This is a genomic window from Rhizobium sp. CC1099 (assembly GCF_029714385.1).
Lineage (GTDB): Bacteria > Pseudomonadota > Alphaproteobacteria > Rhizobiales > Rhizobiaceae > Rhizobium.
In genome coordinates, this window is the sequence record NZ_CP121641.1 from 2,996,025 (window position 1) to 3,045,000 (window position 48,976).

Genomic DNA, 48,976 nt, shown 5'->3' on the forward strand with positions numbered 1-48,976 from the left:
TGGCTGGTATCGCCGCGCCTATTTTGACGATGGCACGCCGCTCGGGTCGTCCCTGAACGACGAATGCCAGATCGACGCCATCCCGCAGGCCTGGGCTGTCATTTCGGGCAAAGCCGATGCTGGACGAGCTTCAAAAGCGATGCGTGAGGTCTACGACCGGCTGGTACGCCAGGAGGACGGGCTGATCAAACTCTTCGACCCGCCTTTTGACGAAGGCTTGCTGCAGCCGGGCTACATCAAGGGCTATGTCCCCGGCATCCGTGAAAATGGCGGCCAATACACGCATGCGGCAACCTGGGTTGTCTGGGCGACGGCTTTGCAGGGCGACGGCGATCTCGCCTTAAAGCTTTGGAACCTGATCAATCCGATTTGTCATAGCGCGACGAGAGGTCAAGTCGAACGCTACAAAGTGGAACCATATGCGGTCAGCGCCGATATCTATGGCGCGCCCCCACACACCGGGCGCGGTGGATGGACCTGGTACACCGGATCGGCCAGTTGGTTCTACCGCGTCGCGCTCGAGGCGATCCTCGGCTTTCGCCAGCAAGGGCCGTCTCTGCGGTTCGAGCCGTGCGTTCCGGCGGGCTGGCCGGCCTATGAAATCGCATACCAATATGGATCAGCGACCTACCGCATCCAATTCGACAACACGAAGGGCATCGGCCGAGGCGTGCACTCCGTCACGCTGGACGGTGAACCAGTCGCGAACGAAACCGTTCCGCTTGTGGAAGACGGACGTACGCATGACGTCCACATTATAGTTGGTTAGCGGCCATGCCCGTAACGCTCTCGACGGACGCTGATCTCGACCGCATCCCAACGGACCAGGACCTCGCTCGGCTGCAATTTACGACACTGTTGTACTATCTCCAATGCACGAACCCGGATAACGGCCTGGTGCGCGACAAAACCGAACCGAATGCCCCGGCAAGCATCGCGGCAATTGGCATGGCCCTGGCGACAATCCCCGTTGTTGTCGAGCGCGGGGTAATCATCCGCGAATTCGCTGCAAAGATCACCCGCAAGCGAATGCGGTTTTTGATGGAATGCCCGCAGGGGCCAGAGCCCGATGCATCCGGGTACATGGGCTTTTTTTATCATTTTCTGGACATCGAAACGGGCCGCCGGGCCTGGCAATGCGAATTGTCCACCATCGATTCGGCTTTCCTGTTCGCCGGAGCCCTGACCGCAGCGACCTATTTTGATGGCGATACGGCCGATGAGGCAGAAATCCGCCAGCTTGCGACGGCGCTTTACGAGCGAGCCGACTGGATGTGGGCTTGCGATGGCGGCCCCACTTTGACACATGGCTGGCACCCGGAAAGCGGGTTTATTCCCTATCGTTGGCGCGGTTACGATGAGGGTCTGCTGCTGTATATTCTCGGGTTGGGATCGCCAACCCATCCACTGCCTCCGGAGAGTTACGCCGCCTACACCGCGAGCTATGAATGGAGAAACATCTATGGTCGCGAATTGCTTTATTCGGGGCCGCTTTTTACCCACCAGTTGTCGCACATGTGGGTAGACTTTCGAGGCATTCGTGACGAGTTCATGCGCCAGCACCACAGCGACTACTTTGAAAACAGCCGGCAGGCATCATTCGTGCAGCAGGAATATGCAATTCGCAACCCAATGCGGTTTGCGGGTTACGGGGAATATTGTTGGGGGTTTACCGCCTGCGACGGACCAGGTTGGGGTAAGCGGGCGATCAATGGCGTCGACCGGGAGTTCTTCGACTACATCGCCCGTGGCGCGCCCTTCGGACCTGACGATGGCACCGTCGCGCCATGGGTCGTTGTCGCCTCGCTGCCGTTCGCGCCAGAGATCGTCGTGCCGACAGTCCTCAACTTTGCGCGAATGAAGCTCGGCATGACGCGCCTTTACGGTTTCAAACCGTCGTTCAACCAGACCTATGCCGTGGAAAACAGTCCGACCGGATGGTGGGTGAGTCCCTATCACTTTGGCATTGACCAAGGCCCGGTGGTGCTGATGATCGAAAACTACCGAACTGGTTTGCTCTGGAACATCATGCGTCGATGCAAGCCTCTGGTGATCGGATTGCGACATGCAGGATTTTCAGGGGGGTGGCTTTAGGTTGGATGCCGCTTGGCTTCTATCGTCTTACGCCCGCAGATGCCGACTCCCGCCTTTTTTGTCAATTGGTATCTTCCGGGATGCGAAGGAGGGGTGGGTACTTCAACTTGGCGGGATGGGTGCCGGCGGCTGCTTTGTTCGCCGCATGCTCAGACGACAATATGATAGCTGCCGTCCACATAGAGCACCTGCCCGGTGAACAGGCACGCCGTCGTGGGCGACGAAAAAAGGGGGTGGCAACGCTTCCGTGCCGTCATCAATGACGCAGCTTCTTGGGCCGAAAGGGTTGATCGTGTGCTCACATTGGGTTGCTTCTCCTGTGAGACAGGGGTTTCAGGATGCCATTATGAGTGCAAGCGTGTGGCGGGCGATCATCAGTTCCTCATCCGTCGGCAGGACGTAGAGCGCGACGCGGCTCGCAGGAGTGGAAATGAGCACCGCGCCCGCCTCGTTGGCCGCGGGATCGAGTTCGGCTCCCAGCCAGGCAAGCCGTTCGGCGATGCGGGCGCGGATTGGCGGCGAATTCTCCCCGACGCCCGCCGTAAAGACGAAAGCGTCGAGACCTCCAAGCGCGGCGGCAAGCGTGCCGGCGCTGAGCGCACAGCGATGGACGAAGTGATCGATCGCGAATGCCGCACGTGGGTCATCGCTGACAAGAAGATCGCGCATGTCGCCGGAAATGCCTGACAGTCCCTTCAGACCGGACGCCCTGTAGAGAAGGTCCGTAACCTCTCCCGTAGTCATGCCTCTGTGGTCGAGCAGATACAGCACGACGCCGGGATCCATCTGGCCCGGCCGGGTGCTCATCGGCAAGCCATCGAGTGCCGTGAATCCCATCGTTGTTTCGAGGCTGCGTCCGGCCTTCAGCGCGCACATAGACGCGCCGCTGCCTAGATGGGCAACGATGATGCGTCCACCGGCGATACCGGGCGCGACTTCGGCCAACTGCTCGGCAATGTATTCGTAGGACAGGCCATGAAAGCCGTATCGACGCACTCCATGCTCGTAGTAGTGCCAGGGCAAGGCGTAGCAATCCGTATGTGGGGCGTGGCCGCGATGGAAAGCGGTGTCGAAACAGGCGACCTGCGGCACATCCGGATTGATTTCCATCGCCAGGCGGATCGGCGCGAGGTTGTTCGGCTGGTGCAGCGGAGCAAGCTCCTGGAAAGTCGCAAGCTTGTCGAGCGTGTCGCGGTCAATGAGGATCGGTTTCGCATAGTCAGGGCCGCCATGGACGACGCGATGACCAGTAGCGCGGAGCGTGAAACCCTTAAGGGTCAGCAACCACGCACGGGTTTCAGCAATTGCCGCCGGCAGGTGGTCGACTACCTCTGGCGCATATCGGCGATCAACCAGGACCGTTCCGTCGGCGGCGCTCGCCGCTAGACGAGGCCGTACTCCGATGCCATCGATCTGACCGCGAATGCAGCGTTTAGGGCCAGTGTCGGCGATCTCGAAGATCTGGAATTTCAGGCTTGACGAGCCGGCGTTGACGACAAGGATCGCGTCCATGGTTCAGGCCGCCACTTGTGTCGCACGCGGCCGGGCGGCGGCGTAGAGCGTAGCGACCGCGCACGAAGCCAGACGGCTGCGCACCGAGTCGGCACGCGAGGTCAGCACGATGGGCACACGCGCGCCAAGCACGATTCCCGCGGCATCCGCATGGGCGAGGAATGTCAAGTTCTTGGCCAGCATGTTCCCCGCCTCAAGGTCGGGCACGACGAGGATCTGTGCCCGGCCAGCGACGGGCGACGTGAGCCCTTTGATGCGAGCGGCCTCCGGGCTGATCGCATTGTCGAATGCGAGCGGGCCATCGAGCACGCCGCCGGTGATCTGGCCGCGTTCAGCCATCTTGCATAGCGCTGCGGCTTCGATGGTCGACGGTATTTTTGTCGTCACGGTCTCGACGGCGGAAAGGATCGCCACACGAGGCAGACCGAGCCCGACCGTCGTCCAGAGGTCGATTGCGTTTTGCACGATGTCACGTTTGACATCAAGGTCGGGAGAGATGTTGATCGCCGCGTCGGTGATGAAGAGCGTGTCGGCGTGGCCAGGCACATCCATCACGAAGACATGGCTGACGCGGCGTTCTGTGCGCAGGCCGGTGGCGGAGGCCGTAACATCGCGCATCAGTTCGTCCGTATGCAGGCTGCCCTTCATGAGGAGCTCGCCCTTTCCCTCTCGTAGCAGGACGACAGCCTTCGCCGCAGCGGCGTGGCTATGTGGAACGTCGACGATTTCGTAGTCTTTCAGATCAAGCCCGTTCTCCGCGGCCACCGCCTGAATTTTTGCGGCGGGGCCCACCAGGACAGGTACGATCAGTCTGTTCTCGGCGGCTTCAAGCGCGCCCCGCAAGGACGTCTCGTCGCAGGGATGCGCCACGATCGTGACGGCAGGCGCAACCTCCCGCGCAGCGGAAATCAGCCCGTCGTACTTTGACTGCTCAGGTTTGGACGTGGAAAGGTCGATCACTGGGGAGCTCCCTCTGCTTCGATCTTCGATCTGATCAACACCTCGAACCACTCCCACCCGATCCATTTGCACGGCTATTCCTTCAGGGCGCTGGATGTCGAGCGCCTGAACCTGCCGCAGCACCATCCAGATAAGGCGCCGACAATCCGGGCGACTGGATGCTCTATTGCCACCTCCTCAAGCCTCAGGAGGCATGATAGGCTATGTGAGGGCCGCCTTAGGGAAGCCTGCCGGTACTCTCAGCGGGACAAGCGCATCCGGCCGTCGCTACCGCGCGGAAGCGAGCGATGCACGCTTGCCTTGATGCGCTACTGCAGGGTCCCGTCGCCGCCCCGATCGGCGGCCTTGAAGTCCGTCATCACCCTGTTCAGGAACTCGTTCCGGCTGGCCTTGCCGTCGCCGTTAGCGTCGATGGCACCGAATTGCTGGACAGTCAGAACTCGGGAAACTTCGTCGGAATTCAGGCTTCCATCCCTGTTCTTGTCCATGCTCGCGAAGGCCTGCGTCATGAAGGCCTGATATTCGGATCGCTCGACCGCTCCGTTCTTGTCGCGGTCGAGGCGATCCATTTGGCCTTGGTTCATGGCCGTCGGTTGATTCTGCGCGACAGCCGCCATGGTGGTGAAAAAGACGAATCCTGTCAGTAGCGCTACTCTTTTCATCATCCCGGCCTTTCGCGTCATTAACAGGTCAAGGCACTGCCGCCCGCAGCGCCCAGCGTGGCGCCGCCGCCAACAGCCCAAAGTTGCCCGGTCCCCGAGCCAATGGTCGCGCCGACTAGACCGCCGACGACCGCGCCGCCGACCGTACCGGCGATGCAGCCGAACTCGCTACTACGTCCTCCTTGCGACGTCGCAGCAGATTGGCAGCCAGACAAGGCAAGGCAGCCTATAAGAGTAAGACTTATCGTGGACTTGGTCATTTTTTCCTCCAAGCATTTCCGTTCACGTTTAAGACAGACGGCGGAGGCGCCAATGAGTGGCGTCGGACGAAGATAAGCTTCTGAGTACGTCCCTCAACGTGAGAGATTCTTCTGCTGATCAGAAGGAACTCACAGATAAACATGCAGCGCGCGCGCTGAAGCTTCAACGTTGCTGGCGAATACTACCACTGCACATGGACGAAAACAACACTCGGGCACCTGTCTCGACCGCTTGATGTCTTGCCGAAGCGAGATCAGATCCCTGGATTCAGAGCTCCAAGAGGACATAGATGGGGTGATTGTGGTCCCGCTCCTGCCTTGTTTAAAGCGATCGTTGGTCCTTACGCTCGCGAAGCGCTTCCTGACGGCCCTCGATCGCCACCGACAGCCTGATCTGGTTGCGATATCGGAAGCAGTATTTGCCTGAGCGGTTGCAGGATAATGAGATCCCTCGTTGAGTTAACAGGGCTTTCGAAATTGCAAATGGCACAGGAGGCCCGAAACCATAGTGGCTTAGCACAATTTGGCAGGAATTATTTCCGCGTTGCGGCCGCTCATTTTTGGCCGCATGACCAGATTGGGTGGTTTCTGGCTTTTGAAGTAGGCGCACCTTCCGTCAGCCACGTCGCTTTTTTTGCGAACTCTCAAGCCTTGCAGCCGGTGTTCCCGCTCTACGCCGCCCCGGGACTTGCGTCGTTTCTGGTGTATCGGCGCGTGCCAAGGCCGACATCAAGACATCCCCCGCTCAGCCGCTTCACAAGTCGAGGACGCTCGTCCTGACGCTCGCCGCCCTCTTCAGCATCGACGCCTTTGCCGGCGGTCTGATCGTGCAGTCGCTTCTGGCCCTATGGCTCTATCATCGCTTCGGGTCATCTTGACCTGCCACTGAAGTTTCATCCAGCGGCGATTAGAGCCCCGGCGGTTTTGAATACGCCAAGTGGCGCGGTGGTAGCAACCGGCGGAAACGCGAAGCTTTCATCTTGCGCAGCGTTGGAGCCGGTTGCGGCGATGGTCCCGGCATAGCTTGCCGGGGTCTGGTATCCGAGCGATGAATGGGGCCGGAAATGGTTATAATCTTCGGCCCATTCGGCGATGGCGCTGCGAGCATGGTCGAGGCCGAAGAACAGGCTCTCGTTGAGCAGCTCGTCGCGCATCCGGCCGTTGAAGCTCTCGACATATCCGTTCTGCATCGGTTTACCCGGCGCGATGTAGTGCCACTCCACCTTGTGATCCTTCGACCAGGCAAGGATGGCATTCGAGGTGAGTTTGGTGCCGTTGTCGGAGACAATCATGTCAGGCTTGCCACGCCGCTCGATCAGCGTTGTCAGTTCGCGGGCAACACGACGGCCGGAGATCGAGGTGTCCGGGATCGCTGCCAGGCATTCGCGCGTCACGTCATCGACGACATTGAGAACGCGAAAGCGTCTGCCGCAGGCAAACTGGTCATGCACGAAGTCCAGTGACCAGCGGGCATTGGCCCTCGCTTCGACCAGGATCGGTGCACGCGTGCCGACAGCACGGCGTCTGGCTTTCCGCTTGCGAACGGATAGCCCTTCCTCGCGATACAGCCGATAGATGCGGTTGACCCCGGACGGCTCTCCGTCCCGCCGAAGCAGGATGAACAACCGTCTATAACCGAAGCGTCGCCGCTCATTGGCCAACTCGCGTAGCTTTGCTCGCAATTCGATCTCCGGCGGTCGGCAGGACCGATAGCGGATCGTCTTGCGGTCGGCGGAGATGATCTGGCAGGCCCGCCGTTCCGAAAGACCCATGACGGCCTTCAGATGCGTGACGGCTTCACGCTTGGCGGCGGGCCCTACCATTTTTTTGATAGAAGCTCGCGGAGTGCGGCTGCATCCAGCATCTGCTCCGCCAGCAGCTTCTTCAGCCTGCCGTTCTCGTCCTCAAGCGCCTTCAGCCGCTTCGCCTCGGAGACCTCCATGCCGCCGTATTTGGCTTTCCAGTTATAAAACGTCGCTTCTGAAATTCCGTGCTTCCGGCAAAGGTCGGCCGCCTTCGCGCCAGCTTCCTGCTCCTTCAGCACAGCAATAATCTGCTCTTCCGTAAATCTCTGCTTCTTCATTCGTCCGTCCTTTAATAGGCCGGAACTCTAATCCATTCTGGAGGAAATTACCCGTGGCAGGTCAATCTCTTGCGGCGACAGGAGCGATCTTCTTCTGATGTTGGACAAGCTGGATTGCCGGTGCTCCATTGTGGTAACCTTGCGATCGACATCAGATTTTAGACGGGCTCAATTCCGCAAGGCAACACCATTGCGTTGCGCATCGCGAACGACGTTTTCCGAGAAGCCTTGTTGAAAAGCTTCCTCGACGAATTCGCGCACCAAGAGACTCGCAGCTGGGTAGGAACAACTGACAGCGATTGCTTGTCTGATAACGAGGAACGGTTCCGCTAAGACACGGAAGCCCTTACGCGCGCTCGCAAAGCGCTCAAGCGCTTGCCGTACACCCGCCGCGGCGTGATGTTTACCTGCGACAAGCATTTCAAGGGCTTCCCCCGGCGTAGACGAATGAACGATTTTGGCATGCGCTAGACGCCGGGACAAATAGAGGTCATAGGCAGCGTTTCGGGTGACGCAAATTTCCACGCCCTCCGCGTCGACGTCTTGAAACGTGCGATACGGTGTTGCCTCTCGAACCACAAGCGTACCCTCGATCAGCGCATAGGCAGGCGAAAACAGCAGCCTGTCTTCGCGCGCCGGGTCGGCGGCCAGGAAGGCGATGTCCCACTCGTTCTGATCGACCCGGTCCAGGATACTGGCTGCCGAAGGGTAGGCGACGAATTCGACGCGACAGCCAAGGCGCTCTGCAAACTCTCTAGCGAGTTGTGGGCTGACACCTTCAAAGGCTCCTGTCTTCGGATCGAGCCGCACCAAAGCGATATTGGCGAGGTTAACCGCCGCCCGCAGATAGCCTTTCGGGATCAGTGCGCTGAGCGAAGCTACGATATCGTCGGTCATGTCTCGATCTCCTGCCGGACAGCGCAATCTTGCGGTCACTGTTGCCTGAATTTCGCTGCCAGCGCCTCGGTTCCGCGTGCGAGAAGGCCAGCGTCAACACCGACCGCGGTAAAAGTGGTACCAAGTTCGATGCAGCGGGCAGCAAAGGCTGTGTCCGGCGTCAGGATGCCTGCGGGTTTACCGAGAGCCGCAAGGCGGCGGATCGCATCCTCGACGGCAGCCACGACCTCAGGATGGCCGGGCTCCCCCGGATATCCAAGGCTGGCGGCAAGATCCGCCGGGCCGATGAAGACACCATCGACACCATCTACCTGTGCAATGGCCTCTAACGCCTCCACTGCCGCACGGGTTTCCAACTGCACCAGCAGGCACAGCTCCTCCTCTGCCCGCTTAGCGTAGCCGGTGACACGCCCAAAGCGCGTCGCCCGCGTCAGCCCCGACACACCGCGGATACCGGCAGGTGGGTAGCGCATGGCGGAAGCCGCAGCTTCGGCTTCTTCCCGGTTCTGCACATAGGGAATGAGCAGTGTCTGCGCACCGATGTCGAGATAGCGCTTGATCAGCACCGCATCGTTGCTGGCAGGGCGCACGATGGGCGAGACGTCGTAGGCCGCAACTGCCTGCAACTGCGGCAAGACCGTCAGGACGTCGCCCGGCGAGTGCTCGGTGTCGAACAGCAGCCAGTCGAACCCGGAGGGCGCGACGATTTCGGCGGCATAGCTGCCCGGGAGGCTGCACCAGAGACCGATTTGCTGCCTTTTCTCGGCCAGTGCACGCTTGAAGCGGTTTTTCGGAAGATTCATGACACCACCTATAAGAACGATACGCCGAGCGCGCCGATCGGACCGTAATCCGCCTGGATGACATCGCCGGCGGCGATATCGACGGGCCGCGTAAACGAGCCCGCAAGCACGATCTGCCCCTTTTCCAGCTTGCCCCCGACCGCATGGAGCTTATTGACAAGCCAGGCGACACCCGCTGCGGGATGCCCCATGACGGCGGCCGAAACACCCGATTCCTCGATGATCCCGTTCTTGGAAAGCGTTGCCCCGATCCACCGGATGTCGATGTCCATCGGACGGATGACGCGACCTCCGACGACGATGGCGCCGAAGGCTGCGTTATCCGCGATGGTATCAGTGATCGCGCGCGGAACCTCGGTTCTGTAGTCGATGATTTCGAGCGCCGGCACAATGAATTCGGTGGCGCGCATAACGTCGTAGATTCGGGTGCTCGGGCCCTCGAGATTCTCCCCCATGATGAAGGCAAGTTCCACTTCGAGGCGCGGCTTGATGAAGAGGTCGGCCCTGATCTGGGCGCCGTCATTGAAAAGAGCATCATCAAGGATGCGCCCGTAATCCGGCTCGGTCATCTTCGATGCCATCTGCATGGCCCGTGATGTCAGGCCGATCTTGTGGCCCGCGACGCGCGCACCTTTGCCAATCCTGCCTTCCGCCCACAGGTCCTGGATGCGATAGGCATCCTCAATCTCGATGTGCGGATAGGTCTTGCTGAGCTGCGGGATCGGCATGCCGCTTTCCTCGGCGCCCAGCAATGCCTGTGCCGCGCTGCGGCGTTCTTCATCCGTCAACATGGATGTGGGTCTCCTGTTTGATTATTTGATTGGCGCGCGCGGCAGAACCGCGTCGCCCGGCTCCATGACGTATGTGTATTCCAGGGAAAACCACGGAACGTTCACGTTCGGATCGTCCGAATGCGGTTCGTCATGCTGCACGAAATCGCCCGTGAGTGCCGACGTCACCCCGAATTGCACGTCCGTATCGATATGCGGATCGCTCGGGTCGAAAACCTGCGAGATGAGGGTCTTGTAGCCCTCCTTGAAGATAAGTGCGTGCAGATGCGCCGGGCGATAAGGGTGACGTCCTTGCGTCTTCAAAAGCCGACCGACGACACCGTCCACCGGGATCGGATATCCGATCATCTTCACCGTGCTGAACCAGAAGCGGCCCTCCGCATCCGTCGTGAATTTACCTCGCAGATTCATTTCGGCCTGATCGGGATCCTGGTTCTCGTAGAGGCCGACGGGCGAGGCATGCCAGACGTCCACGTCGGCGCCGGCGATCGGACGTCCGTGTCTGTCAACAACCCAGCCCCGCACAAACAGCGGAGACCCGGGCGTATCCGAACGGATAATCGTGCCGCCGTTGTCGACCCGCGGTGAGTTGAGGCGCCAGAAGGGACCAAGCAGCGACTGGGACGTTTCCGTCTGTCCCCGATCGCCGTTGTTGAGCAGGCAGACCAGCGTCGAAACGCCCAGCGAGCCCGAGATCAGGACGAACTCGTTATGGCTGTCCGTTTGCAATTGGCCGATTTCGTTGAGGACCGCCGTGGCATCGCGAAACTCCGGCTCCGTCAAGCGGACTTCACGAACAAAGGCGTGCAGATGCTTCACCAGCGCCGTCAGGATCTCGCGAAGCCGGTGATCCGAGGTCTGCTCCATAGCCTTCAGAACAGCCGCCGTCACATCCTCTTGGGTCCGTATCACCATCTCACACCTCCCTGTGGGCGTGCCTGTTTTGATAAATCATCGATTATTTGTCAAGCCGCCATTGCTTATGGCGGGAGATTCTCCTTAAATTCTCTTTATAGAACCACGATTGCTGTCAGTATATAATTGATTTTATTATATAAAATTCACTTCTGGCAATTCTAATGGAGCTCAACTCCACATTTCACCAAAACTGTTTGACAAAAATAATCGTTTATTATACGGATCGTCGATAAATGAAATCCGCCACCAGAAAACGTGGCGGGAACCATCTGGGGAGGATGTCAATTGCGATCAGGGCCTGGGAGCCTCATTTTGGAAAGTGGCGCGGAGGCGGCAACGCCATCCTTTCCCGATGACGGCAAGAACACGATCGCCAGTCAGCTTGTTTCACGTCTGCGCGAAGCGATCATTTCCGGCCAGCTCGAGGCGGGCAGCAAGATCAATCTCGATCGCGCAAAACAAAGCTTTAACGTCAGTCTCAGTCCTTTGCGGGAGGCGTTGGCGCGTTTGATTTCGGACGGGTTGGTCGAGTTCGAAGACAATCGCGGCTACCGCGTGTCGCCCGTTTCACTTTCGAACCTCGAAGAGATCACCAGTTTGCGTGAGGAATTCGAAACCTACGCGCTGCGGGAATCCATGCGCGTCGGCGATGTCGATTGGGAAGGCAATGTCATGCGTGCGCTGCACCGCCTGAACCGCACGGAACGGGATGCAGCAAAACCCGAAACGCTTGAGCAGTGGGAAGCCGTCCACCGGGAGTTTCATCTCACCCTGATTTCGGGCTGCCGTAAACCGCTGCTTCTCAGCTTCTGCAAGACCATGCTGAACTTGAACGACCGCTACCGGCGCACCTTTCTTACCCGCACGTCCGGCGACCGCAATGTCAGCGTTGAACATAGTGAAATCGCGCAAGGGACCGTGGCGCGGGATATGGACTATGCCTGCGACCGGCTGCGCGAGCACATCCATCGTACCGGCACAAATCTGCGACGGCATCTCGCTGAAAAGGGAATTGCCTGAATGGAGACCCGGGAGGAAACCATACCACCCAACGCTTCGGCATCGCCGCTGGGGGTCGCGCATTTTTCAGCGATTGATGTCGCGCCGGCGAAGTTCGTGTCGCTTGCCGCGGCCACCGGTTTTTCATCGGTTGGCCTGCGCCTTCATCCGGCTTTTCCCGGCGCTCCCTATTATGAGTTGCCGGTGGGAAGCGACGCAGCTCGCGACGTAAAAGCCCGCCTCAATGGCGAAGGTATTTCGCTCTATGACATCGAATTCGTTGTCATCGGGCCGCACTTCGATCCCATTGACCTGGTGTCAATGCTTGAAGCCGCCAGCGCGCTCGGTGCGCGACGTCTCAGCGTTTGCGGCGACGACCCGGATCGGGGGCGCCTGATTGCCAATTTTGCAGCGCTTTGCGACCTCGCGGCCACCTTCGGCATGGGCGTCGACCTGGAGAACATGGGCTGGCGCACCGTCGCCAGCTTTCATGACAGCCTGTCGATCGTGCAGGGATCGAGCCGGGACAATGCCGGCGCGCTGGTCGATGCGCTGCACTTCTTCCGCAATGGCGGCCAAGCCAAGGATGTCTTAGCTGCCCCTCAAGGCATGGTCAGGAGCATTCAGCTCTGCGATGCGCGGGGACCTGCGCCGATAACGGCGGATCAAAAGGTCAGCGAGGCCAGAACGGGACGTTTTGCGCCGGGGCTGGGTGAGCTTCCCGTTGCGAGCCTGATGAGGGTGTTGCCCGCAGGCGCCGCCGTCTCGGTAGAGGTGCCTATCCATTCCAGCCAGGCGCCGGAGGAGCATTTGCGTCACCTGCATGATGCCGCCCGTGCGTTGGCCGGCTAAGCACGAGCAACAGCGCAACAGCTAAATACGACACGGAGACAGGCTGAGGAGCCTGTCGGCGGAGAGAGATATTGTCATGAACTACGTGCTGGATTTCAGCGTTGTCTTCGAAAAGATGCCCGACCTGCTGATGGCGGCTCTGGCGACGATCGGTCTTGCCTTGGCCGGCATGTCGCTGGCGCTGGTGATCGGCGTGATCGGCGTCGCGGCCCGGTCATCGAAAATCCGTCCCTTGCGAGCGGCGGTCATCGCCTTCGTTGAAGTGGTCCGCAATACCCCTTTCCTGGTGCAAATCTTCTTCATTTTCTTCGCCCTGCCTATGATGGGTGTTCGCCTCAATCCCACTGTCACGGCGATCATCGCGCTCGCCATCAATGGCGGCGCCTATGCCATCGAAATCATTCGTGGCGGTGTCGACAGCATCCACAAAGGTCAGGTTGAAGCCGGGCTCGCACTCGGCCTGCACAAGGCGCAGGTGTTTCGCCTGATCGTTCTGAAACCGGCGCTCAGGGCAATTTACCCCTCGCTGACCAGCCAGTTCATCATGCTGACGCTGACGACATCGGTATGCACGTCTATCGCGGCTTACGAGCTGACCTCCGTCGCGCAGATCATCGAGTCCGACACGTTCCGCAGCTTCGAGGTCTATTTCACGATTACGCTGATGTACCTCGTCATCTCCTGGATGATGATGGGGCTGTTTGCGCTGATCTCGCGGCATTTCTTCAGCTATCCGGTGCGGTGAGGAGCAGGACAATGGGTGTTATCGGCCAAAACGAAATGCTATTCCTGCTGCAGGGCCTGAAGTGGACATTGCTTCTATCTGCGATCGGCTTCATCGGCGGCGGGGTTTTCGGACTCGTCATCGCGCTTGCCCGCACATCTGAACTCTCAGCCCTCCGCAAGACGGCGGCGGGCTATATCTCAGTCTTCCAGGGTACACCGCTGCTGATGCAGCTCTTCGTCGTCTACTACGGGATCGCGCTTCTCGGCGTCAGCGTCGAGGCCTGGGTGGCTGTCGCGATCGCCTTCACGCTGCATGCCAGCGCATTCCTGGGCGAGGTCTGGCGTGGTGGTATCCAGGCAATCCCGAAGGGCCAGACCGAGGCCGCCAATGCGCTGGGGCTTCACTATGTGTCGCGGATGAAGGACGTGGTCCTTCCGCAGGCGTTCAAAGTCTCGTTGCCGGCAACCATCGGTTTTCTCGTTCAGCTCATCAAGGGCACGTCGCTTGCCGCCATCGTCGGCTTCATCGAGCTCGCCCGCGCCGGACAGATCGTCTCGAACCAAACGTACCGGCCGTTGCTTATCTTCGGCATCGTCGGCGCGATCTACTTCATCATTTGCTGGCCTTTGTCTCTTTATGGGGCCCGGCTCGAAAATCGGATGGCAAAGGCCGTCCGGTAAGTTGGCAATCCAACGAACGCATAAGCTCTATCAACCAAGGAGGAGAAGGTAATGATCAGCAGCTTTAAGACCGGTCTGAAGCGCCGTGGAATTCTGTTCGCAGTAGCAGCTCTGATGATGGCCCCGTGGCTATCGCCGATGTCTGCCCAAGCCGCGACGGTGGAGGAGGTCAAAGCCAAGGGCAAGATCATCGTCGGCATTCAGGGCGACAACGCGCCCTGGGGCTTTGTCAATTCGAGCGGCGTTCAGGACGGTTTCGATGCCGACATCGCCAAGCTCTTCGCCAAGGAACTGGGCGTGGAGGTCGAATTTGCACCGCTCGCGGTCGCCAACCGCATTCCGGCGCTTGTCACCGGCAAGGTCGATATCCTGTTTGCCACCATGGCAATGACGGAGGAACGGGCCAAGTCGATCCAGTACAGCAAGCCATATGCTGGCAACACGATTTCGCTTTACGGACCGAAGGACAAGAAGATGGCCGAGATCGCGGATCTGGCAGGCGTCGAAATCGGCGTCCCACGCTCAAGCTCTCAGGATAAGGCGGTGACCGACGCGGTCGGCTCCAACGCAACGGTCCGCCGCTTCGACGACGATGCGGCCACCATCCAGGCGCTGCTTTCCGGCCAGGTGCAGGCGGTCGGCGGCAACCAGTTCTACCTCGACCGTCTGGAAGCAGCCAGTGCCGGCACATATGAACGCAAGATCGATTTCCTCACGACATTCAATGGCGTCGGAACACGACTTGGCGAGAAGGACTGGAATGAAACCGTCAACGCCTTCCTCGACAAGATCCTGTCGAACGGCGAGCACGCCAAGGTCTATGCGAAGTGGATGAAGGTGGAGGTTCCGAAGTTCCCCGAATCCATTCCGAACATCCCCTTCACCATCAACTGATACACGTTCTACGCAGGAGATCGCCGTGCCGCACGCCGCTGACACGCAAAGCCCGCTTCTTTCCATGGAAGCCGTGGATAAATGGTACGGCGCATTCCATGCGTTGAAGAACATCAACCTTACGGTTCGCAAAGGCGAGAAAATCGTCCTTTGCGGACCGTCAGGATCAGGTAAATCCACGCTGATCCGTTGCATCAATGCGCTCGAGAAAATCGAGAAAGGCACGATCATGGTCGAAGGGACAAAGTTGGATGACAGCGGCAAGTCGATCGATGCCGTCCGGCGCGAAGTCGGCATGGTGTTCCAAAGTTTCAACCTGTTTCCGCACATGACAATCCTGGAAAACTGCACGCTTGCGCCGATGCGCGTACGCGGCACCAGCAAGGCGGATGCCGAGAAAGTCGCCCGCAAATATCTCGAACGCGTCCGCATTCTCGACCAGGCTGAGAAGTTCCCCGCCCAGCTTTCGGGCGGGCAGCAGCAGCGCGTAGCCATTGCGCGTGCGCTCTGCATGGAACCAAAAGCCATGCTGTTCGATGAGCCGACCAGTGCACTCGACCCTGAGATGGTCAAGGAAGTCCTCGACACGATGATTGGTCTGGCCAGAGACGGCATGACGATGATTTGCGTCACCCACGAAATGGGCTTTGCCCGGCAGGTTGCCGACCGCGTGATCTTCATGGCCTCGGGCGAGATCGTCGAAGAAGCGCCGCCGGAAACCTTCTTTCGCAATCCGTCGCATCCGCGCACCCAAGCCTTCCTCGGCGAAATCCTGGCCCATCATTAAGGCGATCCCCACATGACTGTTTCAAACGAAACGATGAAGCGCGCTGTGTTGGTGGGACTGATCGGCGCGGATATCCAGATGTCGAAATCCCCTGCCCTGCACGAGCGCGAAGGTCTGCTTCAGGGGCTCGACTATCGCTATGAACTCCTCGACCTTGCGGAGCGCGGCCTTCCGGCCACCGCCCTGCCTGACCTTCTGGCGGAAGAGGAGGCACGCGGCTTTGCCGGCAGCAACATCACCCACCCCTGCAAGCAGACGGTGATTCCGCATCTGACGGATCTGTCCGAGGACGCCCGCATGCTGGGCGCCGTCAACACGGTCGTGTTCAAGGATGGAAGACGGACCGGTCACAACACGGACTGGTACGGCTTTTATGAAAACTTTCGGCGCGGCCTTCCTGGCATCCCGCGGCATCGGGCTGTCCTTCTGGGCGCCGGCGGCGCGGGCGTCGCGGTCGCACACGCCGCGATGAAACTCGGCATCGAGCATCTGGCGATTTTCGATCAGGATATTGCACGGTCCACAAAGCTGGCCGAGGAATTGAACACGCGGTTTTCCACCGAGCGGGCCGTCGCTATCGCCAATGTCGAGGAAGCGATGAGGACTGCCGATGGCCTCATCCACGCCACGCCAACTGGAATGAAGAACCATCCCGGGCTGCCGATCGAGGAAAGTTGGCTGGAGCCCCATCATTGGGTCGCCGACATCGTCTACATGCCGCTGGTGACCGAGCTTCTGGCGCTTGCCACCCGTCTCGGCTGCCGCACCTTGCCGGGTGGAGGGATGACGGTGTTTCAAGCGGCTGCGGCGTTCAAGCTCTTCAGCGGTATCGAACCGGACGCCGAACGCATGAGCAGCCATTTCACCGAACTGTGCAAAGCCTCCTGATCCAGGCTGGCGAAGGAGAAACAGGATGCCGCACATCGTGATCGAATACAGCGAGGGAGCCGGAAGCCGCATCGACATGCCGGCGCTGGTGAAGGCCGTTCATCGCAGCGTGCGTGACAGTGGCGCGGTCAAGCCGAATGCCGTTCGCACCTTTGCGCGCGAGGCCACGCATTCGCTGGTCGCCGACGAGCATCCCGCCAACCAGTTCGTGCAGATCATCCTACGCATCGCGCCCGGACGCTCGGCGGCCGAAAAGCGAGCGATATTGCAGACGGTCTATGACGCAGCCGAAGGCGTCGCACGTCTGGCACTCGACGAGGGCCGCTGCGGCCTGCGAGCTGATCTCATCCAGTCGGATCCTGATTTTGCGATCCACGAAACCACACTGCCGTGACCATTCCGGCAATTCGAAAGGAAGACAAATGAGCTTGATCTATGTTCTCAACGGTCCGAATCTCAATCTTCTCGGCAAGCGCCAGCCGCATATCTACGGTCATGAGACGCTCGCCGATGTCGAGGCCGATTGCCGCCGGGTGGCTTCCGAACTAGGCCATGACATCCGCTTTCACCAGAGCAACCGCGAATACGAGATCATCGATTGGATCCATGAAGCGCGCGAAGACGCGGCCGGTGTCGTCATCAACCCAGCCGCCTTCACCCACACCTCCGTTGCCATTCTCGACGCGCTGAACACCTTCGAGCAGCCGGTGATCGAGGTACATATTTCCAACGTCCACAAGCGAGAGGCATTCCGCCATCATTCCTTCGTCTCGTACCGCGCCGACGGGATCATCTCCGGGCTTGGAACCGAAGGCTATCAGTTTGCGATCCGCCGGGTGGCAAGCCTGATCACGTCTGCCGAAAAGAAGTGACGGGATGGGCTCAGCATGGAACGGAAAGAGAGACTTGCGGTGCTCGGCGCCGGCCTGATCGGCAAGCGACATATCCAGCATGTGCTTGCCGAGCCGCAGGCGGAACTTCTGGCCGTCATCGATCCGATGCCGCTCGGGCAGAAGATCGCGCAGGAATCCGGCGCTAAATGGTTTCCAAGCTTTGCGGCAATGATCCAAACGGATCGTCCCGACGGCATCATCGTCGCGACGCCCAATCAGGTGCATGTCGCCAACGGCCTCGAAGCCGTTGCCGCAGGGGTGCCGGCGCTAATCGAAAAGCCGATTGCCGACGATATCGCTGCCGGTGAAAAGCTGATCGGCGCGGCGGAAGCCGCTGGCGTTCCGCTTCTGGTCGGCCACCATCGCCGCCACAATCCGATGATCCAGAAGGCGAAAGAGATCATCGACAGCGGCGCGCTTGGCCGCATCCTTGTGGCCAATGCGATGTTCTGGCTGTTCAAGCCGGAAGATTATTTCGACATCGACTGGCGGCGCCAGGCCGGAGCCGGCCCGGTCTTCCTCAACCTGATCCACGACGTCGACAATTTGCGCTATCTTTTCGGCGATATCGTTGCCGTGCAGGCACGTGAATCCAACGCCGTCCGCGGCAATGTTGTCGAGGAAACCTCGGTGATCCTGATGGAGTTCGCGAGCGGTCTTCTTGCCACGGCCACCGTTTCGGATGCCGTCGTCGCACCCTGGAGCTGGGAGATGACGACGGGCGAAAATCCCGCCTATCCGAAGACGGAAGAGGCATGTTACCTGATCGGCGGGACGCACGGATCCCTGACGATCCCGTCGCTCGACGTGTGGAAGAACGGCACGAAACGCAGCTGGTGGGAGCCATTCGAAAAGCAGCGCATCGCCGTTCAGGACGAGGATCCGCTGGTGCTGCAAATCCGGCAGTTCTGCAAGGTGATCCGCGGTGAAGAAGCCCCGCTGGTCAGCGGGCGCGAAGGGCTGAACACGCTGAAGGTCATTATGGCCGTCAAGCAATCGGCAGCAAGTGGGGAACGCGTCGTCCTGGGATAGAAACCGATACTAGGGCATCTCCCAGGGATCGTCGGCGAAAGCAATGTCGGTCGGCGCCAGCTTCGGCCTGTCGTCCGATGTCACGGGTCGCGATCCACTCATCTAAAATCCCGTGTCTTCACCCTGATCCCGCCGGTATGAAGATAGAATCGACGATATCACGTGACTTTCGTGTGGGATCGCAGTTTCGGCCGCTACAGCCTATAGTAGCGTGGTTGCGGGGGCAGGATTTAATTATTACTTGCGCTCGCCGCAAGTAATAATGGTTGCAGGCTTGAGACGCGAAAACTCCCTTGTTTATCAACGCATTTCAGAGCGCATCTCAACGTTTAGCAGCGATGCCAGCCGTTCTTGGAGGTTCGGAGGGCGTCAATCGTGCCGCTGGTCCGCGTAGAGCGCCTCGATCCTTGCAATCTCGTCTTCTGTCAGCGCGGCGAATTCCTTCTCCCGCGCCCGCTTCGAGAGCGTCCCGCCATTCTGATGCAGGAAGCGGAAAAGAAGATCGAGCAGACGATCCGGCATGTCGATCATAAGGGACAGGCCGGCCCTGAACCCGTCATAGGCCCTGAGGAACCTGGCCTCCTCCGGCAGATCTACATCGATCGTACGCGCCACGCATTGGAAGAGAAACTCCGCATGCGGTGTCGCATCAAAATAGCGGTAGAAATCCGCGGTGTCGTTCAACACCTCGACATTTCCCCGGTCGATCGGCCTCCAGAGGACATGGGCCAGCAAACGCCGCGAGTAGCTTTCTAGCACGCGGCGATACTCATCGATGCGGTCGAGGATGACGGCTGAGACAGGAAAGACCAGCCCGGGCGGATTGAAACCACGCTCGGCAAGCACATGATGGATGAGATAGCGGTGCAGGCGGCCGTTCCCGTCCTCGAAAGGATGGATATAGACGAATCCGAAGGCGAGCGCGGCAGCGGCAAGGACCGGATCGAGATGCCGGGCCGGCCCCTGATCGAATGCGGTCAACCCGTCGATCAGGTCCGGCAGGTCCTCATGCCGGGCGCTGATATGGCCGGGGATCGGAGCACCGCTCACGCGGTCATGCTCACCGACGAACCCGCCTTCCTGACGCAGGCCGAGGTGAACGAAGCGGGCATCCCCAATGACGATGCGCTGCAATCGCTCCAGTTCCATGCGGTCCACTGGGCGGCGCCCCGCCTCGCCAATAACCTGGCCCCAACGCTGGATACGGTCTTGAGGCGGGTCTTCGCCCTCGATCTGGAAACTGGATCGCGAGTCCTTGAGCAGGAGGAAGGCGGCGGTGCGGGCCAGAAGGTCTGCCGGAACCTCGGCGATCACGCGACGGGCTTCCTCGCCCAGATTCCGGGCGACGAAGTCATCCAGCTCCGGCGTGCGGAAAATCATCGGACACCAGGCACGTGTTCCGGGCAGATTGTTTTTCACACGATGGCGTGAAGAGGTCTCACCCTCCGATGTCCATTGCTGTTCAGGATCGACGACAAGGGCATAGGTGCCGCGGGTGGCGTTGGGCAGATCGAGCGGCTGATCGAGCAGCCATTCGTAGAGGAACCAGAGCCGTCGCGCATAGGCCCCGGTCGGGGCCGCGCGAACGATCTCGACGATGGCTTCCGGACCCGTCGCGCGAAAGAGCATTTTCAGGACAGCGAGATCCAGCCCCTCGTAGCGCAACGCAAAGGTCAGGTGGCCGGTCAGACTGGCTTCGGGCTCATGGCGGGGCGTATAGAGTTTCCAGCCCTCCGCCTGATAGACCTTATGTCGGGGGCCAATCGCAGCGAGGGTGATGGGGATCGGCACGGCCAGATCGAAGGCGTCAATCAGAGCGGCATAACCGGCCGGGATAGCCGTTTTCGGCAGCCAGCGGCCGTGAAGAACGCTGACTGGCCCTGAAAACGGCTTCTTCTGTCCCTGTACCATGATTTTCGATGCTCGCGCCTGAGAATCCATACTAGGGAAAGCATCGCCTGAAAAACAATTATAGGCAATGAATTTTGATGACTATGGCGCACGTGCGTGATTTTTGATTCTCGCCCGCTTGATAGGTCTCACGGTAATAGCAGCAGGCGGGGATTTCATCTTAACTTGCGGCAACCATGGGTGCCCTGCCTATGCGGGTATTGCTGGCGGCAAGGAACCGTCTCGGCCTTTATGCTGAAGCTAAGCTCGAGGAGGTCGGGCGGCTCTTGAGCCGCCTGCGCCTGCCCGAGTTGCTTCGTCTCACCGGCGTCGTTTAGCGGCACTGCGCGATGCTCTGGAAAGGCTCTCTGCCAGAACCAGCAGGCAGCCGAACATTAGGGCGAGCGCTCCGGTCAATGCGTCAAGATAGGCCGCCCTGACGGCGAGGCCGATGACGGTGATCAGGATGAGTACGATGGCGGCGAGCGCGCCGTCGTCTATGAACATTCCAGCGAGTTCGCGAACGGCCGATTGAAGCAAATTCATCTGAAATCCTTTTCCGTCCCAACCTGGAAGATGGACTGCAGGCTTCTCACGGCAATCAGAGATACAATCGTGAAAATAGCGAGAATTGGCAGTAGCGACAGGTCTCCGCCAGGCCAGTTCGCGCCAAGCCCTTCTCCCACCCAGAAAATTCCAAAACTCGCAAGAAGCAGTCCGACGGCAAACTTGAGACCGTTTTCGGGAATCCTGGCCAGAGGCTTGTGAACGGTTATTCCGATCGCTAGCACCAGCAGACACGCTGCCAGGGCACCGATGCTGGCATAGCCGATCATACCCTGCCCCGCTCCTGCGGCGACGACGATGAAAACCACTTCGACGCCCTCCAGCAGCACCGCCTTAAACGCTGCCACTCCTGCCAGAAAATCCGCCCGCCGATCGGCCGCACGCCGCAGCAGCATTTCGGTCTCGGCAGCATAGGCTTTCTCTTCATCGCGCAACGGGATGATACCTGACGCGCGCAGAATGGCCTTTCTCAACCAGCGCAGCCCGAAAAGCAGCAGCAGGGTACCGATCACGAACTGCATCAGTTCCAGCGGGATGAGATAGAGCAACGGCCCAAGCAGCATGACAAGGACCGCGAGGAATACGAGTGCGGCGGCAATGCCTGTAAAAGCCGCCCGCCAGCTCTGCGTCACGCCAACCGCCAGGATGATGGTGAAAGCTTCGACGATCTCGACGAAGGAACCGAGAAACGACGCTGTTACGATCGAGGTTATGCTTGTGATCGCCGTCATAGGGAACCCTTCTGATCGTTGGCGCTATGCCCAAAGCGGATGACGTGAGCGATCCTCCCAAGCCGGCCGCATGCGCCACCAACAAGTGCCAGCAGCCTTATCTGGCGGCAGGAAGCAAGCGCTGTTCAAGCGCGACAAGCCAGGAGAAGACGACGATCGGCATCAGGAATCCGAGGACGGCGTCGGAGAGATAGTGGGCACCGACCACAACGCGCAGAATTGCTGTTGCAATAGAAGTGATCGCAATTGGCGGCCCAAGCCAGAGCCTCGCCTTACGCGGCAGGAGAATGATAAGGCAGAGCAGCCAGCCAGCTCCCGACGCCTCGCCGGACACGAAGGAGCAATTGCTGGTACATTGTCCGAGGAACGACCCGGCCGGCATAAAATCCATGTGACCGCCAAAGAAGTTCGTCTGAATGGGCCGGGGACGTCCGGAGTGGCCCTTCAGCAGAAGATTGACGATCAATCCGGTACTCAGCGCCAAAGCGGCAAGCGAGAGCCATAATCGCCGCACCGGAATTTTCGCTCCGATCGATTTTGACAGGGCTCCAGCAGCGATGACACTGATGACGGCCGCAGCAGCGAGGTATGGCAGGACGTAGAGGACCCAGCGCAGCAATATGACGGATTCATACCGGCTGAAGACGAAACCGCCACACCCGGCATTTCCGCCGCAAAGCGGTCCCCGGAAGAAGAAAGATGAAACAGCGATGTCCATCGCCGGGAATGCATGGAAAATGGAGAGCAGCAACATCCAGGTCGAGGCCATTAGAAAGAAAATTCCACTGGCGCTGGCGCGGCCGAGCGGTACGGCTTGATAGCCCATTTGCATATTTCCTGTGCTTCGAACATGCGATCCGCCCTTGTCTGCTTCCTGCCTGACAATTGCCTGAACGGGAGGGCGCCGGAGCTGTCGAAAGGAATTTCCGAAACGCTGGCTGATACCGGCGGCCGGCGCGCCCCGACATCCACAGCTGCGTTCATCGGTGAGCAAAGCTAGCGAGCGCCCTCGCCTCCCTCAGCCGGATCTTGGGACATTTGCACCTGCGGACTAAGTAGTTGATCTTATTGAGAGGATGGCAGCGGCGATGGGGCAACACAAAAAACTCGGTAACCCGTTGGATTACCGAGGTTTTTTCGTCTTATGTTGGTTGCGGGGGGCACGCAACCATCGTTGCGGAACAGGGAGGCTTCGCCGGCGGGGCCTAGCCCTTCACCTCGCGAACGAGCTGGAGCGTCGAAAGCCGATCCATGATTAGCTTCGCGCGTTCCTCGCCTAAAAACTCGGTGGCGCGGTCTGGCCATAGTTCGAGGGCGCGCGTGACGGTGGATCTGACTTCGTCAACGATCCATTTCGGATCGACGCGCAAGAAGCTCGCGACCCGTTCGAAGCGACGCAGATTCACATTCTCGAAATTATGGGTCCCGACAAAGCGTAGCGCCATTGTATCACCCGATACGAACAGGACTGTCGGGACGATATCATAGGCTGGCGAGAGGCGTATTTGGCCGGGCTCGGGAAACCAGAATGACCAGTTCTTGAGATGATTGTCGCCATTTCCAAGCAGCACATCCGCGACAACGCGGCGTACCGCCTCCAGAATATCTTCTCGGTGATCGGTGCTGAAGCGACGCACCATATTGAGGACGGTCTCTGTCGTGGCCATCGTATATTTGCGATCTCCGACCGCACCGATGATCTGTCCGGCATCCTCGATGTGGAGGCGCTCGCCATCGGGCGTTCGATCGAAGCGATCAACGACCAGGACACTTTTGCCGTGCTCGAGGAAGTGAGCGGATACGCTTACCACCGCGTCGCGCGAGACAAGGCGACATTTGGCAATATGAACGCCGATCATTTCCGCCAGGCGCATGGCGCCATATTCTGCTTCCGGCAGGCCGGGAAATCGCTCGCTCGCGACCTTAATGATGCAGCGGCCAGTATCGCCCCTGCCCGGTGCCGTGAGGCGATCGCCGTCGGGATTGGCGGTGAACTTGAGTTGGATGCCGGCCAGGGAGAATTTCACGGCGCCCTCCGGCAACGGCGCCTGGAAGCCCGCGACCGTCTCCATCTCAAACGGACCTGTCGAAGTCGGCACGCCGGTTTCTGGAGTGATCAGCACTGCTCCCGGCAGGTCGGCACCAAGCCGGGTTACGACGTCGAATTGATCATGGTCCCCGGGTCCCATTTCATTGAGAACCAGTTCGCGAAGGGCCCCCTCAGGCAGCAATCCGGCAAACCATGGAGGCAATGTTCCATGGAGACCGATCTTGTCTCCGCGATAGGCAAGCCGATCACGGGTGCTTTTATCGCTGTCCGGATCATACCAGCCGAGGCTGAGGTTAGGGCGCTGGGTGTCTCTGAGATACGATTCTGCAACCGAGAACGCGACGCCTCCATCCCCGTCTCGTGTCAATGTGCCGACCCGGACCGGCCCACGCGCATGATCGAGAAGATGGACGCCAAGGATAGCGGGCTCTTTTTTTGCCATCAGCGTTCGCCCTCATCCTCGGCGCCGAGATCGACGAACAATTCGTCGAAAGCCGTGCGGCCGGGTTGCGCGCGTCGCTCCTCGTTGTTGGTCTCACTGACCAAGGCACGGACTTCCAGGGCGCGAGAACGGGGCACGAGAACGGGAACAAGATCAAGCGCATCGCATATCTCGGCGAATAGCGTGAGCCGATCGCGGCCCGATCGGCCACCGCTCAGGTCGCGCTCGAGTTCGGAGATCCGCGCTCGATCTCGCCCGACCCGCATGGCCAGTTGTGGTTGACTCAGGCCGCGTCGGACCCGGGCTTCGTGCAGTTGCGTGCCGAGGATATTGAAAATCGTGTTCGCCATGCGGAATACCGCTCTTTTATGGTAGATATGCGGAATTCCGCTACATCATTCAGCGGAGGAATGCAAGCGGAATTCCGCTCATTTTCGTCCAATAGAGCGGAATAGCGCACAGAATCGGATCAATGCAGGTTGCTGCCGCCTGCGGAGCGCCCGAGATCCGAATGACTGAACGTCCGCGCAACGCCCGCAACACCGTAACCCATTACGCACCGTGCCATGATCAATCCCATCGACCAAGCGCTACTTGGCCGAAGTAAAGAACGACTTCGAGGAAAGGCTTGCGTCAGGCGAGTTGGAAACGGCGCGCAAACAAAAAAGCTCCTCGACCGGCATGGTGAGAAGCTCCAGAGTAAATACGCCGAATGGGCGAATTTTGCAAGTTTGTTTGATTGCGTGGGGCCTGAATACACCGAGACTTGTAGGCGGTCGGTCCGAGCGCGTCTGAGGCGTAAGGCGATTTATGGAACTTTGCACCTGGCAACGATTGATGGTCATCTCGGCAAAGCCCTATTGGTCGTTGTGGATCGCGCTTGGCGGGCGTTGTTCGGCAACTTCGCTCGCCGTCAGAGTTGGCAAGCACGCCGGGGCCAAGATCGGTACCGAGCCGCAGCCGAATGAAGTGGCAACGAACGGAATTCCGAAGAAAGTCGCGGCTTAGGTGCGCAACATTAATACGGCAAAAGGATCAAGGATTTTGCCATTCAGAAATAAATTTCGCAATTAGCCTAAGTTGTTTAAGGGCTTGCGATGAGCAGGTCTCCGAAATCGGAGACCTGATAGTATTGCGCATGACATCTGGCCCATCCACCATGCCAGGGATGACGTCCGGGCGTTCTGTAATCGCGTCTTTCCAGCTGGTATCAGGAATATCGTTGGTTAGGCTCACGGTTCTCGTCGAGGTCGGCGTTCTGATGCCGCCTCATGGATGTCTTTCAACACATGTCTGAATCGTCGCGCCAAGGTTCGTCTCATGGCATTTTTCATAGAATTCGAACACGTGCACGGGTAAGTCCTCCGGAATGGGCACAATATCTTGAAGTCGGAGGCCGCTTGATTTGCTCAGCTCTGGGTCCGCCAGTTGGCTTTCGCTTAAATTGCGAACACGATTAGCCAATTCTTCGAAATAGGCCAGATTATCGTCTACCGTCGAAGGAGAAAACGTCCTGCCGTGGGCGGGGATAACGAACTTTGCATCCAGGTCGCGTATCCGCTTGAGTGACGAGCAGATCAAGCGGAGGTCGTCCGGATTTTTACTCCAGACCTCGGGGATTGGGTACTCCACCGCATCGACGGCTAGACAGGTGCGAAGTTCAGGGATCCACACAGCAACGTGGTCGGGCGTGTGTCCCGGCGTATGAATGAGTTCCAGCGTCAGATCGCCGCCATTGAGCGTCATCGAGCCGGAGAATGTAATATCAGGACCGATGAGCTCGACGTTCTGAAATCTTGAATTCTGGCTCGCCTTGTCTCTTAGGACCTGCCGTGAGGACGGATCGCGTAAGCGTTCGAGCGCCGCAGCATGCGCAACGATAGGAGCTTGCCCGGCAACGGCAGCGTTACCCCAGAAATGATCCCAGTCCATGTGCGAGTTGACGACGATCAGCGGGCGAGCCTCCGCTTTTCCCCCAAGCATGTCCAACGCCATCCGGCATAACTCGGGCGTCCCCAGAGTGTCGATCAGGACGTTAAATCGTTCAGCTAGAACAAATATGGCATCAACCTCGTCTCCCGCCCTGACGACCACGATCCGATCGTCAAGTTCGGGGTAAGAGCTCAGTTCTACGGAAACATTCAGCGGGGTTGCCCTTCTCAAAAAATCAACCTTTTACTCAGATACGAGATGCAGTTCATGGGCCGAACGACCGTCTACCTGAGCAAGGCGCCTCACGGGAATACTACCACGCGAATCGCTCTATTTGGTTTGGTATCACGTGTTGTTACTCCACTGTGGGCGGGACAACCGCGGCGCCGAATAGCCTTGGATCGAGCACGAACGGCTCGGCGGTAACTACTTTGATGGCAGCAGCGTCAAGGTGTGCGTGATTGACCAGAACATTAAGGTCGGGCGAGTTGGCGACGGGCACAATGGCCGAAGGCACGCGCAACAGCAGACTAGATCGTCCCTGATGCCAGTTATCCCCTATTTGCTGGGTCAGACCTTCCCGCAGACGCCAATCCTCCGGAAGGGCGTCAAGGGTGACAATCTCGATTTCGGCGTCATCCGGCATCTCATAAGTGACCATCGTGAGCGGCGGGAGAAGCGCAGGATCTTCGATGTGAACAAGCTTCTCTAAGACACATAAGGACGGAGATGTCGCGCAATAGGTAATCGGGTGGCCAATCGTGTTCCATCGGCCGTCGAAATGAAGACCATATCCACCATCCAACGCATGCGCATATCGCGTCCCCGACAATCGCCAGAGAAGCATCAGGCAGCAGCGCCCCAGGCGATTTTGCCGAGTATCGTTTCGATGACCCTGGCGCCCGTTTCAGTCTGTGCCACCACAAGCGGCGTTTGGCCACTAAGCTCGGTGAGAGGCCGGCGCAGCCAGCGACCAGCCTTGTCGGCGGATTCGAACGTCTCCTCGGCGAGGGTCTGAATTCGCATAAGCCGAACGGCACGATCGGATTCATCGACGGTGAGTGGCTGCTTTTTGTCGGCACGATGCCGGCGTGTGCGCTGAGGGATGACGAAGCGCTCGATTTCCTGCTCGCTCAGCCCGGCTAAGCTGAGCCCCTTCAACGCTGTCAATGGCAGGCGGTTGCTAACCGCGAGAGCAAGATCAGCCTGAGAGCGAACTACGATCCCGAGCACCGAGCGGCCACCGAGCTTCCGGGCGATTTCCTCAACGACGGTGATCGACATCATCTGCTCCTGATCTGTTCTGGCAATATGCCATATAGATACGCGGCATATTGCCATTTTACAAGAGCCGATGCTATACGCTCCACGTAGCGGACAGCATGAAATAGATTGCGGTCATGGCGAGGCGTTCGCCGCGGGCGGTGACAATTTTCGTGGCGGCATGATCCTGTTCGTCAGCCGCCGACACGGCAGCAGGCGTCCCACTCGGTGAGAAATTCCATGATTTCGAGCGAATCGGCGAGCCGAGGCGACGGCCCGGGGGCTTGTTTGAGGCCGTCGCGGAGGGCGGTTTCTGCGGTCAATACCTGGTGCTGAAAGGCGTCAAGCCCGGTCGAGACGACGATCTGATCAGGCGCTTTGCCGTAGATTTCCATCTCGATGATATTGTCGCCGGCGACGGGAAGCCAGGGGTTGGTCTTGAAGCGGGCAACGCCCTTGTCGCCGTGAATCGCAAAGCTCCACGCCATGCCGTAACTGTCGGTCGATTGCAGCGTGGCGAGCAGGCCGTTTGAGAACCGGGCGGACACCGCCGCGTCGCAAATATTGCCATCTGTCGCCGACATATTGCCATGGCCCGTAATTTTCCGGAGACCGAACGCGTCATCGCCGCAAGCTGTCTGCATGACATAATGCAGGAGCGATGCCGGATAGCAACCGAGGTTGAAAAGCGTGCCGCCGCCGGCGGGATTGACGAATTTCGAGATATCGGCCGCATAGAGGCCGTTGATCGACCTGAGTTGTCCAAGGCGGCCTGATCGCAGGATCGCACCCAATTCGGCGATCACGGGATGATTGAGATACATCAGCCCTTCCATGAAGAACACACCGGAGACCCGGACAGCGTCGGCAAGGGTGTGTGCGTCAGCCATGGTCACGGTCAGCGATTTTTCCGAAACGATCGCCTTGCCGCGCTTGGCCGCGGCGATCACCGCGCTGTGGTGAACATTGTTCGGCAGTCCGACATAGACGATATCGATAGTGTCATCGCCGAGCAGCGTGCCGATATCACCATAACGCTTTGCGATTCCGTGACGGCTTCCGAAGGCTTCGAGCCGGCCGGGATCACGGCCCATCACCGCTTCGAGGCTTGAGTTTTCGCTGGATGCGATGGCGTCAGCCATGGTGTCTGAAATGAAGCTGGTTCCGAGTATTCCCCAACGCAACATCTGGCATTTTTTCCTTAGCGATTGAGATCGAGATAGGCGGCGGCGACCTGCGCATCGATGTCGGCCGGCACCGGAACCACACAGGAGGTATGATCGAGCTTGCCGCCCGCGACCCGTTCGAGACAGCGCGCCTGCAGGGCAAAGCCCAGATCCATCGATTCGATCGAGTTTCCAAGCGGACGGGGGCCGGCGAGATTGGCCATATGCCCGCCGCCGAGGATGTGGATTTTCCGGCCGTCATCCAGATGCAGGGTTTCGATGCCATCGATAGTATAGGTATCGACCGCGTTGACCCCCGCCACGGCTTTGATGCCATTGACATCGATTTCAGTCGGGAAGTGCCCGCCATTGATGAGAATGACACCATCCTTGAAAAACGGCAGGTCGGCAGCCGTGACGATATTGGCAAAGCCAGTCACGGTGACGATCACATCGGCGGAGGCGATGGCTTGGTTTCTGAGCGGTGTCGCAAAGCCATCGAGATGGGCTTCAAGAGCAGTGACAGGATCGACATCGACCACGCTGACATTGCTATAGGCACTGCGGAAACAGGCGGCGGTTCCCTTGCCGCAGGCGCCATAGCCGAAAACGGTCACACGCTTGCCATTGGTCGAGCGATTGGTGAAGCGCATATAGCTCTCGAACAGCGACTGGCCGACGGCGTGGCGGTTTTCGGCAAACTGCTTGATCGGGCTGTCGTTGATGACGAGGATCGGCAGTCCGATGGCCTCGCGCATCGGCGCGAGACGCCGGCGTCCGGATGTCGTTTCCTCAGTGCCGCCCAACAGGTTTTCATAGGGACGTTCGGCGACGCGGGCGAAAAGATCGCCGCCATTGTCAAGCAGCAAGTCTGGCTGGCGGTCGAGAAGAGTGTCGATGAAGCCGCGATGCGCCGTCGTGTCTGTGGTCTGCTCGCCGATGACGTCGATCTGGTGCTGTTTGAGGTATTCCACGGTCGCAGGCTGGGTGCTGTTGAGATTGCCTGTTGCCACGAGATTGGCGCCGCCGGCCCGCAATGTCATGAGAAGAGCGACGGTCTTGGGTTCCAGGTGAATGGCGGTGCCGATCGTCAGGCTCTGGAAAGGCTTTGTGCGGCAGAATTCTTCGGCGATTGCCTTTAGCAGCCGGCAACTGTCCGCCACCCATTCGATCCGCGAAAGCTGGTGTTGTCGGGTCATGGCTTTTGTCTCCGCTGGGCGCAGGCGTGCTGCCGGTATTTCTGCGGATGTTCCCTAACGTGCGAAGCCGGTGGTCAACAGGGACATAATACTGCGGTAATGGGTAGATTTCCTGTTCAAGCCGGATCGGCCGCCTGGCCTTCCCGGAGCAGCCAATCCGCCAGAAGACCGATCGCCTTGCTCTTACGATCTGCGACGCGGCAGCACAGCCTGAAGCCGACCGGTCGGGATGCGAAACCGAAAGGTGCTGTCAGCACACCGCTGGCGAGTTCCAGCTCGATGGAGGCACGCGGTGCTATTGTCACGCCAAGACCTGCCTTCGCCGCGCCAATTGCCAGCGTCAGGTCATCGATTTCAACCCGTTTCAGGAAGCGCGACGGGCGTGTGCCGCTTTCGCGGAACCAGTCATCCCAAAGGTAAGACACATCGCGCGCCACCAGCGCCGTGGTATTTTCGAGCCAATTGGCAAGATCGGCATCAGGTGGGACGAGGCATGAGGGGCTGGAAACGGGGCCGAACGCATCGACCATGAAGGCGGTCGCTGCGATGTCAGGCAAAGGACGGTATTCGCCGCCGGCAATCATGGCGTCGAGGTCGGGCGCGTCGGCGAGCGTGCGGGTGACGGCAACCGGTACGACATCGATTTCCAGATCGCGAAGATCAGCATGGATGCGCGGCAGTCGCGGCATCAGCCAGGAAAGGGCCATCGGCATGGGCACGCCAAGCCGAAGGCGTGTCTTGCGATCTCGTTGCTGGACCTCTTCTGCCGCGCGGGAAACGATCGCAAATGCAATTCCTACTGCATCGGCAAAACGCAATCCGGCGGCGTTGAGTGTCAACCGGCCACCCTTGCGGATGAAGAGAGCCGCTCCGAAATACTCCTCAAGGCCTTGAAGCTGCTGCCTTACCGCTCCCGGCACCACGCCGAGATCCTGGGCCGCGGCACGCAGGCTGCCGCAGCGGGCGAGCGCATCGAAGGCACGAAGTGCGTTGAGCGGTGGCAACGGATGCTTCAGGTTCAAAAGAGGGCTCTTCTGCAGGGCGGCGGCGCGTTTAGCCGTATTCCTTGCCCGGAAACGCCCGAAAGGAAAGCAAAATTTGAATTGCTGGACGCCTGTGACATACGCCCTGCCTCGGCCAGTCGGATACCCGATCCGTTCGCTAGTTGGGACCGCAGGGCAGCATGACCATCCGCTGGGCGCCGTCGCTTGACGGCGGCGCAACTGGCTGGCCTACAAGGGCGGCGTCACTGCGTTCTGAGGGAGCAAGCTCAGACATGGGGTAATCGCGGCGCGATCGTCCCAGGCCATTTTCACATGATGATGGCTGGCGGAGGTGGTTGCCCCCGATAAAGTGGAAATACGGGCTCACGATTGGAACCGGGCCAGAACGACTTCGAGGATATGCTTGTGTCAGGCGAGTTGGGCACGGCGCGCAAACAAAAAAGCTCCTCGACCGGTATGGTGAGAAGCTCCAGGGCAAATACGCCGAATGGGCGAATTTGCAAGTTTGTCTGGTTGCGGGGGGCTCGCAACCAGCGATTCCTGCGATTGGTCACCCATGGCCCGCGGATCGCTCTTACCTGTCCGAATCGTCCAGCAAGGCATCCAGCAACATATGCCGGACTTCCGCGAATGGATTGACCACCGTTACACCGCGGAGAATTTGCAAGCTTCCGTGGTTGCGGTGGCCAGATTGAACCGAGACTTGTAATTTCAAGCCTTTTACGAACCTCAGCTAACATGTGCGGTTTGGGGCCCACATCCGGACCTTCGCTAATGATGTCTCCAGGTCCGCTTATCGACCCGTTACGGCCACTGGGTTTGCTCGCGCTATGGCGCAAGTGGACCGCATTCCGGTCATTCCTGAGTTTGATCACAGAGCTATCTGGGAATAAACTGGCTGAGGAAAGCCGTGATCATGAAACCAATGAATGAAGAGCACCTCGCGGTCCTGCGCAGGCACATGGTCGAGTTGATTGCAATCCATGTTGAGCTTGCGAGCGAAGAGCTTGGCAGGGCGGCGCTCGATGAGCGGGTGATGGCTGCGATGCAGCGGGTGCCGCGGCATCTCTTCGTGCCAGCCCAGCTTGCGCCGTATGCCTACCAGGACATGCCGCTGCCGATCGGCTTCGATAAAACCATCTCGCAGCCCTTCATCGTCGCTCTCATGACCGATCTCCTCGCTCCCCAACCGCACGAGGCAGTGCTCGAGATCGGCACCGGCCTGGGCTACCAGTCCGCAATCCTCGCGGAACTCGCCGGGCAGGTCTGGAGCGTCGAAATCATCGAGGAATTCGCAAGCCGTGCCGAGGCTCTGCTGCCGGGCCTGGGCTTTATTAATGTCGGCATTCGTGTCGGAGACGGGTCCCGCGGCTGGCCTGAGCACGCCCCGTTCGACAAGATACTGGTCACGGTGGCAGCCGAGCGGTCGCCGCCGGCATTGCTTGAGCAGCTCAAGCCCGACGGGCGCCTGGTTATGCCGTTGGGATCTGAAAAAGAACAGTCCCTGACTGTCATTGACAAAGATGCGGCAGGGCAACTCAAGATTCGCAAACTTATCCCGGTTCAGTTTAGTCTGCTCGAAACGGTCTAACGCGACGTGCGGACATCCGGCGCGACCGCACCTCTCCGATCGTACACAGAAGTCAAAATTCTGCCCGTCTGCACCGTTGGCGGACGTGAAAGTTCGACCCTTTGCGGACCTTGGTCCGGATCAGCCTCTCCCAATCACTCTGATTGTGCTTATCGGGTGAAGTGCGCGCTGTCGTCGGGCATCGCGATCCCGTAGACAAGCTCCTGCTCGTGGCGAAGGCCGCATGACATGACCATGCAGATAGAGCTTTAAGGTGCTGACTATCGGCGAAGTGCCAGTGGTCGCGACAGATATTGATGCCGCGAAGGTTCCCGTCACGACCCTATGGACCCTGAGAGTCGATCACGCTGCGCCACCATGGGGCCCCTGAAGGAACCTTCACCCGGACCTCTAGTCGCGCCCGAAGCCGAGGCGTAGGATGCGCCAGACCTTTAGGCGGGGGGACGCATGGGCGAAGTTCTCGACGTAGTCGTGATTGGCGCTGGCTCGGCTGGGCTCGGTGTCAGCTATTTCCTGAAGCAGCAAGGCTGCGAACACAAGGTGCTTGATGGAGGTCGGATCGGTGAGTCGTGGCGAACGCAGCGATGGGACTCATTTCGACTGAACTCGCCGACTATCCGGTCAGTATTGCCCGGCGATTCCTACAGGGGACCGGACCCTTGGGGCGCGATAACCCACCACGAGTTCGTCTCTTACCTCGAAGACTATGCGAAGCGACACTGCTTACCGGTAAGCACACAAACCCCGGTGAAGGAGCTGACGCGAGAAAATGGGGTGTTTCAGGTAACCACGGCCCGAGGCGTCCTTCTGGCGCGCAACGTGGTAATCGCCACTGGCGACCAGAATCGACAGGTCCGGCCGCCGGAGTCGGCGGATTTGCCGGTCGAACTTCGCCAAGTGGACTCTTCGGCCTATCGCAACGCGGCCCAGCTTGAGCATGGCGCGGTGCTGGTCGTCGGCAGCGGTCAGTCGGGCGGCCAGATTGCTGAGGACCTGGCGCTGGCTGGACGCGTCGTGTTTCTGGCGACCAGCCGCAACGGCCGTTGGGTGCGGCGCTATCGCGGAGGCAACATACTTAATTGGCTGACGCTGTCCGGCTTTCTCGACGTCCCGCGCAAGGAACTCGTCCTACCTTCCGGCAAGGTGCCGGCCCGCGCGCTTGTCGGTGCGACGCACACGATCAGCCTGCAATCGCTGAGCGCACAAGGCGTCGTGTTGCTCGGCCGCTTCCGAGGCATGGAAAACGACAGTCTCGTTTTCGGCGATGAGCTCCACGCCAATATGCGATTTGCCGACGAAGTCTCCGCGAACACCAAGCGCCTCGTTGACGCGTACATCGAGCGCGCCGGCCTTGATGCGCCGCCAGCCGAGGGCGATCCAGCTGAGACGGTCGAACCGCGCATACCCGATCCTCTGATCCGTGCCATGGACTGGAGGGCGTGCGGCGTCAGGTCTGTGGTGTGGTGCACCGGCTTCACCGGCGACTTCACTTGGGTCCACCTCCCTGGCGCGCTCAATGCAGTCGGCCAGCCTGTCCACGCCGACGGCGTCGGTGCTGTTCCGGGCCTCTATTTCGCCGGCCTCGATTTCGGATCGACGCGGAAATCAGGCACCATACCGGCTCTCGCAGAGGAGGCGGCTCGTCTCGTGGAGCGACTCGTCAAAGGCAACGCTACGCCTAGCTGTATGTTAGGGGATTCCGAACGCAAAAATGGCTCCGAGTTTCCTCGAAGCCCATTGAATTTGTCGTAAGCTTTGGTTGCGGGGGCTTGAAACCACGGAGACTTGCCAATTCGCCGTCAGCGAGGAAAGCTCTCTCGATCCTGACTATCCATAGAAATCTGGTGAATGGGAACAGGCCGGCACCGAGCGGTGGATGCGCGTTCAACGAGACGGCAGGCAAGTTCCACGCGACGCGGCGGCATGGGCAGGCTGGAGAGGTTGTCGCGCAGCAGATCGAGCGCCACCGAGCCGATCTCGCGCATTGGGATATGCATGGTCGTCAGCGGCGGATTGAGGAAGGCCGCCTGCGGAAGATCGTCCATACCCATCACTGAAACGTCGCCTGGCACAGTAAATCCGGACTGCTGGACACCCATCATCGCACCGACGGCCAGGCTGTCGCCAGCGGCCAGTATGGCGGTGAAATCGAGCCCGCGGGCAGCGATGCGTGCCGCGACCGCCTGGGCGGCAAGCTCCGGAAGCCAGTCTTCGACAGGCACCATGAGACCCTCGTCGAAGGGTAGTCCGCGATGCAGCAACGCGTCCTTCCAGCCTTCGTAGCGCCTTTCGATGGTGCGCCGGCCGGGCCGCATCAGGAACAGGATACGCTCGTGGCCGAGATCGATCAGGTGATCGGCGGCGAGCCGCGCGCTTGAGCGGTTGCAGGGCGTGACACTGGACAGCCGCATGAACGGATCGTCGCTGTTGAGAAGGACCACAGGCTTGTGAAAGCCGCGCGTGGCGGCAAGCATGCCCTCGTCATCGACAGTGAGAAACAGCAGGCCGGCAACCTGCGGATCATCCAGCGCCTCCTTCAGAACGGCAAGTTCCTCTTGTCTGTCTCCGATCGGCCGCGTGACGATTTCGAGCCCGAGCGCCTGCGCCCGATCCTTCAAGCCTTCCAGGACATAGAGCGTGAACTGGTTGCGCACATAGTCGATCATGGCAGCGCTCGATGCGGCAAGAATGACTTTCTGCCCCGCAACCGCGGTTGGAATGACGTAATTGGCAGTCTTTGCGGCTTCGAGCACCTGCTGGCGGATTTCCGGCCGAACGCCTTTTTCGCCCGCAAGGGCACGCGAGGCGGTGCTCAGCGAAACCCCGCAGGCCTCCGCAATATCTTCCAGACGCACGCGTTTGCTCTTCTTTCCACGTTTGCCCGGCAATGGTTTGACAGTCATCCTTCGTCTCCTGCCGCAATCATGAGAAAAATTTTCAGATTGCGCAAGAAAAAATCCCGTGGCTTTATTTTGTCAACGGAACCGCCGAAGAGCGGACGGAGTTGGGAGGAATGCTATGGCCCCGAATGGCCGCGATATTCGCGATCGTCTCGAACGCCTTGTCGCCGGAACGACCGGCCTGAAGCACGATGGTCGCTTTCACGAACCCAATCTCGACGGAACCGCCGGCGACTACATCAGCTTTGATAGCTGGGAGTGGCCGCAGGGCGTCGGCCTCTATGGCCTGATCAAGCTCTGGCTTTTCACCGGCCGCGACGACCTGCGCCAGCTCATCGAAAGCTGGTACCAGGCACGTATCGAGGCGGGCCTGCCGCAGCTCAACGTCAACACCACGGCGCCGATGCTCGGCCTGTCGGTGCTGTGGGCCAAGACCCGCGACCCCCGCTGGCAGCCGGTCCTCGACGACTGGGCAAACCGCGTGATGTCGGACATGGGCCGCACGCCGGAAGGCGGTTTCGAGCATCACGTCTCCGACAAGGTCAACGACAACGAACTCTGGGACGACACCCTCTATATGGTCGCCCTGTTCCTAGCATCCTACGGTCAGGCGAGCGGTCGGCGCGAACTGGTCGATGAGGCATCGCGGCAATTCCTGGTTCACACACGTTACCTCGCAGACACCCATACCGGCCTCTGGTTCCACGGCTGGACCTTCGACGGACGGCACAATTTTGCCGAAGCGCGCTGGGCGCGCGGCAATGCCTGGATCACGGCGGGTCTGCTTGATTTCTTCGACCTCGCCGAGATCAGCAAGCCGGTGAAAGATTTTCTGCAGGGCGTTCTCGTGGCGCAGGTCGATGCGCTGCTCGCGCTCCAGGCTCCGTCCGGCGCCTGGCGCACCTTGCTCGACGATCCCACCTCCTATGAAGAGATTTCCTCCACGGCCGGCATCGGCTACGGCCTTCTGAAAGGTTACCGCCTCGGGCTCGGCACGCCGGCATGGCGCGAAGCCGGGCTGAAAGCCCTGCAGGTGGTGATGGACAATATCGACGAGACCGGCACCGTGCTCAACGTCTCCTACGGTACGCGCATGGGCCACGATCTCGAGTTCTACAAGGATATCCCCATTCAACCGACCGGCTACGGCCAAGCGCTGGCAATCCTGTGCCTCTCCGAAGGCCTGCAGCATGTCGGCACGGAAGGACAAGCAGCATGACGATGAAGGTTTTGTACGGAGCGGCACCGGAAGACGTCAAAGCCTATGATACGGAGAAGCTTCGCAGCGCCTTCCTGATGACGGACCTGTTCCTGCCGGACGCTGTCAATTTCACCTATACGCATGTCGATCGCCTGCTTCTCGGCGGTGCGATGCCGGTTTCTCAGAGCGTGACCTTCGGCTCCGGCGCCGAGATCGGCACGCCCTATCTCCTGTCTGCCCGCGAAATGGGCATTGCCAATCTCGGCGGCACGGGCACCGTGACCGTCGACGGGCAGTCCTTCACGCTGGAAAACCGCGACGTGCTCTATCTCGGCCGCGGTGCGCGCGAGATTGCGATGGCGAGCCTCTCGGGAAAGACCCCTGCCCGGTTCTACATGAACTCGGTGCCCGCCGGCGCCGACATCCCCCACCGGCTGATCAAGAAGGCGGAATCGAAGGCTATCGATCTGGGAGACGGCCGCCGGTCGAACAAGCGACGGCTCGCCATGTACATTCATCCCGAGGTGACACCGTCCTGCCTGCTATTGATGGGCATTACCGATCTTGCCGAGGGCAGCGTCTGGAACACCATGCCGCCGCATCTGCACGAGCGCCGGATGGAAGCCTATTGCTATTTCGACATGGCGGCGGAAGATCGCATCATCCACCTGATGGGCCGCCCGGAAGAAACGCGTCACCTCATCGGCGCCAACGGCGACGCCGTCTTGTCACCCGCCTGGTCTATCCATATGGGCGCCGGCACCGGCCCCTATGCCTTCGTCTGGGGCATGACTGGAGAAAACCAGGAATATAACGATGTGGCCCCGGTGGCCCTAGCGGAACTGAAATGAGCCCGATGAGATCACTTATGGACCGTGACCTTAGCCCCGGCGATGCCATCCGCTACTGGCAGCTCGGCGCGATCGCCGAGGAGCGTTTCGACGTTCCCGACGCCTCGATGAAGGGTGAGATGGACCCGTTCTTCTTCCTCACCAAGCACAAGAACTTCATTCCGCACGAATATCCCTGCCGCACGATCTTCGCCGAAACCTATCGCGGCAAGCGGCCGGACGTGCGCGGCGCGTTCGACGCGGCGCGCTGGTGGCTGCCTTTCGGCTCGCCGCGGCTCGATCTCTCCGGCTTCTGGTTCCGCCCGACGCGACTTGCCACCTTTGCCCGCACATTCATCGCTGCCGAGAAAGCCGGGACGGCAAAGGTCCGCCTCGGTACCTGTGGCGGCGCGGTTCTCTGGCTGAATGGCAACGAGACCGGCTGGATGGCGCCCTATAGCCGCAACCTCGAGGCAAAGGCTGAATTCGACCTGCCGCTGGAAGAAGGACTGAACGAGGTCACCATCTTCTTCGACGATCTGGCCGAACGCGATGCGCGCTATTTCTTCCAGCTTGATTATCTCGACGGACCGCCGGCAAGCGTCGCCGTGCCGATCGAAGGCAAGATCGCCGAGACGATCGAGGCGGCGCTCGAAGGCATGCATTTCGACAAGACGGCCTATTTCGAAGGCGACATCACACTGCTTCTCGCCGAGCCCTTGCCGGTGGATGTCGATGTCAATGTGACCGTCGAAGGCGACTTCATGTCGACCGAGCGCTTCGACTACGACTTCGTCCTCAAGGCCGGCGATGCGCGTCTGGTTATTGGCCTCTCGGAAAACGCACCCGCCGACTTCCGTCATTTCCGCATCACGCTGAAGGCCGGCGGTTTCGTCGCCTCGCGCTCGCTCGGCGTCGAAATCTGCCATGCCGGCCGTCAGGGCGAAGCACCGGCAGCACTTGCCGAACGGATCACCGAAACTCTGGACGAGATCTCCGAATTTTCCGAACGCGATACCGTCCGCGCCTTTGCGCGGCTGGCAAGCGGCCGCAGTGGCGCCGACACCGATGCGATGATCGAGGAAATCCTGCCATCGATCGAGGACTGCCACGACTGCGCCGATTTCTCGCTCGTTCCGCTGATCTGGTCGCGCACCGTCTGGGGCAAGGACATCGGCGAGGCGACACGCGCCCGCATCGACGAGGCGATCGTCGGTTTCCGCTACTGGATGGATGAGCCCGGCAACGACGTTCAATGGTACTTCTCCGAAAACCACGCGCTGCTGTTCCACACCTCGGCCTATCTCGCCGGACATCTTCTGGCCGACAAGACCTTCGCCCGCTCCGGCCGCACAGGCGCCGAGCAGAGCGCCGTTGGTGCTGCCCGTGTTCGCGCCTGGCTCGACCATTTCGAGGCCTGGGAAATGGCGGAGTTCAACTCCGCCCCCTATTTCCCGATCGACCTCAAGGGGCTGACCGCGCTCGCCGCCCTGTCACCCGATGCCGACATCGCCGAGCGCGCGCAGAAGGGCATCGTTCGCCTGTGCGAAGTGATCGCCCGTTCGGCGCATCACGGCATGGTGACAGCAGCGCAGGGGCGCTCCTACGAACACACGCTTTGCGCCGGCCGTTCTCTGGAGCTTTCGGGGGTTGCCCGTCTACTCTGGGGCAAGGGCTGGTATGGCCGCCGTGTCCATGCACTGCCGCAGCTCGCCGTATGCCTGCGCGATCATGGCCTCACCGTTCCGGAAAGCCTTGTCACTGTCGCCTGCCATCAGGCCGACGAGCACCAGGAATGGCGGTTTGCCCAAGGCGAAAACAGGTTCGCAGCGCTCTATCACTACAAGAGCCGCGACTTCGCCATGGGGTCCGCTGCCCATTACCGCTGGAACGAATGGGGTTACCAGGATACCGTGCTGCATCTGCGGCTCGGCGAGCGACCAGAAGCGGCCGTCTGGATCAACCATCCCGGTGAAACAATTCAGTTCGGGTACGGCCGGCCGTCCTTTTGGGGTGGTTGCGGCACCCTCCCTCGCGCCCACCAGTACCGGGGGTTGGCCGTACTCGACTTTTCCACCTTTGAAGAGCAGCCGGATTTCACCCATGCCTGGTTTCCGGTTGGCGAGTTCGACGAGAGCAGCGTCAATGGAACCCTTGCGCTGGCGCGCTGCGGGAACGGCGCGATGATGCTGCGCGGCAGCACCGATCTCGTTGCGATCAAGGATGGTCCATCCGCCAATGCGGAACTGCGCCAATACGGCAGAAAAACCCGCTGGATCGTTCGGGTCTGCGAGGCCTCCACCCTTGCCGCGGTAGAAGCCCGGTTCACGGCGCTTGCGGTCGAGGAGAAGGAAGACGGCTCGCTCGCTATCGAGGACCCGGACTACGGCACAGTAACGTTTCGCGCCGACGGATCGGTCGAGGCCGAGGGCCGCACCGTTTCGCCCAAGGACTTCACGGTTGCCGGCGAGGTCACCATGCTGGCTGCCAACTGATAGCGAAGCGCCGGCTAGGAGAAACCGGCGCGACGTTTACCTGCGAGCGGGAGAAGGGCTCGTGCACAAGAGGAGGAAGACAATGCAAAAGACCAGAACACTGCTGGCGGCGCTTGCCGTCGGGCTTTTGACGTCGACGGCGGCACTCGCCGGCGACGTCCGCATCATGTGGTATTCCGATGGCGTCGAGGGCGAGGTCCTGAAAGATCTGCTCGACCGCTTCATGAAGGAAAATCCCGGGATCAACGTCGTGCTCGACAACGTGTCCTACACGGTCGTGCGCGAACAGCTGCCAGTGCAGCTTGAAGCCGGCGACGGTCCGGATATCGCCCGCGTCACCAACCTGAAGGCAATGAGCCAGCATTGGCTCGATCTTCGCCCGCTGGTCGCCGACGCCGCCTATTGGGACACGAATTTCGGCGCTCAGGCCGACTGGATGCGTCCGGATGGGTCCAACCAGATTTCCGGCTTCATGACGCAGATCACGCTTGCCGGCGGTTTTGCCAACAAGACGCTGTTCGACCAGGCGGGCATTGCCCTGCCGGGCAAGGATGCGACCTGGGACGACTGGGCCAAGGCCTCCAAGCAGGTCGCCGAAAGCCAGCAGGTGCCTTTCGCCATGGCGCTTGACCGATCCGGTCATCGCTTGAGCGGACCGATCCTAGCCTATGGCTCGAACTACATCGGTGCCGACGGAAAACCCGCTCCGCTGGATGACGGCGCCAAGGCGTTCATCGAAAAATTCGTCGGCTGGGTCGGCGACGGAACGATGAGCAAGGACGTCTGGGTGTCTGCAGCTGGCTCGACCTACCGCGCCGGCGCCGACGATTTCATCAACGGCCAGCTCGCCTACTACTATTCCGGCTCCTGGCAGGTCCCGAACTTCTCGACCAAGATCGGCTCGAACTTCGACTGGGTCGCAACCGGCAGCCCTTGCGGTCCGACAAACTGCACCGGCATGACCGGCGGCGCTGGCCTGGTCGCGGTCAAATACACCAAGAACCCGACCGAAGTGGCCAAGGTCATGGATTATCTGGCACGCGAAGACATCGTGAAGGAATTTTCCGAACGCACGCTGTTCCTGCCCGCGCACAAGGGCGTGGTCGAAAAGGGTCTGGATTTCAAGACTGACGATGCACAGGCAAAGGCAGCCCTGAACATCTTCGTCGGGGCGACCGGCTCGCTTTCCGATATCGCCCGAAAGCTGCCCGGCTGGTTCTGGTCGGACACCTACTATGCGGCGCTGGTCACCCGAGTGAGCCAGGCAGCGGCGGGCGAAATGCCGGTGGCCGAAGCCTACACCCGTATCGATGCGGACATCGCGGCCAAGGTCAAGGATTCGGGCCGCTAACAGTGAGGCGAGCGGCGGCAGCAAAACTGCGTCGCCGCTCGCCTCCCACTTGCACGTCTTGAGAAGCAATTTGCAAAATGCGACAGCAGCTGGAAACGAGTAAGTTTCCGCCTGCCGCAGGGAGGTGGGCAATGAAGGCAGATGTTCTCGGAAAGACCGGCTCCGGTATTGGCGAAGTCGTTCTCGCGCCGGTGCGCTTCGCGATGGGGCTGATCGACGCGCCGCTGCGGTGGCTGCAAAGGGTGACCGGGATCAGCGGCATGGCGGCCTTTTTCCTGCTGCCCAACATGCTGATCTTCGGCATCTTCGTGCTTCTGCCCTTCTTCATCAACTTCGCCTATTCGATGACCGGTGGGACTGCCCTCTTCCTGCCGGATCGCAGCTTCGTCGGCGGCGATCAATATGCCCGGCTGTTCGACTGCACGAACTATCTCAATGCCAATAGCTGCGCCGAAGACACGTTCTGGACGGCCGTCGGCAATACCGGCTGGTTCGTCATCATCCAGGTCACCCTGATGATCGCCGTCTCGCTCGTGACCGCGCTGATCCTCAACCGTGAGCTGGCGGCGCGCAGCTTCTGGCGGGCGGTGTTCTTCTTTCCGGTGCTGCTGTCGCCTGTCGTTGTCGGCCTGATCTGGAAATGGATCCTGCAGCGCCAGGGCCTGATGAACTTCGGCCTCTACGGTTTCGGCTTTGATCCCTATGCCTGGCTGAACGATCGCAACTGGGCCTTTGCCGCCACGATCGGCGTGTCGATCTGGGCGCATATGGGCTTTTACACGCTGATCCTGCTCGCCGGCCTGCAGGCGATCCCGAAGGATCTTTACGAAGCCGCCGAAATGGATGGCACCCGGCCGACGCGGGCGTTCCTGCGCATCACCATGCCGCTGCTTGCGCCCAACCTGCTCGTCGTGGTCGTCCTCGTCCTTATCAAGGCCGTGCAGATCTTCGATGAAGTCTACGTCTTGACGGGCGGCGGACCGGGCACCAGCACGCTCTACCTCACCCAGTATATCTACGAGACCGGCTTTGCCACGCAGTTGCGCAATCCCGGGCTGGCCGCGGCGGCCTCGATCCTCATGGGTGTCGTCCTCGTCGTGCTGACGCTGATGCAGCTCGGCCTCAGCCGATCCAGTGAGAAGAAGGGAGCCCGCAAATGAGCCGGGTTGCGGAATTCATCCTGCGCCGCAAGGGCGGCAAGGGCTGGCACTGGACGGATATCGTCACCTGGGTCTGGCTCGTCGGCGGCCTGTTCGTCATGTTCGGCCCGGCCGTCTGGCTCGTCGGCTCGTCATTCAAGTCTCCGGCAGCCCTTGCCGAATTCCCGCCGACCATCTTGCCCTACGTCACTCAGAAAGTGACGGTCGAAGGCTATGACAAACCGCTCGATCTCTACAACGTCACGCTGCCGGATGGCAGCAAGGCGACACTCGCCGAAGTCCGGCGCATCGGCATCGTGAGCCAGATGATCGATCCGCAGAAACCGGGGGAGATCGTCAAGGTCAACATCTCGCAGCGCGCCCCGGTCCGCGAAATGTCGTTCGCCTCGGAGAACTATACCGAACCCTTCACCCATTTCGATTTCGTCCGCTATCTGTGGAATTCCGTCTTCGTGACGGTAACGGCAACGCTGATTACGCTCGTGGTCAATTCAATGGCGGCCTTTGCGCTCAGCAAATACGAGTTTCGCGGCCGGACATTTGCCATGCTGCTCATCCTTGCCACTCTGATGGTGCCGCTCTCGGTGATCATGGTGCCCCTCTATTCGATCGTCTCGGCGCTCGGCCTCTTCAACAATCTCTGGGGCGTCATCCTGCCGACCGTGGCGACGCCGACCGGCGTATTCATCCTGCGCCAGTACATGCTGACCATTCCCGACGAATTGATCGACGCGGCCCGCATGGACAAGGCGTCGGAATGGCAGATCTATTGGCGCATCATCCTGCCCTTGACCGCGCCCGCGCTCGCCGTTCTTGCGATCTTCTCCGTGGTCTGGCGCTGGAACGACTTCCTCTGGCCGCTGATCGTGCTGTCGCGCAAGGAACTCTATACTCTGCAGGTTGGCCTCAGCATCTATTCCGGCGAGCTCAATGTGCAGTGGCATTTCATCCTGGCGATGACGGTGGTGACGATGATCCCGGTCGTCCTCGTCTTCATCTTCCTGCAGCGCTTCATCACCACCGGCATTGCCGGAACCGGACTGAAATAGAGGAGGCCGTCATGGGTCATATCAAGCTCACCAATGTCACGAAATCCTTCGGGGCGGTCGACGTGCTCCACGGCATCAACCTGGAGATCAAGGACGGCGAACTGGTCGTCTTCGTCGGGCCCTCCGGTTGCGGAAAGTCGACACTGCTTCGCATGATCGCCGGGCTGGAAAAGCCGACAGGCGGCGAACTCGCCATCGACGGCAAGGTGGTCAACACTATCCCGGCCGCCGACCGCGGCCTTGCCATGGTGTTCCAGTCCTATGCGCTCTATCCGCATATGAGCGTGCGCCAGAACCTCGCCTTCGGCCTGGAAAACACCAGGATGCCGAAGGCGGAGATCGCCGAGCGTATCGGCGAAGCCGCGCGCATGCTGGAGATCGAGGCCTATCTCGACCGGCGACCGGGCCAGCTCTCTGGCGGCCAGCGTCAGCGTGTCGCCATCGGTCGCGCCATCGTGCGCAGGCCGGTCGCCTTCCTGCTCGACGAACCGCTGTCCAACCTCGACGCCGAGCTGCGCGGCTCAACGCGCGCCGAGCTTGCAGCACTCCATGCCCGGCTTTCGGCGACAATGATCTACGTTACCCACGACCAGGTCGAGGCGATGACGCTGGCGGACCGGATCGTCGTGCTGCGCGCCGGCCGGATCGAGCAGGTCGGCACGCCGCTCGAACTCTACAATTCACCGGCCAACCGCTTCGTTGCGGGCTTCATCGGCTCGCCGCACATGAATTTCCTCGAAACAACGGTCGAATCCGTGCAGTCCGGCAGGGCCGTTGCAGCGTTGCCCGGCGGGCAACGGATCGAGCTTCCGGTCAACGGCGCCAATCTCGGCCAAGGCGCGCGGGTCACGGTCGGCGTGCGCCCCCACCATATTACGGTTGGCAGCGAGCCGACCGCCATTCCGGCCAAGATCAGGCTCGTGGAAGCGCTCGGCTCGGAAACCGTCATCCATGCCGATGTCGCCGGGCAGAAGGTTCTGGTGGTCGCACCTGGCCAGCACAACCTGACGACCGGGAGCGAGCTCCGCCTGTCGCTCTCGGCCGCACCGCTTCATCTGTTCAACGAGAAGGGCCTGCGCCTTGATAACGCTGTTTGATCTTTCCGGAAAAGTCGCCCTGGTCACCGGGGCAAGGACAGGCCTCGGCCAGGGCATGGCGCTGGCACTGGCTGATGCCGGTGCCGACATCGTGGCGCTCGGCTCCTCTCCCATGCCGGAGACGGCCGGTCTCGTCCGGAAGACCGGCCGCCGCTTTCACGCGCTCGAGGTCGATCTCTCCAAGACCTTCGATGCAAAGGCGGTTATCGCTGAAGCCGCTGCTGCATTCGGCGGCGTGGATATTCTTGTCAACAACGCGGGCATCATCCGCCGCGCCGACCTGCTCGAATACTCCGAGAACGATTGGGACGATGTCATCGACGTCAATCTGAAAGCGGCCTTCCTCCTGTCGCAGGCTGTCGCCCGCCGCATGGTCGAGACGAAGCGGCAGGGCCGTATCATCAACATCGCCTCCATGCTCACCTTTCAGGGGGGCATCCGGGTGCCCGCCTATTCGGCGTCCAAGCACGGCATTGCCGGGCTGACGAAGGCGATGGCGAACGAGCTTGCGCCACACGGCATCACCGTCAACGCCATCGCCCCCGGCTATATGGCGACCGATAATACAGAGGCGCTGCGCAACGATCCCGATCGCAATGCCCAGATTTCCGCGCGCATCCCGATGGGACGCTGGGGCACGCCGGACAATCTCGCCACCTCGGTCCTGTTCTTCGCCGCGCCTGCGTCAGGCTATGTGACGGGCACCGTCCTGCCGGTCGACGGCGGCTGGCTCGTCCGATAGGCCGCCGTGGCGATGACGATTTCCGTTGAACGGCTCAGGGCGCTACTGCGGGTGACGGATACGTCCCTGGATCTCGTGGCATCTGTCGCGGAAGACCGAGGTGACCACGTTGTTGAGCATCTGCGTTTTCGCCTAGCCAGAGGAACGGAAATCCGCGGTTTCCTGACACGACCGTCTGCAAGCCGCGCGCCCGGACCGGCCATTCTCTATGCCCACGCACATGGCGGCCGGTACGACATCGGCGCGAGCGAGCTGATCGAAGGACGGCCGGCACTTCTCGATGCACCCGGACCTGTCCTGGCGAGCGAAGGCTATGTCACCCTGTGCATCGAGATGCCGACTTTCGGAGAGCGCGCCGAGGTAAGCGAGAGTGCCGCGACCAAGGCAGCCCTTTGGCAGGGGCGGACGCTGTTCGGGCAGATGCTCGGCGAACAATCTGCCGCATTGACCTGGCTCGCCGCGCGCAGCGATGTCGATGCCGGCCGGATCGGCATGACCGGCATTTCGATGGGGGCCACCCTCTCCTACTTCCTCGCCGCCATCGATGCTCGCCTCGCGGCTGTCGCGCATCTTTGCTGTTACGCCGATTTCGCGACGCTGGTCGAAACCGGCGCCCACGACCTGCACGGCCACTACCTCACCATCCCCGGCCTTTTGTCGGAAACCTCGATCGGCGAGATCGCCGGCCTCATCGCCCCGCGACCTCAGCTCATCTGCCTCGGCCTCGAGGATCCGCTGACTCCAAAGCTCGCAGCAGAGCGCGCTTTCGCCCAAACGAACGCCGCCTATCGCACGGCTGGCGCCCCCGGCGCCATCGCTCTTCTGGCAGAAGCCGGCGTCGGCCACCGGGAAACCCCATCGATGCGCCGCGCTGTCCTCGACTTTCTTCGATACCGGTTGAAGTGATTGCGGAATCGACGCGGTGCCAGCGAGCTCAGCGTGCGCACGTGGCACTTGATGGCGTAAGCTAGGTATGGAGCGGCTTGGTTGAAATCGCGGTCGGCCGGTGCGCACGACCGTGGCTAGAGAATCGGCGCCGTCACCCAACCCCTCTCGGGCGTCGCTCGGATCGGGAGCTCGTTTCGGTCTCCTGTCTCGTTCGGCGGTGCTCCGCTATGCCGCCTGAACACGGTGTCGTGCCTGAGCATCGCGTGCATTGTGTCCGCATACCTGAGGAGGAAGAACGGTTCGCCGATGGGCGCCAGGTGCGTGCATTCCTCGAAACCAATACGTCGATCTCGCCGACCTCATGGCGCCGGGCGACTACGAGCTCGTATCGAACCTCGAACTGCGTGTCGGCAGTCACAAGGCGACGCTCATCGCCTTGCCGATCGCCCGCACCGACGAGATGGCAAAAATTGGCAAGAACGACTCTCCTCAGCGATGAAATCAACGCGACGGCAAATTTAGAAACGGCGGCGCAGGCTCCCGTTGAGATGTTGGCGACTTTCAAGCATATGACGAGAACGTCCTCCTGGTGCTTCCGCCGCTCGTTGCGGTAGCCGGTACGCCCCGAGCGGCGTAGAAAAATCCTTGTCCACTCGCCGGATCAAGCAAACGACGATCTATCTGCAGCGTACATGCCGCTCCTAATCTTGCTCGTCACGATGCCCTTTTCGATAGCTCGCCGACCTTCGCATAAGTTGTGTGCCGCTATCCCCACCTGCAAACGCTTTCATCGACAGTCGCCTTCGAGCCTTCGAGCGGGTGCCGCGCGGCAAGTGTTGCGACGACGTCCGCTTCGCTTCCTGCTTTAAGGCCGGTGATAGCTGCGCGGCTTGACGCTAGCGGATCGACTCTGATTCCAAACGCAAAAAGCTCCTCCAGAGCTATCTGGAGGAGTTCGATCAGAAACAACTTGCGTGGCAGAATTTGCAAGTTTTTTTGGTTGCGGGGGCAGGATTTGAACCTGCGGCCTTCAGGTTATGAGCCTGACGAGCTACCGGGCTGCTCCACCCCGCGTTATTGTTTTGAAGCGGAACGGACCGCTGTTGTTGCGGCCGGTTTATATCGGCTTATGGCCGTTGTTTTGTTTTGAGAAGATTGTGATTTTGTTGTTGCGTTTTGCAGACCTGGCGGCGACCGACTCTCCCGCGTCTTGAGACGAAGTACCATGGGCGCTGGGGCGTTTCACGGCCGTGTTCGGAAAGGGAACGGGTGCAGCCACCCCGCCATAACCACCAGGTCAGCGAAGCGCAACGATTTGAGAAGCTGGTGAAGTTTTCACTTCGTTTTGTTGAACACGTCATTGGCGGGGAAGCGCTTGTATGCTGCTTCTTATCGCCTGGCTCATTTTGATGAGCATTGTCAATGAGAACGATCAAGCCGATCGAGCTATTAGTACCGGTAAGCTTCATGCATTGCTGCACTTCCACACCCGGCCTATCAACGTGGTCGTCTTCCACGGCTCTGATAGGGAACACTCGTTTTCAGGTGGGTTTCCCGCTTAGATGCCTTCAGCGGTTATCCCTTCCATATGTAGCTACCCTGCTATGCCCTTGGCAGGACAACAGGTCCACCAGAGATATGTCCATCCCGGTCCTCTCGTACTAGGGACAGATCCTGTCAATATTCCTACACCCACGGCAGATAGGGACCGAACTGTCTCACGACGTTCTGAACCCAGCTCACGTACCGCTTTAATTGGCGAACAGCCAAACCCTTGGGACCTGCTCCAGCCCCAGGATGCGATGAGCCGACATCGAGGTGCCAAACAACCCCGTCGATATGGACTCTTGGGGGTCATCAGCCTGTTATCCCCGGCGTACCTTTTATCCGTTGAGCGATGGCCCTTCCACGCGGGACCACCGGATCACTATGACCGACTTTCGTCTCTGCTCGACTTGTCAGTCTCGCAGTCAGGCGGGCTTATGCCATTGCACTCGACGACCGATTTCCGACCGGTCTGAGCCCACCATCGCGCGCCTCCGTTACTCTTTCGGAGGCGACCGCCCCAGTCAAACTACCCACCATACACTGTCCCGGATCCGGATAACGGACCGCGGTTAGACATCCATGACGATAAGGGTGGTATTTCAAGGATGGCTCCACGGAAACTGGCGTCCCCGCTTCAAAGCCTACCACCTATCCTACACATGCCGACACGAATGCCAGTGTAAAGCTATAGTAAAGGTGCACGGGGTCTTTCCGTCTGACCGCAGGAACCCCGCATCTTCACGGGGAATTCAATTTCACTGAGTCTATGTTGGAGACAGCGGGGAAGTCGTTACGCCATTCGTGCAGGTCGGAACTTACCCGACAAGGAATTTCGCTACCTTAGGACCGTTATAGTTACGGCCGCCGTTTACTGGGGCTTCAGTTCAAAGCTTGCACCTCTCCCTTTAACCTTCCAGCACCGGGCAGGCGTCAGACCCTATACGTCGTATTGCTACTTCGCAGAGCCCTGTGTTTTTGATAAACAGTCGCTACCCCTGGTCTGTGCCACCCCATCCTGGTTGCCCAAAATGGGGTCACGCTTCTTCCGAAGTTACGCGTGCAATTTGCCGAGTTCCTTCAACATAGTTCTCTCAAGCGCCTTGGTATACTCTACCTGACCACCTGTGTCGGTTTCGGGTACGGTCTAT

44 protein-coding genes, 1 tRNA gene, 2 rRNA genes and 2 pseudogenes (2 of these 49 only partly in view) are annotated in these 48,976 nt (G+C 60.1%); 24 read left to right on the plus strand and 25 right to left on the minus strand.

The genetic code is table 11. The features are described 5' to 3' along the window. Both QA644_RS15130 and QA644_RS15135 read left to right on the plus strand, forming a co-directional pair. Positions 1 to 769, plus strand: a pseudogene (locus QA644_RS15130) (glycosyl transferase); it begins 3,111 nt to the left of the window's first position. A 5-nt stretch (positions 770 to 774) separates the two neighbouring features. Continuing rightward, positions 775 to 2,094, plus strand: coding sequence for a glucoamylase family protein (locus QA644_RS15135; RefSeq protein WP_283069320.1), 1,320 nt, complete (start codon positions 775 to 777; stop codon positions 2,092 to 2,094). 333 nt (positions 2,095 to 2,427) lie between these two features. Here QA644_RS15135 and QA644_RS15140 read toward each other — a convergent pair whose 3' ends face one another. The 9 genes from QA644_RS15140 to QA644_RS15180 all read right to left on the minus strand — a co-directional run bounded on the left by QA644_RS15140 (position 2,428) and on the right by QA644_RS15180 (position 10,977). Continuing rightward, on the minus strand, positions 2,428 to 3,606 hold the full coding sequence (locus QA644_RS15140; protein WP_283069321.1) for an acetate/propionate family kinase: 1,179 nt from the start codon (positions 3,604 to 3,606) through the stop codon (positions 2,428 to 2,430). Positions 3,607 to 3,609: 3 nt separating this feature from the next. Further along, positions 3,610 to 4,566: a phosphate acetyltransferase gene (locus QA644_RS15145; protein ID WP_283069322.1), complete on the minus strand. Its 957-nt coding sequence runs from the start codon at positions 4,564 to 4,566 to the stop codon at positions 3,610 to 3,612. A 308-nt stretch (positions 4,567 to 4,874) separates the two neighbouring features. Further along, positions 4,875 to 5,228: an EF-hand domain-containing protein gene (locus QA644_RS15150; protein ID WP_194730219.1), complete on the minus strand. Its 354-nt coding sequence runs from the start codon at positions 5,226 to 5,228 to the stop codon at positions 4,875 to 4,877. Positions 5,229 to 5,248: 20 nt separating this feature from the next. After that, positions 5,249 to 5,488: a hypothetical protein gene (locus QA644_RS15155; RefSeq protein ID WP_194728009.1), complete on the minus strand. Its 240-nt coding sequence runs from the start codon at positions 5,486 to 5,488 to the stop codon at positions 5,249 to 5,251. A gap of 893 nt (positions 5,489 to 6,381) precedes the next feature. Next, positions 6,382 to 7,571, minus strand: a protein-coding gene (locus tag QA644_RS15160) for an IS3 family transposase (RefSeq protein WP_283069323.1) whose coding sequence is annotated in 2 segments (ribosomal slippage) — positions 6,382 to 7,319 and positions 7,319 to 7,571 — 1,191 coding nt in all. Because the reading frame shifts where the segments join, the coding sequence is not laid out codon by codon here. A 168-nt stretch (positions 7,572 to 7,739) separates the two neighbouring features. Then, entirely contained in the window at positions 7,740 to 8,468 is a 729-nt protein-coding gene (locus tag QA644_RS15165) for a transporter substrate-binding domain-containing protein (RefSeq protein ID WP_283069324.1), read from the minus strand. 35 nt (positions 8,469 to 8,503) lie between these two features. Beyond that, positions 8,504 to 9,271, minus strand: coding sequence for a 4-hydroxy-2-oxoheptanedioate aldolase (hpaI, locus tag QA644_RS15170; protein WP_283069326.1), 768 nt, complete (start codon positions 9,269 to 9,271; stop codon positions 8,504 to 8,506). A gap of 8 nt (positions 9,272 to 9,279) precedes the next feature. After that, entirely contained in the window at positions 9,280 to 10,062 is a 783-nt protein-coding gene (hpaH, locus tag QA644_RS15175) for a 2-oxo-hept-4-ene-1,7-dioate hydratase (RefSeq protein WP_283069328.1), read from the minus strand. A 21-nt stretch (positions 10,063 to 10,083) separates the two neighbouring features. Next, positions 10,084 to 10,977 carry a dioxygenase gene (locus QA644_RS15180; RefSeq protein WP_283069330.1) on the minus strand — a complete coding sequence of 298 codons (894 nt, stop codon included), beginning with the start codon at positions 10,975 to 10,977 and terminating at the stop codon, positions 10,084 to 10,086. Between the two features lie 315 nt (positions 10,978 to 11,292). Between QA644_RS15180 and QA644_RS15185 the strand changes: the two genes are divergently transcribed. The 10 genes from QA644_RS15185 to QA644_RS15230 all read left to right on the plus strand — a co-directional run bounded on the left by QA644_RS15185 (position 11,293) and on the right by QA644_RS15230 (position 18,732). Beyond that, a complete protein-coding gene (locus QA644_RS15185) occupies positions 11,293 to 12,000 on the plus strand; it encodes a GntR family transcriptional regulator (protein WP_239597283.1) in 708 nt (235 codons plus the stop codon). After that, on the plus strand, positions 12,001 to 12,831 hold the full coding sequence (locus QA644_RS15190) for a TIM barrel protein (protein ID WP_283069333.1): 831 nt from the start codon (positions 12,001 to 12,003) through the stop codon (positions 12,829 to 12,831). Between the two features lie 76 nt (positions 12,832 to 12,907). Then, positions 12,908 to 13,576, plus strand: a complete 669-nt coding sequence (locus tag QA644_RS15195) for an amino acid ABC transporter permease (protein WP_239597278.1) — start codon at positions 12,908 to 12,910, stop codon at positions 13,574 to 13,576. 11 nt (positions 13,577 to 13,587) lie between these two features. Next, entirely contained in the window at positions 13,588 to 14,238 is a 651-nt protein-coding gene (locus QA644_RS15200; RefSeq protein WP_283069338.1) for an amino acid ABC transporter permease, read from the plus strand. A 51-nt stretch (positions 14,239 to 14,289) separates the two neighbouring features. Further along, positions 14,290 to 15,132: a transporter substrate-binding domain-containing protein gene (locus QA644_RS15205; RefSeq protein WP_074069522.1), complete on the plus strand. Its 843-nt coding sequence runs from the start codon at positions 14,290 to 14,292 to the stop codon at positions 15,130 to 15,132. Between the two features lie 25 nt (positions 15,133 to 15,157). Beyond that, on the plus strand, positions 15,158 to 15,919 hold the full coding sequence (locus tag QA644_RS15210) for an amino acid ABC transporter ATP-binding protein (protein WP_275593256.1): 762 nt from the start codon (positions 15,158 to 15,160) through the stop codon (positions 15,917 to 15,919). Positions 15,920 to 15,931: 12 nt separating this feature from the next. Further along, on the plus strand, positions 15,932 to 16,807 hold the full coding sequence (locus QA644_RS15215) for a shikimate dehydrogenase (RefSeq protein ID WP_239597266.1): 876 nt from the start codon (positions 15,932 to 15,934) through the stop codon (positions 16,805 to 16,807). Between the two features lie 25 nt (positions 16,808 to 16,832). After that, a complete protein-coding gene (locus QA644_RS15220; RefSeq protein WP_283069344.1) occupies positions 16,833 to 17,201 on the plus strand; it encodes a 5-carboxymethyl-2-hydroxymuconate Delta-isomerase in 369 nt (122 codons plus the stop codon). Positions 17,202 to 17,229: 28 nt separating this feature from the next. After that, the gene (gene aroQ / locus QA644_RS15225; RefSeq protein ID WP_239597258.1) at positions 17,230 to 17,679 is read left to right on the plus strand and encodes a type II 3-dehydroquinate dehydratase; all 450 of its coding nucleotides are present in this window, start codon (positions 17,230 to 17,232) and stop codon (positions 17,677 to 17,679) included. A gap of 15 nt (positions 17,680 to 17,694) precedes the next feature. Next, positions 17,695 to 18,732: a Gfo/Idh/MocA family oxidoreductase gene (locus QA644_RS15230; protein WP_283069346.1), complete on the plus strand. Its 1,038-nt coding sequence runs from the start codon at positions 17,695 to 17,697 to the stop codon at positions 18,730 to 18,732. A 369-nt stretch (positions 18,733 to 19,101) separates the two neighbouring features. Here the strand turns inward: QA644_RS15230 and QA644_RS15235 are convergent, their stop codons facing one another. The 12 genes from QA644_RS15235 to QA644_RS15290 form a co-directional block, all read right to left on the minus strand. Beyond that, positions 19,102 to 20,643, minus strand: coding sequence for a Fic family protein (locus QA644_RS15235; RefSeq protein WP_283069347.1), 1,542 nt, complete (start codon positions 20,641 to 20,643; stop codon positions 19,102 to 19,104). Between the two features lie 300 nt (positions 20,644 to 20,943). Continuing rightward, positions 20,944 to 21,168 (minus strand): hypothetical protein, encoded by a 225-nt coding sequence (locus QA644_RS15240; protein ID WP_239597249.1) that lies wholly within the window; start codon positions 21,166 to 21,168, stop codon positions 20,944 to 20,946. After that, positions 21,165 to 21,920 carry a TMEM165/GDT1 family protein gene (locus QA644_RS15245; RefSeq protein WP_283069348.1) on the minus strand — a complete coding sequence of 252 codons (756 nt, stop codon included), beginning with the start codon at positions 21,918 to 21,920 and terminating at the stop codon, positions 21,165 to 21,167. Before QA644_RS15245 ends, QA644_RS15240 begins: the two co-directional genes overlap by 4 nt. A 97-nt stretch (positions 21,921 to 22,017) precedes the next feature. Continuing rightward, entirely contained in the window at positions 22,018 to 22,746 is a 729-nt protein-coding gene (locus QA644_RS15250; protein ID WP_283069350.1) for a phosphatase PAP2 family protein, read from the minus strand. Between the two features lie 379 nt (positions 22,747 to 23,125). Beyond that, a complete protein-coding gene (locus QA644_RS15255; RefSeq protein ID WP_239597238.1) occupies positions 23,126 to 24,412 on the minus strand; it encodes a type II toxin-antitoxin system HipA family toxin in 1,287 nt (428 codons plus the stop codon). Beyond that, positions 24,412 to 24,762 carry a helix-turn-helix transcriptional regulator gene (locus QA644_RS15260; protein ID WP_283069353.1) on the minus strand — a complete coding sequence of 117 codons (351 nt, stop codon included), beginning with the start codon at positions 24,760 to 24,762 and terminating at the stop codon, positions 24,412 to 24,414. Before QA644_RS15260 ends, QA644_RS15255 begins: the two co-directional genes overlap by 1 nt. Positions 24,763 to 25,681: 919 nt before the next feature. Next, positions 25,682 to 26,557, minus strand: coding sequence for an MBL fold metallo-hydrolase (locus tag QA644_RS15265; RefSeq protein WP_283072398.1), 876 nt, complete (start codon positions 26,555 to 26,557; stop codon positions 25,682 to 25,684). 142 nt (positions 26,558 to 26,699) lie between these two features. Then, positions 26,700 to 27,191, minus strand: coding sequence for an RES family NAD+ phosphorylase (locus QA644_RS15270; RefSeq protein WP_283069354.1), 492 nt, complete (start codon positions 27,189 to 27,191; stop codon positions 26,700 to 26,702). After that, positions 27,191 to 27,628: an antitoxin Xre/MbcA/ParS toxin-binding domain-containing protein gene (locus QA644_RS15275; protein ID WP_283069356.1), complete on the minus strand. Its 438-nt coding sequence runs from the start codon at positions 27,626 to 27,628 to the stop codon at positions 27,191 to 27,193. The genes QA644_RS15270 and QA644_RS15275 overlap by 1 nt, the downstream gene beginning before the upstream one ends. A gap of 173 nt (positions 27,629 to 27,801) precedes the next feature. Beyond that, positions 27,802 to 28,794, minus strand: a complete 993-nt coding sequence (locus QA644_RS15280; RefSeq protein WP_283069357.1) for a Gfo/Idh/MocA family oxidoreductase — start codon at positions 28,792 to 28,794, stop codon at positions 27,802 to 27,804. Positions 28,795 to 28,808: 14 nt separating this feature from the next. Next, on the minus strand, positions 28,809 to 29,972 hold the full coding sequence (locus QA644_RS15285; protein WP_283069358.1) for an adenosylhomocysteinase: 1,164 nt from the start codon (positions 29,970 to 29,972) through the stop codon (positions 28,809 to 28,811). A 116-nt stretch (positions 29,973 to 30,088) separates the two neighbouring features. After that, the gene (locus tag QA644_RS15290) at positions 30,089 to 30,994 is read right to left on the minus strand and encodes a LysR family transcriptional regulator (RefSeq protein ID WP_283069359.1); all 906 of its coding nucleotides are present in this window, start codon (positions 30,992 to 30,994) and stop codon (positions 30,089 to 30,091) included. Positions 30,995 to 31,892: 898 nt separating this feature from the next. Between QA644_RS15290 and QA644_RS15295 the strand changes: the two genes are divergently transcribed. Together QA644_RS15295 and QA644_RS15300 are read left to right on the plus strand one after the other, a co-directional pair. After that, positions 31,893 to 32,567: a protein-L-isoaspartate(D-aspartate) O-methyltransferase gene (locus QA644_RS15295; protein ID WP_283072399.1), complete on the plus strand. Its 675-nt coding sequence runs from the start codon at positions 31,893 to 31,895 to the stop codon at positions 32,565 to 32,567. Positions 32,568 to 33,014: 447 nt separating this feature from the next. Then, positions 33,015 to 34,319 (plus strand): NAD(P)/FAD-dependent oxidoreductase, encoded by a 1,305-nt coding sequence (locus QA644_RS15300; protein WP_283069360.1) that lies wholly within the window; start codon positions 33,015 to 33,017, stop codon positions 34,317 to 34,319. Positions 34,320 to 34,366: 47 nt separating this feature from the next. On the opposite strand, the gene QA644_RS15305 is transcribed toward QA644_RS15300, so the two are convergent. Further along, positions 34,367 to 35,470, minus strand: a complete 1,104-nt coding sequence (locus tag QA644_RS15305; RefSeq protein WP_283069361.1) for a LacI family DNA-binding transcriptional regulator — start codon at positions 35,468 to 35,470, stop codon at positions 34,367 to 34,369. Between the two features lie 115 nt (positions 35,471 to 35,585). Between QA644_RS15305 and QA644_RS15310 the strand changes: the two genes are divergently transcribed. The 10 genes and pseudogenes from QA644_RS15310 to QA644_RS15355 form a co-directional block, all read left to right on the plus strand. After that, entirely contained in the window at positions 35,586 to 36,686 is a 1,101-nt protein-coding gene (locus QA644_RS15310) for a glycoside hydrolase family 88 protein (protein WP_283069362.1), read from the plus strand. Next, the gene (gene kduI, locus QA644_RS15315; RefSeq protein ID WP_283069363.1) at positions 36,683 to 37,519 is read left to right on the plus strand and encodes a 5-dehydro-4-deoxy-D-glucuronate isomerase; all 837 of its coding nucleotides are present in this window, start codon (positions 36,683 to 36,685) and stop codon (positions 37,517 to 37,519) included. Before QA644_RS15310 ends, kduI begins: the two co-directional genes overlap by 4 nt. A 17-nt stretch (positions 37,520 to 37,536) precedes the next feature. Further along, complete coding sequence (locus tag QA644_RS15320; RefSeq protein WP_283069364.1) at positions 37,537 to 39,993, plus strand: hypothetical protein; 2,457 nt, start codon at positions 37,537 to 37,539, stop codon at positions 39,991 to 39,993. Between the two features lie 82 nt (positions 39,994 to 40,075). Further along, a complete protein-coding gene (locus QA644_RS15325) occupies positions 40,076 to 41,344 on the plus strand; it encodes an ABC transporter substrate-binding protein (RefSeq protein WP_283069365.1) in 1,269 nt (422 codons plus the stop codon). Positions 41,345 to 41,475: 131 nt separating this feature from the next. After that, positions 41,476 to 42,504 (plus strand): sugar ABC transporter permease, encoded by a 1,029-nt coding sequence (locus QA644_RS15330; RefSeq protein ID WP_283069366.1) that lies wholly within the window; start codon positions 41,476 to 41,478, stop codon positions 42,502 to 42,504. Beyond that, the gene (locus tag QA644_RS15335; protein WP_283069367.1) at positions 42,501 to 43,553 is read left to right on the plus strand and encodes a carbohydrate ABC transporter permease; all 1,053 of its coding nucleotides are present in this window, start codon (positions 42,501 to 42,503) and stop codon (positions 43,551 to 43,553) included. Before QA644_RS15330 ends, QA644_RS15335 begins: the two co-directional genes overlap by 4 nt. An 11-nt stretch (positions 43,554 to 43,564) precedes the next feature. Further along, positions 43,565 to 44,650 (plus strand): sn-glycerol-3-phosphate ABC transporter ATP-binding protein UgpC, encoded by a 1,086-nt coding sequence (ugpC, locus tag QA644_RS15340; RefSeq protein WP_283069368.1) that lies wholly within the window; start codon positions 43,565 to 43,567, stop codon positions 44,648 to 44,650. Further along, positions 44,634 to 45,392 carry a 2-dehydro-3-deoxy-D-gluconate 5-dehydrogenase KduD gene (gene kduD / locus QA644_RS15345; protein WP_283069369.1) on the plus strand — a complete coding sequence of 253 codons (759 nt, stop codon included), beginning with the start codon at positions 44,634 to 44,636 and terminating at the stop codon, positions 45,390 to 45,392. Before ugpC ends, kduD begins: the two co-directional genes overlap by 17 nt. Before the next feature lie 12 nt (positions 45,393 to 45,404). Continuing rightward, positions 45,405 to 46,298, plus strand: coding sequence for a CocE/NonD family hydrolase (locus tag QA644_RS15350; protein ID WP_283069371.1), 894 nt, complete (start codon positions 45,405 to 45,407; stop codon positions 46,296 to 46,298). Between the two features lie 284 nt (positions 46,299 to 46,582). After that, positions 46,583 to 46,752: pseudogene (locus tag QA644_RS15355) on the plus strand (DNA-binding response regulator); the annotation flags it as partial. 525 nt (positions 46,753 to 47,277) lie between these two features. Here the strand turns inward: QA644_RS15355 and QA644_RS15360 are convergent. The 3 genes from QA644_RS15360 to QA644_RS15370 all read right to left on the minus strand — a co-directional run. Continuing rightward, a tRNA-Met gene (locus tag QA644_RS15360) sits at positions 47,278 to 47,354 on the minus strand. A gap of 108 nt (positions 47,355 to 47,462) precedes the next feature. After that, positions 47,463 to 47,577: ribosomal RNA gene (rrf, locus tag QA644_RS15365) — 5S ribosomal RNA — on the minus strand. Between the two features lie 131 nt (positions 47,578 to 47,708). Continuing rightward, positions 47,709 to 48,976, minus strand: a 23S ribosomal RNA gene (locus QA644_RS15370); it runs 1,674 nt beyond the window's last position.

Coding starts and splice junctions, on each gene's coding strand:
- QA644_RS15330 (WP_283069366.1), top strand. CDS start 41,476: ATGAAGGCAGATGTTCTCGGAAAGACCGGCTCCGGTATTGGCGAAGTC.
- QA644_RS15195 (WP_239597278.1), top strand. CDS start 12,908: ATGAACTACGTGCTGGATTTCAGCGTTGTCTTCGAAAAGATGCCCGAC.
- QA644_RS15245 (WP_283069348.1), bottom strand. CDS start 21,920: ATGACGGCGATCACAAGCATAACCTCGATCGTAACAGCGTCGTTTCTC.
- kduI (WP_283069363.1), top strand. CDS start 36,683: ATGACGATGAAGGTTTTGTACGGAGCGGCACCGGAAGACGTCAAAGCC.
- QA644_RS15260 (WP_283069353.1), bottom strand. CDS start 24,762: ATGGCGAACACGATTTTCAATATCCTCGGCACGCAACTGCACGAAGCC.
- QA644_RS15270 (WP_283069354.1), bottom strand. CDS start 27,191: ATGCTTCTCTGGCGATTGTCGGGGACGCGATATGCGCATGCGTTGGAT.
- QA644_RS15280 (WP_283069357.1), bottom strand. CDS start 28,794: ATGTTGCGTTGGGGAATACTCGGAACCAGCTTCATTTCAGACACCATG.
- QA644_RS15230 (WP_283069346.1), top strand. CDS start 17,695: ATGGAACGGAAAGAGAGACTTGCGGTGCTCGGCGCCGGCCTGATCGGC.
- QA644_RS15275 (WP_283069356.1), bottom strand. CDS start 27,628: ATGTCGATCACCGTCGTTGAGGAAATCGCCCGGAAGCTCGGTGGCCGC.
- QA644_RS15320 (WP_283069364.1), top strand. CDS start 37,537: ATGGACCGTGACCTTAGCCCCGGCGATGCCATCCGCTACTGGCAGCTC.
- hpaI (WP_283069326.1), bottom strand. CDS start 9,271: ATGAATCTTCCGAAAAACCGCTTCAAGCGTGCACTGGCCGAGAAAAGG.
- hpaH (WP_283069328.1), bottom strand. CDS start 10,062: ATGTTGACGGATGAAGAACGCCGCAGCGCGGCACAGGCATTGCTGGGC.
- QA644_RS15135 (WP_283069320.1), top strand. CDS start 775: ATGCCCGTAACGCTCTCGACGGACGCTGATCTCGACCGCATCCCAACG.
- QA644_RS15180 (WP_283069330.1), bottom strand. CDS start 10,977: ATGGTGATACGGACCCAAGAGGATGTGACGGCGGCTGTTCTGAAGGCT.
- QA644_RS15285 (WP_283069358.1), bottom strand. CDS start 29,972: ATGACCCGACAACACCAGCTTTCGCGGATCGAATGGGTGGCGGACAGT.
- QA644_RS15220 (WP_283069344.1), top strand. CDS start 16,833: ATGCCGCACATCGTGATCGAATACAGCGAGGGAGCCGGAAGCCGCATC.
- QA644_RS15235 (WP_283069347.1), bottom strand. CDS start 20,643: ATGGTACAGGGACAGAAGAAGCCGTTTTCAGGGCCAGTCAGCGTTCTT.
- QA644_RS15300 (WP_283069360.1), top strand. CDS start 33,015: ATGGGCGAAGTTCTCGACGTAGTCGTGATTGGCGCTGGCTCGGCTGGG.
- QA644_RS15295 (WP_283072399.1), top strand. CDS start 31,893: ATGAAACCAATGAATGAAGAGCACCTCGCGGTCCTGCGCAGGCACATG.
- ugpC (WP_283069368.1), top strand. CDS start 43,565: ATGGGTCATATCAAGCTCACCAATGTCACGAAATCCTTCGGGGCGGTC.
- QA644_RS15350 (WP_283069371.1), top strand. CDS start 45,405: ATGACGATTTCCGTTGAACGGCTCAGGGCGCTACTGCGGGTGACGGAT.
- QA644_RS15165 (WP_283069324.1), bottom strand. CDS start 8,468: ATGACCGACGATATCGTAGCTTCGCTCAGCGCACTGATCCCGAAAGGC.
- QA644_RS15310 (WP_283069362.1), top strand. CDS start 35,586: ATGGCCCCGAATGGCCGCGATATTCGCGATCGTCTCGAACGCCTTGTC.
- QA644_RS15215 (WP_239597266.1), top strand. CDS start 15,932: ATGACTGTTTCAAACGAAACGATGAAGCGCGCTGTGTTGGTGGGACTG.
- QA644_RS15150 (WP_194730219.1), bottom strand. CDS start 5,228: ATGAAAAGAGTAGCGCTACTGACAGGATTCGTCTTTTTCACCACCATG.
- aroQ (WP_239597258.1), top strand. CDS start 17,230: ATGAGCTTGATCTATGTTCTCAACGGTCCGAATCTCAATCTTCTCGGC.
- QA644_RS15305 (WP_283069361.1), bottom strand. CDS start 35,470: ATGACTGTCAAACCATTGCCGGGCAAACGTGGAAAGAAGAGCAAACGC.
- QA644_RS15155 (WP_194728009.1), bottom strand. CDS start 5,488: ATGACCAAGTCCACGATAAGTCTTACTCTTATAGGCTGCCTTGCCTTG.
- QA644_RS15240 (WP_239597249.1), bottom strand. CDS start 21,168: ATGAATTTGCTTCAATCGGCCGTTCGCGAACTCGCTGGAATGTTCATA.
- QA644_RS15140 (WP_283069321.1), bottom strand. CDS start 3,606: ATGGACGCGATCCTTGTCGTCAACGCCGGCTCGTCAAGCCTGAAATTC.
- QA644_RS15190 (WP_283069333.1), top strand. CDS start 12,001: ATGGAGACCCGGGAGGAAACCATACCACCCAACGCTTCGGCATCGCCG.
- QA644_RS15205 (WP_074069522.1), top strand. CDS start 14,290: ATGATCAGCAGCTTTAAGACCGGTCTGAAGCGCCGTGGAATTCTGTTC.
- QA644_RS15255 (WP_239597238.1), bottom strand. CDS start 24,412: ATGGCAAAAAAAGAGCCCGCTATCCTTGGCGTCCATCTTCTCGATCAT.
- QA644_RS15250 (WP_283069350.1), bottom strand. CDS start 22,746: ATGGGCTATCAAGCCGTACCGCTCGGCCGCGCCAGCGCCAGTGGAATT.
- QA644_RS15335 (WP_283069367.1), top strand. CDS start 42,501: ATGAGCCGGGTTGCGGAATTCATCCTGCGCCGCAAGGGCGGCAAGGGC.
- QA644_RS15200 (WP_283069338.1), top strand. CDS start 13,588: ATGGGTGTTATCGGCCAAAACGAAATGCTATTCCTGCTGCAGGGCCTG.
- QA644_RS15325 (WP_283069365.1), top strand. CDS start 40,076: ATGCAAAAGACCAGAACACTGCTGGCGGCGCTTGCCGTCGGGCTTTTG.